The organism is Rhizobium sp. LjRoot258, from assembly GCF_964254185.1.
Lineage (GTDB): Bacteria > Pseudomonadota > Alphaproteobacteria > Rhizobiales > Rhizobiaceae > Rhizobium.
The window spans coordinates 2,127,297-2,183,575 of record NZ_CAXUST020000001.1; the positions used below are offsets into that span (position 1 = coordinate 2,127,297).

General features: G+C 58.6%; 53 protein-coding genes, 3 tRNA genes and 3 pseudogenes (2 of these 59 cut by a window edge). 28 read left to right on the plus strand and 31 right to left on the minus strand.

Annotated features, from left to right (window positions below; all coding sequences use genetic code 11):
- The 5 genes from ACSQ9D_RS10565 to ACSQ9D_RS10585 form a co-directional block, all read left to right on the plus strand.
- A protein-coding gene (locus tag ACSQ9D_RS10565) for a hypothetical protein (protein WP_436282200.1) crosses the window boundary here: on the plus strand, positions 1-243 show its 3' portion. The gene continues 30 nt to the left of window position 1, outside the view; only the last 243 of its 273 coding nucleotides appear in the window; its start codon lies beyond the left edge, outside the window; the stop codon is at positions 241-243.
- Positions 236-3,064 carry a hypothetical protein gene (locus ACSQ9D_RS10570; protein ID WP_436282201.1) on the plus strand — a complete coding sequence of 943 codons (2,829 nt, stop codon included), beginning with the start codon at positions 236-238 and terminating at the stop codon, positions 3,062-3,064. The genes ACSQ9D_RS10565 and ACSQ9D_RS10570 overlap by 8 nt, the downstream gene beginning before the upstream one ends.
- Before the next feature lie 432 nt (positions 3,065-3,496).
- Positions 3,497-3,757: a hypothetical protein gene (locus ACSQ9D_RS10575; RefSeq protein WP_436282202.1), complete on the plus strand. Its 261-nt coding sequence runs from the start codon at positions 3,497-3,499 to the stop codon at positions 3,755-3,757.
- Positions 3,758-3,832: 75 nt separating this feature from the next.
- On the plus strand, positions 3,833-4,363 hold the full coding sequence (locus ACSQ9D_RS10580; RefSeq protein WP_436282203.1) for a hypothetical protein: 531 nt from the start codon (positions 3,833-3,835) through the stop codon (positions 4,361-4,363).
- A gap of 367 nt (positions 4,364-4,730) precedes the next feature.
- Positions 4,731-5,627 (plus strand): hypothetical protein, encoded by an 897-nt coding sequence (locus ACSQ9D_RS10585; protein WP_436282204.1) that lies wholly within the window; start codon positions 4,731-4,733, stop codon positions 5,625-5,627.
- Between the two features lie 72 nt (positions 5,628-5,699).
- Here the strand turns inward: ACSQ9D_RS10585 and ACSQ9D_RS10590 are convergent, their stop codons facing one another.
- A complete protein-coding gene (locus ACSQ9D_RS10590) occupies positions 5,700-7,391 on the minus strand; it encodes a hypothetical protein (RefSeq protein WP_436282205.1) in 1,692 nt (563 codons plus the stop codon).
- The gene (locus tag ACSQ9D_RS10595) at positions 7,388-9,163 is read right to left on the minus strand and encodes a hypothetical protein (RefSeq protein ID WP_436282206.1); all 1,776 of its coding nucleotides are present in this window, start codon (positions 9,161-9,163) and stop codon (positions 7,388-7,390) included. The genes ACSQ9D_RS10590 and ACSQ9D_RS10595 overlap by 4 nt, the downstream gene beginning before the upstream one ends.
- 953 nt (positions 9,164-10,116) lie before the next feature.
- Between ACSQ9D_RS10595 and ACSQ9D_RS10600 the strand changes: the two genes are divergently transcribed.
- The 5 genes from ACSQ9D_RS10600 to ACSQ9D_RS10620 all read left to right on the plus strand — a co-directional run bounded on the left by ACSQ9D_RS10600 (position 10,117) and on the right by ACSQ9D_RS10620 (position 14,718).
- Entirely contained in the window at positions 10,117-10,455 is a 339-nt protein-coding gene (locus tag ACSQ9D_RS10600) for a hypothetical protein (protein ID WP_436282207.1), read from the plus strand.
- A gap of 163 nt (positions 10,456-10,618) precedes the next feature.
- Positions 10,619-10,981 carry a hypothetical protein gene (locus ACSQ9D_RS10605; protein ID WP_436282208.1) on the plus strand — a complete coding sequence of 121 codons (363 nt, stop codon included), beginning with the start codon at positions 10,619-10,621 and terminating at the stop codon, positions 10,979-10,981.
- Positions 10,971-11,174 carry a hypothetical protein gene (locus ACSQ9D_RS10610; RefSeq protein WP_436282209.1) on the plus strand — a complete coding sequence of 68 codons (204 nt, stop codon included), beginning with the start codon at positions 10,971-10,973 and terminating at the stop codon, positions 11,172-11,174. The genes ACSQ9D_RS10605 and ACSQ9D_RS10610 overlap by 11 nt, the downstream gene beginning before the upstream one ends.
- Positions 11,175-11,489: 315 nt before the next feature.
- Positions 11,490-11,696: a hypothetical protein gene (locus ACSQ9D_RS10615; protein ID WP_436282210.1), complete on the plus strand. Its 207-nt coding sequence runs from the start codon at positions 11,490-11,492 to the stop codon at positions 11,694-11,696.
- A 2,236-nt stretch (positions 11,697-13,932) separates the two neighbouring features.
- Positions 13,933-14,718 (plus strand): hypothetical protein, encoded by a 786-nt coding sequence (locus ACSQ9D_RS10620; protein ID WP_436282211.1) that lies wholly within the window; start codon positions 13,933-13,935, stop codon positions 14,716-14,718.
- Here ACSQ9D_RS10620 and tnpC read toward each other — a convergent pair.
- The 3 genes from tnpC to ACSQ9D_RS10635 form a co-directional block, all read right to left on the minus strand.
- The gene (tnpC, locus tag ACSQ9D_RS10625; protein WP_436282212.1) at positions 14,715-16,334 is read right to left on the minus strand and encodes an IS66 family transposase; all 1,620 of its coding nucleotides are present in this window, start codon (positions 16,332-16,334) and stop codon (positions 14,715-14,717) included. The genes ACSQ9D_RS10620 and tnpC overlap by 4 nt on opposite strands.
- A gap of 75 nt (positions 16,335-16,409) precedes the next feature.
- Positions 16,410-16,754, minus strand: a complete 345-nt coding sequence (tnpB, locus tag ACSQ9D_RS10630) for an IS66 family insertion sequence element accessory protein TnpB (protein WP_003495066.1) — start codon at positions 16,752-16,754, stop codon at positions 16,410-16,412.
- Positions 16,751-17,137: a transposase gene (locus tag ACSQ9D_RS10635; protein WP_436282213.1), complete on the minus strand. Its 387-nt coding sequence runs from the start codon at positions 17,135-17,137 to the stop codon at positions 16,751-16,753. The genes tnpB and ACSQ9D_RS10635 overlap by 4 nt, the downstream gene beginning before the upstream one ends.
- A 1,054-nt stretch (positions 17,138-18,191) precedes the next feature.
- Between ACSQ9D_RS10635 and ACSQ9D_RS10640 the strand changes: the two are divergent.
- A pseudogene (locus tag ACSQ9D_RS10640) lies at positions 18,192-18,771 on the plus strand (outer membrane protein).
- Here ACSQ9D_RS10640 and ACSQ9D_RS10645 read toward each other — a convergent pair.
- The 6 genes and pseudogenes from ACSQ9D_RS10645 to ACSQ9D_RS10670 all read right to left on the minus strand — a co-directional run.
- Positions 18,768-18,976 (minus strand): annotated as a pseudogene (locus ACSQ9D_RS10645) (hypothetical protein); the annotation flags it as partial. The pseudogenes ACSQ9D_RS10640 and ACSQ9D_RS10645 overlap by 4 nt on opposite strands.
- A 71-nt stretch (positions 18,977-19,047) precedes the next feature.
- Positions 19,048-19,911 (minus strand): 3-deoxy-manno-octulosonate cytidylyltransferase, encoded by an 864-nt coding sequence (locus ACSQ9D_RS10650; protein ID WP_436282214.1) that lies wholly within the window; start codon positions 19,909-19,911, stop codon positions 19,048-19,050.
- A 54-nt stretch (positions 19,912-19,965) separates the two neighbouring features.
- The gene (locus ACSQ9D_RS10655; RefSeq protein ID WP_436282215.1) at positions 19,966-20,436 is read right to left on the minus strand and encodes an acyltransferase; all 471 of its coding nucleotides are present in this window, start codon (positions 20,434-20,436) and stop codon (positions 19,966-19,968) included.
- Between the two features lie 78 nt (positions 20,437-20,514).
- Complete coding sequence (locus tag ACSQ9D_RS10660; protein WP_436282216.1) at positions 20,515-21,213, minus strand: glycosyltransferase; 699 nt, start codon at positions 21,211-21,213, stop codon at positions 20,515-20,517.
- 532 nt (positions 21,214-21,745) lie between these two features.
- A complete protein-coding gene (locus tag ACSQ9D_RS10665) occupies positions 21,746-22,228 on the minus strand; it encodes a DUF192 domain-containing protein (protein WP_436282217.1) in 483 nt (160 codons plus the stop codon).
- On the minus strand, positions 22,228-22,806 hold the full coding sequence (locus ACSQ9D_RS10670; RefSeq protein WP_007535143.1) for a cold-shock protein: 579 nt from the start codon (positions 22,804-22,806) through the stop codon (positions 22,228-22,230). Before ACSQ9D_RS10670 ends, ACSQ9D_RS10665 begins: the two co-directional genes overlap by 1 nt.
- Before the next feature lie 195 nt (positions 22,807-23,001).
- On the opposite strand from ACSQ9D_RS10670, the gene ACSQ9D_RS10675 reads away from it, so the two are divergent.
- From ACSQ9D_RS10675 to ACSQ9D_RS10705, 7 genes are all read left to right on the plus strand, one after another.
- The gene (locus ACSQ9D_RS10675) at positions 23,002-23,442 is read left to right on the plus strand and encodes a VOC family protein (RefSeq protein WP_436282218.1); all 441 of its coding nucleotides are present in this window, start codon (positions 23,002-23,004) and stop codon (positions 23,440-23,442) included.
- 156 nt (positions 23,443-23,598) lie between these two features.
- Complete coding sequence (locus tag ACSQ9D_RS10680; protein WP_436282219.1) at positions 23,599-24,660, plus strand: YcbK family protein; 1,062 nt, start codon at positions 23,599-23,601, stop codon at positions 24,658-24,660.
- 197 nt (positions 24,661-24,857) lie between these two features.
- Positions 24,858-24,932: transfer RNA gene (locus tag ACSQ9D_RS10685), tRNA-Glu, on the plus strand.
- 244 nt (positions 24,933-25,176) lie between these two features.
- Complete coding sequence (locus ACSQ9D_RS10690) at positions 25,177-25,431, plus strand: hypothetical protein (protein WP_436282220.1); 255 nt, start codon at positions 25,177-25,179, stop codon at positions 25,429-25,431.
- Entirely contained in the window at positions 25,428-26,546 is a 1,119-nt protein-coding gene (locus ACSQ9D_RS10695) for an IS110 family transposase (protein WP_436280915.1), read from the plus strand. Before ACSQ9D_RS10690 ends, ACSQ9D_RS10695 begins: the two co-directional genes overlap by 4 nt.
- A 285-nt stretch (positions 26,547-26,831) precedes the next feature.
- Positions 26,832-27,269, plus strand: a complete 438-nt coding sequence (locus ACSQ9D_RS10700) for an alpha/beta fold hydrolase (protein ID WP_436282221.1) — start codon at positions 26,832-26,834, stop codon at positions 27,267-27,269.
- Between the two features lie 300 nt (positions 27,270-27,569).
- A tRNA-Glu gene (locus ACSQ9D_RS10705) sits at positions 27,570-27,644 on the plus strand.
- 169 nt (positions 27,645-27,813) lie between these two features.
- Here ACSQ9D_RS10705 and ACSQ9D_RS10710 read toward each other — a convergent pair.
- From ACSQ9D_RS10710 to ACSQ9D_RS10720, 3 genes are all read right to left on the minus strand, one after another.
- Entirely contained in the window at positions 27,814-29,145 is a 1,332-nt protein-coding gene (locus tag ACSQ9D_RS10710) for an NAD(P)/FAD-dependent oxidoreductase (protein ID WP_436282222.1), read from the minus strand.
- A 109-nt stretch (positions 29,146-29,254) separates the two neighbouring features.
- Positions 29,255-30,481, minus strand: coding sequence for an adenylate/guanylate cyclase domain-containing protein (locus ACSQ9D_RS10715; protein ID WP_436282223.1), 1,227 nt, complete (start codon positions 30,479-30,481; stop codon positions 29,255-29,257).
- Positions 30,482-30,602: 121 nt separating this feature from the next.
- On the minus strand, positions 30,603-31,367 hold the full coding sequence (locus ACSQ9D_RS10720) for a TIM barrel protein (RefSeq protein WP_436282224.1): 765 nt from the start codon (positions 31,365-31,367) through the stop codon (positions 30,603-30,605).
- Positions 31,368-31,585: 218 nt separating this feature from the next.
- Here ACSQ9D_RS10720 and ACSQ9D_RS10725 point away from each other — a divergent pair, with 218 nt between their 5' ends.
- Positions 31,586-32,527, plus strand: a complete 942-nt coding sequence (locus ACSQ9D_RS10725) for a lytic transglycosylase domain-containing protein (RefSeq protein ID WP_436282225.1) — start codon at positions 31,586-31,588, stop codon at positions 32,525-32,527.
- A gap of 540 nt (positions 32,528-33,067) precedes the next feature.
- Here ACSQ9D_RS10725 and ACSQ9D_RS10730 read toward each other — a convergent pair.
- From ACSQ9D_RS10730 to ACSQ9D_RS10740, 3 genes are all read right to left on the minus strand, one after another.
- A complete protein-coding gene (locus ACSQ9D_RS10730) occupies positions 33,068-33,589 on the minus strand; it encodes a DUF992 domain-containing protein (RefSeq protein WP_436282226.1) in 522 nt (173 codons plus the stop codon).
- 196 nt (positions 33,590-33,785) lie between these two features.
- Complete coding sequence (locus ACSQ9D_RS10735; protein WP_436282227.1) at positions 33,786-34,715, minus strand: sugar ABC transporter substrate-binding protein; 930 nt, start codon at positions 34,713-34,715, stop codon at positions 33,786-33,788.
- A 180-nt stretch (positions 34,716-34,895) separates the two neighbouring features.
- Positions 34,896-35,930, minus strand: coding sequence for a sterol desaturase family protein (locus ACSQ9D_RS10740; RefSeq protein WP_436282228.1), 1,035 nt, complete (start codon positions 35,928-35,930; stop codon positions 34,896-34,898).
- A gap of 141 nt (positions 35,931-36,071) precedes the next feature.
- On the opposite strand from ACSQ9D_RS10740, the gene ACSQ9D_RS10745 reads away from it, so the two are divergent.
- The 6 genes from ACSQ9D_RS10745 to ACSQ9D_RS10770 all read left to right on the plus strand — a co-directional run bounded on the left by ACSQ9D_RS10745 (position 36,072) and on the right by ACSQ9D_RS10770 (position 42,259).
- On the plus strand, positions 36,072-37,079 hold the full coding sequence (locus ACSQ9D_RS10745) for a LacI family DNA-binding transcriptional regulator (RefSeq protein ID WP_436282229.1): 1,008 nt from the start codon (positions 36,072-36,074) through the stop codon (positions 37,077-37,079).
- 96 nt (positions 37,080-37,175) lie between these two features.
- A complete protein-coding gene (locus ACSQ9D_RS10750) occupies positions 37,176-38,006 on the plus strand; it encodes a sugar phosphate isomerase/epimerase family protein (protein ID WP_436282230.1) in 831 nt (276 codons plus the stop codon).
- A gap of 37 nt (positions 38,007-38,043) precedes the next feature.
- Complete coding sequence (locus ACSQ9D_RS10755) at positions 38,044-39,171, plus strand: S-(hydroxymethyl)glutathione dehydrogenase/class III alcohol dehydrogenase (protein ID WP_436282231.1); 1,128 nt, start codon at positions 38,044-38,046, stop codon at positions 39,169-39,171.
- A 492-nt stretch (positions 39,172-39,663) separates the two neighbouring features.
- The gene (locus ACSQ9D_RS10760) at positions 39,664-39,978 is read left to right on the plus strand and encodes a MocE family 2Fe-2S type ferredoxin (protein ID WP_436282232.1); all 315 of its coding nucleotides are present in this window, start codon (positions 39,664-39,666) and stop codon (positions 39,976-39,978) included.
- Between the two features lie 6 nt (positions 39,979-39,984).
- Positions 39,985-41,208, plus strand: coding sequence for an NAD(P)/FAD-dependent oxidoreductase (locus tag ACSQ9D_RS10765; RefSeq protein ID WP_436282233.1), 1,224 nt, complete (start codon positions 39,985-39,987; stop codon positions 41,206-41,208).
- 43 nt (positions 41,209-41,251) lie between these two features.
- On the plus strand, positions 41,252-42,259 hold the full coding sequence (locus ACSQ9D_RS10770) for a Gfo/Idh/MocA family oxidoreductase (RefSeq protein WP_436282234.1): 1,008 nt from the start codon (positions 41,252-41,254) through the stop codon (positions 42,257-42,259).
- A 51-nt stretch (positions 42,260-42,310) separates the two neighbouring features.
- On the opposite strand, the gene ACSQ9D_RS10775 is transcribed toward ACSQ9D_RS10770, so the two are convergent.
- The 11 genes and pseudogenes from ACSQ9D_RS10775 to ACSQ9D_RS10825 all read right to left on the minus strand — a co-directional run bounded on the left by ACSQ9D_RS10775 (position 42,311) and on the right by ACSQ9D_RS10825 (position 51,752).
- Positions 42,311-42,577: a hypothetical protein gene (locus ACSQ9D_RS10775; RefSeq protein WP_436282235.1), complete on the minus strand. Its 267-nt coding sequence runs from the start codon at positions 42,575-42,577 to the stop codon at positions 42,311-42,313.
- A 246-nt stretch (positions 42,578-42,823) separates the two neighbouring features.
- Complete coding sequence (locus tag ACSQ9D_RS10780; protein WP_024319057.1) at positions 42,824-43,057, minus strand: hypothetical protein; 234 nt, start codon at positions 43,055-43,057, stop codon at positions 42,824-42,826.
- Positions 43,058-43,255: 198 nt separating this feature from the next.
- Positions 43,256-43,861: a BA14K family protein gene (locus tag ACSQ9D_RS10785; RefSeq protein ID WP_436283814.1), complete on the minus strand. Its 606-nt coding sequence runs from the start codon at positions 43,859-43,861 to the stop codon at positions 43,256-43,258.
- Between the two features lie 194 nt (positions 43,862-44,055).
- Positions 44,056-44,246 (minus strand): annotated as a pseudogene (locus tag ACSQ9D_RS10790) (DUF1236 domain-containing protein); the annotation flags it as partial.
- A gap of 232 nt (positions 44,247-44,478) precedes the next feature.
- A tRNA-Lys gene (locus ACSQ9D_RS10795) sits at positions 44,479-44,554 on the minus strand.
- A 124-nt stretch (positions 44,555-44,678) separates the two neighbouring features.
- Positions 44,679-45,590, minus strand: a complete 912-nt coding sequence (locus ACSQ9D_RS10800; RefSeq protein WP_436282236.1) for a PhzF family phenazine biosynthesis protein — start codon at positions 45,588-45,590, stop codon at positions 44,679-44,681.
- Between the two features lie 66 nt (positions 45,591-45,656).
- Entirely contained in the window at positions 45,657-46,403 is a 747-nt protein-coding gene (locus tag ACSQ9D_RS10805) for an NUDIX hydrolase (RefSeq protein WP_436282237.1), read from the minus strand.
- Positions 46,400-47,509 carry an endonuclease/exonuclease/phosphatase family protein gene (locus ACSQ9D_RS10810; RefSeq protein WP_037120098.1) on the minus strand — a complete coding sequence of 370 codons (1,110 nt, stop codon included), beginning with the start codon at positions 47,507-47,509 and terminating at the stop codon, positions 46,400-46,402. The genes ACSQ9D_RS10805 and ACSQ9D_RS10810 overlap by 4 nt, the downstream gene beginning before the upstream one ends.
- A gap of 537 nt (positions 47,510-48,046) precedes the next feature.
- The gene (locus ACSQ9D_RS10815; RefSeq protein WP_436282238.1) at positions 48,047-49,075 is read right to left on the minus strand and encodes an ABC transporter ATP-binding protein; all 1,029 of its coding nucleotides are present in this window, start codon (positions 49,073-49,075) and stop codon (positions 48,047-48,049) included.
- On the minus strand, positions 49,063-50,757 hold the full coding sequence (locus ACSQ9D_RS10820; RefSeq protein ID WP_436282239.1) for an ABC transporter permease: 1,695 nt from the start codon (positions 50,755-50,757) through the stop codon (positions 49,063-49,065). The genes ACSQ9D_RS10815 and ACSQ9D_RS10820 overlap by 13 nt, the downstream gene beginning before the upstream one ends.
- Before the next feature lie 17 nt (positions 50,758-50,774).
- Positions 50,775-51,752 (minus strand): ABC transporter substrate-binding protein, encoded by a 978-nt coding sequence (locus ACSQ9D_RS10825; protein WP_436282240.1) that lies wholly within the window; start codon positions 51,750-51,752, stop codon positions 50,775-50,777.
- 162 nt (positions 51,753-51,914) lie between these two features.
- Between ACSQ9D_RS10825 and ACSQ9D_RS10830 the strand changes: the two genes are divergently transcribed.
- Positions 51,915-52,973 (plus strand): aldo/keto reductase, encoded by a 1,059-nt coding sequence (locus ACSQ9D_RS10830; RefSeq protein ID WP_436282241.1) that lies wholly within the window; start codon positions 51,915-51,917, stop codon positions 52,971-52,973.
- An 18-nt stretch (positions 52,974-52,991) separates the two neighbouring features.
- Here ACSQ9D_RS10830 and ACSQ9D_RS10835 read toward each other — a convergent pair whose 3' ends face one another.
- A complete protein-coding gene (locus ACSQ9D_RS10835) occupies positions 52,992-54,212 on the minus strand; it encodes a PLP-dependent aminotransferase family protein (RefSeq protein WP_436282242.1) in 1,221 nt (406 codons plus the stop codon).
- 197 nt (positions 54,213-54,409) lie between these two features.
- On the minus strand, positions 54,410-54,871 hold the full coding sequence (locus ACSQ9D_RS10840; protein ID WP_436282243.1) for a YidB family protein: 462 nt from the start codon (positions 54,869-54,871) through the stop codon (positions 54,410-54,412).
- Positions 54,872-55,023: 152 nt separating this feature from the next.
- Here ACSQ9D_RS10840 and ACSQ9D_RS10845 point away from each other — a divergent pair, with 152 nt between their 5' ends.
- Positions 55,024-55,281 carry a GlsB/YeaQ/YmgE family stress response membrane protein gene (locus ACSQ9D_RS10845; protein WP_436282244.1) on the plus strand — a complete coding sequence of 86 codons (258 nt, stop codon included), beginning with the start codon at positions 55,024-55,026 and terminating at the stop codon, positions 55,279-55,281.
- A gap of 92 nt (positions 55,282-55,373) precedes the next feature.
- On the plus strand, positions 55,374-55,961 hold the full coding sequence (locus ACSQ9D_RS10850; RefSeq protein WP_436282245.1) for a class I SAM-dependent methyltransferase: 588 nt from the start codon (positions 55,374-55,376) through the stop codon (positions 55,959-55,961).
- A 48-nt stretch (positions 55,962-56,009) separates the two neighbouring features.
- On the opposite strand, the gene ilvC is transcribed toward ACSQ9D_RS10850, so the two are convergent.
- Positions 56,010-56,279, minus strand: partial view of a ketol-acid reductoisomerase gene (gene ilvC, locus ACSQ9D_RS10855; protein ID WP_037120078.1) — the final stretch only. It continues 750 nt past the right edge of the window; 270 of the gene's 1,020 nt are visible here — the last part of the coding sequence; its start codon lies off the right edge, out of view — the gene reads right to left on this strand; the stop codon is at positions 56,010-56,012.

A 56,279-nucleotide genomic window follows, 5' to 3' on the forward strand; every position in this document is an offset into this window, starting at 1 on the left:
GGTGCACATGAAGCCAAGCACTACATTCTTCAGGGGTACTTCGGCCACGAAATTGAGCTGATGCAAAGCATGCGCAGTTACTATCTGAACGAATGTGGGATCGAATTGATAGGGTTCCGCCGAGACGAGAAAGATTGGGATCAACTCGCTGACGTTCTTGAATATTTCGCCAACAATTTGGAAGCGCGCGACCCGATGCTGGCCCAGGACTTCTCCGACATGGAGGCCTTACTAAATGAATGAAGCATTGAATGCTCGGCAAGCATCCTTCGTGGCGATGATGAGAAAAAGCCCCGACCACGCCAATCGCGGCTTTGACCTGCTTTCCAAACGAGAGGATGCGCAAGATTACCTTGGTGTTCTGCGAAAGGAAGGCCTTCTTGACGCAGATAAGAACCCCCAACCAGTATCGGTTCCCGACCAGGAGGGATTTGTCCGAATCCCTTATTGGCGTGCGCTGGATTATCTGGAGACCTTAGCCCGTCGCTCAAAGGAGAAGCACGACCTGGAACTTGGTCGGGCACTATTGGAAATCGTAGCCGCGATATCCATTCCTACCAGCTCAGGCGAAACTGTAGTCGACAACTACCACACGTTTCGGAAGTTCGCCGAGATCGTGGGATTAGTTCCGATCGACGTGGTCAATGACTCGGTAGTAGATTTGGTGCCTATCTGGTTGACGTCCAAATACGATCGATCTTTGGCTGCAATTGCAGTGTCAGATGGCCTTCTCTCCAACCTTTTAGCCACCGATTCTGACGAAGCCGCTCGACAGGCCAGTCGCATTTTGAGGTACCTGACACATTTCGAGCATGGCACAGATGAAGATGTTTTCGAGGTGAAAACAGTCGTCGACGACTTCTGGCTCAAGGAGATATTCTCCAAGCATATCAAGTTGTTTGGATCTCGTGCGCGTGGCGAGGCGGCAATCGTCCTCGAAAGCCGCTTGCGGAACGTGTTTGCTGCTAGGCAGAAACCCTATCGTAGTTCACTGTGGCGTCCAGCTATCGAGGACCACGAACAAAATCGTGGGTATCGGAAGGCAGAGAATATCTTCGTTGAAGGACTACGCGATATACTTCTGGCGTGGACCGAAACAGGGGACAAATCGGTCGATATCTACGTTGAAAGGTTATTGAGCGACAAAGCCTTTGATGTGCTTCAACGCATCGCGCTCCATGTAGTCGACGAATTCTACGATCACTATCGAGACTTGCTGCCCCCCCGTAAGGCAATCAACTTCCTCGCCGACCCCTATCGACATGAACTGTACCGATTCCTTAAAGGGCATTTTTCCGACTTCAGCGACGCTGATAAGGCGCTCCTAGTGGACGCGATAAGATCTTTGGACGTAGAGGGCAAAGATGACAACGCCGCGCGTCGACGAGCTTACGTGCAGCGCGACTGGTGCTCTGCGATCCGCGATAAGGGCTACGAGCCTGCGGACGTTTTTTTTCGATCGCTCGACACCCGGAAGGGCTTAGGGGAACTTTCCGACCACCCTGACTTCCTGTCCTTTTTCACGATGCGAGCGGGCCCGGATCGTTCGCCTTTCACCGCAGAGCTTCTTGCTACGAGCGCCCAGGAGGGACGCCTTGTTGAATTGACGTCGTCCTTCAAGGAATCAGGCTCTTGGCGAGATCCGAGTGAGGAAGGTCTCTGGGACACGTTAAAGGAAGTAGTCTCGGCCCAACCCGAATTGTTCGTTGAAAGGCTGGATGACTACGTTGGGGTTTCAATTCCCCTCATCCACACTCTCATTTCAGGGCTGTCGCGTCGCGTTCAGGAAAAGGCCGCAGAGCCGGGACCAACCGCTAACAGTCGAATCTGGAAAGCTCTGGTTAGCTACTTTGAGAACGTTCTTGCCGATCCCGGCTTTTGGACAGCAACAGACGTTGACGGACAAAATCTGCTACCCAGGCGCAGCTGGGTGCTGTCGGCCATGGCCGACACGCTTGCTGCGGGTACTCGTTCCGACAAGACCGCTTACCCAAAGGAACTTCTGCCTGCGGGTTGGAGAGTTATATGCGTTCTTCTCGAGCGATGCCCTCAAATCGAGGAGTTAGAGCTATCCGACTTGTCGATGCAGGCGATCAATACGGCCCGAGGACGTGCTATCGAGGCGGCCGTAAGCCACGCTCTGCGAGCTTGCCGAGTTGAGAAAAAATCTGGGAAGGACCATGCGGCGGTCTGGAACGAACTTGCGCCAGTTTTCGACGCACAACTCGCGCTGACGAATGGGAGTAACTACGAGTTCTCGCTCCTAATGGCTCAATATCTGGCAAACTTGGACTACCTCAGTCCCGAATGGCTCGAGCAGAATTTCCAGAGGATTTTTAACCGCAACAGTTTTGAGAACTTCCGCTGCGCTCTAGCCGGATTGGCTTACACGTCCCTTACCAGTCGAGTTTACCTCTTGCTGGTTCAGCATGACGTAATCGGTGCGGCGCTCGATACTGAGTACCAGAAGCGCCAAGAAGGTGAACGTATTGTCGAATTCATGTGCTTAGCGCTGCTGTGGGGCGATGAGGACCTGGAATCGGCTCGGTTCTCGAAGCTGTTCGAATCGGATCGCGAAGCGGAGCTAATGACAGCCACGGACTGGTTCTGGAGCGTTCACGACACCAAGATGTCAGAAAGGCGAAAACGCCTCGTGCGCCGGTTTTGGGCGAAAGCGTTGGATTGGAGCAGCAGGCGAAAAGCCCCTCCAGTTCGTCTCTTCTCAAAACTATGCAGGCTCGGCGGATACGTTGACAAGCTCGACAGAAACTCAACCGACTTGTTGAAAGCCGTCGCGCCTTATGCCGGCCACGACTTCAACATCAGCGAACTAATCAAGGAGATCGTTCGCCTTACGCCCACAAGCCCGCAAAACGCTGCCCTGCTCACTGAAACGATGCTATCAAGCTCTAGGCCTTACCATGACTATCGAGGCGAGTTGAGAAGCCTTCTCCGCGTGCTGGCTGATCACGGACAGCGAGAAGCTGTTTTCAGAGTTTTGGATGCACTAACGAAGACAGACCCGTCAATGGTCGAGTTTTACAATGATCTCTCCGCGAACTAAGTGTCAGAAAAACCAAATGGTGCCTCCATTGCAGCGCCCGGATGGCGTTGTCGTTGCCTGATCCACTGGAACTCACTGGAACCGCGAGAACTGGTGCCGCTGTCAGTGTGTTCAACTCCCTTCATGGCCATAATCTCGACTGGCAACAGACTGAGAATAGCGGCCCACTCCAGGGGACAGGTGGCCAATTCGGTGGCTATGTCTCATGGCAAGTCTTTTCACCCGCGAGGCCAGATCGTCACCGATCTGGGCACGAATTAGGTTTCTCACAGCGACGAAGCGGATCGCCTTCGCGCAAAGCGACCGGATTCCTGTGCATAAAGCTGCAGGTAGCGGATTTGACTGCCATTTCGTGGAGCGCGAAGTAAATTTGCAAGTTGCGCGAGCAATGAGTCGCAAGGTCAGTGATGACGAAGTTGAGAAAGCGGAAAGATGAAAAACGTCTGGGTCAGACTCCTATACCAGAATGGCAAAGGCATCGAAGACGGACAACACGATGTCTCATTGGAGGACTTCGGCGGGACGGTGCCTGCTGTCGGTGACCGCATCGCCCTCATGGTGCGTCCCACGAAATTCGTTCGCGTGGTCGGGCGCGTTTTTGAGGCGGACGGCGGCAACTCGCCGTATATCAACCTGATCGTGCGGACGGAAGACGGCGAAGACCTCCAGGACCTGCCAAGGTTCTCGGATTGACCGAGCTGGGCCGATAAGTTGCACTTTGCCGAAGGGATATCTTCGTCAGTTTTCGTCAAGCCCAACGGACCTCAAGTGACAGAATCCAATACCTACGAAATCGTGGAAATGCCTGAACCGCTTGGTCTTTTCGCTGGACAGCTCTTCGACAGAGCGCGCGAATATCTGTCCGCATTCCGCTTACTTGCAGAGCGAGAGGGCGAGATGCAGTTCCCGAAATACTTCGCGCTCACTCACGCTGTCGAGCTGTTCCTGAAGTCGTATCTCGCCACTCAAGGCATTCCGAAACTCGACTTGCGCAGCGGCAAGAAGTTTGGCCATCAACTCGATAAGCTCTTTGTTAAATGCGAAGAGTTGGGGATGCCGGTCAACGCCCATCTTGGGGATCTCATAGGGGAGCTTAACGAGAAGAACAGCGATTATGATTTCCGATACCCAAGCAATTACATACTAAGGCTTCCGAGTCCCCGGCTCTGCCTGGAGGTTATATTGCCGCTGGAGGGGGCGCTCCTTCCGATCGTGACACGCGAACGGAATCGCGCGCAAGTGCAGTGGGCGGCCGAGACGAGGCATTTGCGTGGTTGCAAGATCCGTTGGTCAGACTGAGGAGTATTTATACGCGAGAGGCCGCACATCATCAAAGCCCTGAATGCGCTTAGAGCCACTGGCGGCTTCGAACGCGTTGATCGCATACCCTTCCTCAGTGTTGAGATGGCGGAGAGATTGGTGGATCTCGGTTATGCCGACAAGCGAGTTACCAGTCTTGACGCGGTGGAGGTTTGCCTTTCCCAGGAAGGATGGGCCGCGCTACGGGATCAGGAGCGACCAAAGCGGGCAAAACTTTCGACGCTAGCACCACGGCTCAAAACGCTCAAACCACGAAGTTGAATGACGATAGCCGACGGCACTTTCAGTGATGGACAAATACAGCCTGAGAAACTGATCCGTGTCTCAGACAAGCAAGGAGCACTACATGGCGCGGGTCGAGTTTGTCGTCGACGACTTCAAAGCAGCCGAGGGTTTTGTCCGGTCCCTCCCCAAGACCGTAAGAGAGCTTAGGTTCGATCTGGATCGGAAAACCGGCTTACCGCGAAAATGGACTCCCACCCACTTGGTCATTGCCAGGGTGAACGGACGGTCGGTTGCCATGGCCGATGCCTTGTTTTCCGAGATTGGAAGTGCGGCTAACGGCAGTCTAGTCGCTCTCAGTGGCTTCGGCGCTTATGCCGTGCGTTCATTGCTGACGCTAAAGCGACAGTTTTATGCCGAGCATTGGGAAGCAACCTTGCGCTACCCAACCGATGCAACCGTCGCCATTGCCCGCAAATTTTTCGACGTCGCCTATGACCAGGGTGCGTGGGAAATCTCCCAAGAACTCATGACGCGGCACGGCGCGGACGGGAGGTTGGTGCCGTACCCGCTCATGACGTCGAACTCAACGCTGGCCACCTTTGGAATTCCTAGTCTACGATCTATTGATCCAGGTAGCCTGAGGCAGCTGTTGGTGACGTCTCGTAGTCCAATGGAAGCGGTGCTGACAGCGCCGAACGGCGACGTTCTCCCCCATCCGGTCGTGGTGGGCTTGGTGTTCGATCTCCTCGATATACCAATGAAGGTGCGCCAGCATCTGTCACGAATGTTTCTGTTGATGGCATCCGTCGCGTTCGGTCATTCTCCCGATCCTGACGCCGCGATGCAAATCATGGACCCGAAATCTTTCAGCGAATACCTAAGGCGAATTGAGGGTCGGCTTGAGGCGCTGCCTCGGCTACCGGGAATGTTCTCGGAAACGCCTGCGCCGCCGATCGATCTCACGCGCGTCGCAGGGAGCCTGTCAGCGGCAGGCGGGCTTTTGTCCCGGTCTGCGTAGGTGCCTTGGACCAACGCGGAAATACGCACCGCCGGAATGTGGGCGTGCGCGCTTGAGAAGCGCGCACGTTGCTCACACAGATGGGTCGCTCGGAACTTGCATAGTCCAGAAATGGATGGGAATGGGCAAGCGGTACCTCTGACACGCGACCAGGACCAGAGGCCACAAGCCGGCCTTTATGGCGCTCAGGTGTTGGAAGCTCTCCGCGGCGGCCACTTCGCTATTGACTTGTTCGATCAGCTTTTCTGGCGCGGACGTAGTGATATGGACGATGGCAGACCCATGTATCGCGGTATTCCGATAAAGATGTTCCTCGGATATTTCGTCGGGAACCCATAATTGCCAAGTGCAGTGTTGCATATCGTCGGACCGGAATTTTGCCAATTCGTTGAAGGACTTTTCATTGTCGAAGATGGCGAAGAAGAAAGCCAGTGTCGGGTAGAGAACGCTGCCCGCAGTCGCTTCTTCTTTGTAACCCGTCACGTCCTTTGGGTGCACGGCAAGTTCGCTGTAGTCGCGGAAAATGCACGGGTAAGCCCCGTCGATCCGGTGAGTGAACACCGAAATCTGCATAACGCCTTCAAGCCAATCAATGAGGCCGTCGGAGCGGCCGGATAACAAAAGGAAAAGAGTGGCAAGACTGATGTCGGTTGCGTGATCATCCCGTAGCGGCGATTCCAGCACGCGGTTGTTGATGATCATGTTCCATAGAACCGACGCGGCTTTGTGTATTTCGGCATCAATTTCGGCGAGGATGGCTTTGTCTTCGGTGCCTTCCTTCAACACAACCAGCCAAAGACCATGCACCGCAACGCGGCCGAGGAACTCAAACAGCGCGAGATTGGTGTCTATGCTAGCGTTCGACGGGACCGACAGGCCAAGACCGTCCTCGACTTTCACATAGGGTGCTACATGCTCTTCGATGAAGGCGGCACCAATTGTGCGGCTCAATGTGATGGCCTTGTCAACGACGTCGCCGAAGTCCTTGACCTTGGGGCCTTTTCCCAATTGCTCGCGACACAGGTCCCAGATCCATAGACTTGCGAGGGCCCCTGCCCGATAGGCGGCTTCCAGGTTTCCCGCATCGCGGCACCACACGAAAATCGTCCAAGCAGCTAGGTAGATCTGGCGTGCATTGCGCAGGCGAATGATCTCAGATTTCGGCGGAGTGGCCGTTATCTGTCGTAGGAGTTCCGTGAAGTGCGTCAGACAAATGCTCGGCTCGTCAACGAATGCCACGGCTTTGCGAAACGAGTTCTGTATCGCCTTTGGGAACATTTTCTCCCTGAGAAGTCCGGTGACCATAAACTCGGCGATCCGGTCGCCGTTCCACTCGTCGAAATCGATTTGTCCTTCCTTTGTATTTCTATCCATGAACCCATGGACCCTCGCCCGAACATCCTCCTGGATGTCGCCTCCGAAGCACAGTGCGATGACAATCGGGAGACCTTTGAGCCGCTGCGGCACATGGTGTGGAATGTAGACCTCGAGAATCTCTTCGAGCGACGGTCGCAAAGCCTGTTTGCCGCTAGCCCATTCGTTCCGGGTGAGGTCGCCGGATTTGATCGACAACAGAAACAACGATTTGTTGCCTGTTTTGGGATTGAGGCCCGTCGCTACTACGTCGACACCGTACTGCGTCGTTCCACGTTTCGGCCGCGATATGACGTTGAACCCAGCCTCGCTAATGATGTCCGGCAACACCACGTCGAGTTCGTCCCGTTCGTTGAGCGAGGCGAGATATTGTTTCAAGAGTAATTTCATACAGGTCGCCTCTCGCTTTTGAACCGACGAATGAAGTAGTCGAACCGCGCCGGATGTAGGACGTACAATCGAGGCAGCGTTGCAGACGTTTCGTATTCCTGAAGCGCAACGACTTGGCGGACGGGTTCAGCGTCGGGTGTTGGGTAAAAATAGGTGACCGACGAACGGCCATACAGGAGCGTGCTTTTAGACAAAAGAGATGAGACGATCGAGGCTGCCTCCGCTTGCTTATAGACGTCTTTACCCCGCTCCCGAGCGATCTCGGCCTGGATCCGCCGTTCCATCAGCGACGGCCGCAATGCGGGGTTCGGAGCCAACGCGTCGAGGGAACGCTCGTATTCATCGACACTAAACCGTATCCGCTTTACCGACTCGTCCAGTCCTGAGCGCGGATAGGTTTTCGACACGGTCTCCAATAGTTCGATATCGCGGGGGTAGTTGCGAAACCAGAACGACACGATTTTGTCTTCGAGCATAGGGCGTTCCTCCGGCGCGAGCGCAGCGAGGCAGGCATAGAAAAGCGACACCGCGGGACCCGACGTAAAGAGCATGTAGCCGAAGATCTTATGCAGCAGGTAGAGCACCTCCTGCCCGTTCAATTCGAAATCATCGAGATTGAACTGATAGATGCTTCGGTCCAGGGGCTGGAAGAGATCGAGCACCTGAGCGCAAATCTTCGGATCCCCGCCTCGCAGCCAATTGACGGCAAACCAGCCAAGAACGTCGTCGCCTGACGTGCGCATCTTGTCGATCGCCAGATGGAAAGACTTTAGGGACGGTGCGCGTTCCTCGGCCGCAAGGATAGCGGTCAGCAGATCCGCGGCGACATTCCCCTCCGCACGGAAGTCCATCCCGTCGATAATGCCGTCGATAAGGTACAATATCTCGGGAGTAGTCGAATCGGCGGTTTTCATGAACTGGAAGACCTTATCCCGGAGGGGATCGGGACAGGCACCGAGCAACATTCCGGATATCAAGGCGGTTCGTACCTCGATACTGGGCGCGTTGCATGCACCCTCGAGGGCTCTTATCAGTCCAGCAGAACTGTCAGGCGCGGTTACGAGGAAGTGGAAGGCTGAGCCGACCGCCGCGCCGGAGCGGGTGTCCGGGTCGTCGAGCAGATCCTCTAGCTTCGATATAATGGCGTTGCGCTCGTTTGCGCAGTTGTCACCGATAACCGTCAAAGCCGATGCGGCTGCCTGTCTGATCGCGACACGCGGGTCATTGCCGAGAGCCAGCACATAAGGCAACGCCTCAGTTGGTGCGTTCCGACCCCAACTGGACAGGAACGCATGAACGAGTGGTGCTTGCCATTCCTCTTGTCTGAGACGATCCGCGAGGATCACCGCTTGCTCGAGGTTCGCCTCGACCCACTTTGCGATACCGTCACGCAGTTGGTATTGGCTACTACCGGACGCCCGCCCCATCATCGTTTGGAAGAAGCCCCAGATTTCCGTCGCAGGGCCTTTCACGGCGGCCGCGAATCCACGCAAGGCATATCCCAAGCGAACGTGATCGCGAGGACCCGTCAAGACCAACCGGTCGAGAAGCGCCATGACATCAGTTTCACCCCCGTTATGCAACTCGGCCATGCTCACGCCGAGTTCCCCGAGTTTCTTGAAATCGCTGGTCTCGAGCAGGCTTTCCAGCGTGTTGGATTTCATCGCGGCACGAATTTGCTCTTTTAGAGGGAGGTAGCCGGACATGGGGCGAGAACCTTTAGGAGTGTGGTGTGATTCACAAAGCATTATGGTTGTGCTACGGCAGCGCATGGTTGTCACCTCCGGGCACACGATGCTCGATCCCTTCGCTGGCTCGGGCACCGTCGGTGTCTCCTAGGCCGTAACGGCAACAGCCATATGCCTGAAGGCTCCCTTGAACGGACGGGCCGTCAAAACGCAGTCCCGTGTCGCTTCCAACGAGTTCGGCTTCTTTGTCATCGTAATCCTTCGTGTCTGGACGCGGCGATATAGACGATAGGGCCAGCTAAAGAACGGCAGGAATCGAGTACCTGCCCTACGGCACGCGAATACCCACCGATCGTCGCTCTAGCGCTCCGGACTAGGAACCCAACCTCGCGCCAGGCCTTTGCTCATGCATTTCTGAGCGGTGTCGAGCTGATCTCTGAGGTGCTTGCAGTCCTCAATCAGCGTCGCACTGGCTGCCCTCATGTCGCCCGAATGCCGAGCAATCGCTTGTTCAACGGCATCGTACTGAAGGTCTGGTCTTTTCTCGGCGGCTGTCATCGCTTTTTCCCTCGCGGTTTCTGGCTTAGACAGGTTCATTCGCAGTCGTCATGCTTCACGCCCAACATTGACGACCCGTTCCGGAATCAAGGGAACTGGCAAATCGTGGCAGAGCCCACTGATTCCTACTACCCGAACACTTGGGGACTCTGGGAGTCGAAATGGGCCGATGACTGGATCTGTTCGATATGGGCGCGCAGAAGTCGCGCCGCAGACGACAGCAGACCGCCTATGAATCTCTACATGAAGATAAGCCAACGTCGATACACTGTTGAATGGACTCCTTTTCTCCGGATCACACTCTACGCATCAGCGGATGCGAACGGGGGCACCCTGTAGGAATGAGGCACATACGCTCTGGACGTACCGCCATTGCAATAGCTGTTGATTTCGTAATGCGTCTGGGGGGAACCGCTTGCCGGGCTACTTTCGTGCGGCTCACTATCGGGGGCCTAACGCGGTAGGACGGAGGCTCAGGAATGGTCGAAATTTACTCCCAATATATCCATGATGACGTTCTTCACTACGTTGTGTTGCCGAACGGAGATGAAGCCGAAGGCAGGGGCGATTCCGGCGCGGAAAAAATCCTCAAGACGTTGGACTACGCGGAAGTGATGGAAGCGGGCCACGACGAGGCGATAGACCTTTACAGATCCGTCGCCCGGCGACTAACCGACTACCGGATGTGGCTCCGAGTGCGCCCCGAGGGGATTTCGAATATCAAGATCAAAACGAGCAACGGCACAATCGAGCACAAGAACATTTTCATGCTCTATGAGTCTGGCGATCTAGTGTCGCTGGCAGATGCTCAAGAGTAATCACCAAGAGCCAACACATATCCCGCCGGAGGAACTCTGAGCGGTCGTCCTCGTTGAGGTGACCCTCGAATGAGATTTCCTTGTCTCGTCGCATCCGAATGTTGACTTGATCACAAAATAGAACATAATAGGAACATCCAATCTTTTGAAGAGGACGACGGCCATGCCACACATGCCGATCGCACAGCTGCGTGCTGAAGACATTACAGGCACTTACTGGACACCACCCACAGAAGCTACGATGGCGGAAATCCATCCGCTCCTGATGGCAACCATGATCATGATGCCCAACTACCAGGGCTGGAGCCTCTATTCGGCCAACGTCTACGACATGGCTTCCGGGGGGCCGCTTGGCTATTTCGATATAGCGGTCGACCCGACCACGCATCGAGGATGCGGCTACTTCAATGCCGTCGGTTCCAGCATCGTGATGCGCAAACCGGTCTGGTTCCAATGCGCCGGATGCGCGAGCGACGTCGTGCAGGCCTTCTATGACGTCCTTCGAGAAGCGGGCCATGTCGATTAAGCCCGCAACGCAAATGGATGTCGCCTTTGAGGTTAAAGCCACCCTCGCCTTCCACGACGAAGATGTAAAGGCGACCATCGCGACACTGCTCGGTGACATCAAGCATTTGCGCATGCAACTGGGATTGCCCAAGGCAGCGATGAGCCGCGGAATGACGCGAGGATGGACGCCCACGTTTGATCGGGAGGTTTAACGTGCTGGACAGGACTAGCCGGACAGCAAAGCCGAATTTCGAGACCGCCTTTCGTAAATGGTGGCAAGCTCAGGGACCGAACCTCGAGAACAGGGTCAACATCAGCCTCGCAAAGAAGCTCTTCCGCGCAGGATACGCATCCGGTCGCAGAGCGGATACTGACAGATACATTTTCTCCGCCGGGCGGTTCCGCATCACCGTGTGGGCCGACGGGCTAATGGAGGCGAAACGGAAAGCGACAGCCGAAGCAGATATCAGAGCCGCCAAACGCGGGTGGAAGCGACCCAAGACGGGTTGGGCGATCAAGGAGATATTATGAGTGACATCGATCGCCCGCCACTGCAGCGTGCCCCAAAGCTCGTGGCAAGGAAATGCCATTGCGGGGATTGGGCAGGCTTCGGTTTTGTAACGGGAGAACGCGACGACTGGTGGTGTTGGAAGCACTATCCCTACAAAACGTCGGCCCGTTTGGAGGCTGCTGTGGAAGCTGCCAAAATAGCAGAGAGCCTGAGGGTGGCGTAAATAGCATGGCCTCGGGACTCCGGTGGAACATTCCGTGACGTACAGGCTGCGAACTTTGTGTCGCGCCCGATAAGGCACCGCCAAGCGGTGGCCTACTTCCGACGCCTCGAGTTTAGGCGAGCCTTCTTTCCAAAAATGACGAGAAATAGCCCTAGCGGATAACTGCGCCTAGCTACTGATCCGCGCCGCAGTGTTGGGCCGGAAAACGATGGCTTATGGGGCCAAAGAACCGACTAAGTCCGTCGCTCTGGCGAGTTTAACCGAATGCAATCTTCTGAATTCACCCGCCCCCCGAAGATGTTCGGATTCCCACCTATGAGGCTTGACATCAACCAAAAGGCGTAGGGGCGCGCAGGCAGCTTGCTGAGGGGCTGCCACAACCGAGTGCCAGCTAATGACTGACGCCGGAGAGTCACTTTTGAGCGAATTCAAAAACTGAGTTCTTGCCGACCAACAATAGAAGATCTCAACTATCGCGCGACGGTTGCGCGCAGCCTCAGCGCACGAGTTCCTGAAAAAATGACAAAAGTGACAATCCAATAGTCCTCGTTATATCAAAGGATTAGGGTCCTTTTTTTAATGTTTAGCAGATGCTAATAATTAAAGGGCGGAAGGGAGATAGGCTACGAGCCTCACTCCGACGGATACCCGCATAAAGAGATACGCCGGCTACGGACGCGCCCCTTGTCAACGGAGTTATAGGGATGAAGGAACTCAACACAGCGACGACTAAAAGCGACCCTGGATTGCAGTCTGTAGTAACGCGGGAGGCTGACCTCCCTTACGAACCCGGACCCGACGAGTGGCTCCGGTTTCGTGAAGCGATCTGTTTGCCAGAGTTCGGCGGCAGATTGTTCCGGGGGCGACCGTGCGAGCCCGGCCGGGTGAAGGAAAGCACTCTTCGGGCAGCGGTCCGAGACGGGCACCTGGCTGCCTACCGCCCTGGGAAAAACATTTACCTCACGAGAAACACACTGAACGAATGGAGAGAAACATGCCACACCGCAAGCCGCCCCAACTCGTCAAGCGAGAACCACGACGCGACCAAGACGGCAAACACGTCGCCACGGCCACCTGGTTCATCCGCGACGGTCATAAGTACACGAGCACAGGATGCGACGTCGCTGATCTTGAACGAGCTGAGGAAGTCCTCCGGCGGTACATCGACGACAAAGAACCCACAGCGCCGGTAAGGGCCGCGTCGGAAGCTATCAAAATCTCCACCGTTCTTCGGCGGTACCGGAGTCGGGCCTTGAGAACCTCACGGCGGAAGCAAGGCCTGCTTCGCCAATTATCGCAACTAATGGACTTCTGGGGCGAACTGACCGTCGATCAGATAACCGCCGAAACCTCTCAGAGGTACCAGACCGGTCGTACTCCGTATGCTGCCCGAAATGAACTTGCGACACTCAGGGCCGCGGTGGCGCAGTATGTCAGAACGGAGGGTATTCAACTTCAATTCAAGCCCGACTATGGGATCACGCCCCCGCGGCGGACTGTTCCCGACGTGCTTAATTACCGTGAGTTTGTCGCGGTCTTGAGGGCCGCGCACCGGGCACGAAAGCCCCTCAAATCGCCATGCCTCTTTCGTTACGTGCTCTTTGGCTTCATGACCGGGGCCCGTTCCAGTCTGATCGTCACCGCAAGTTTCGAACGGGAGCCGGGTCGCCCTTGGATCGATCTTGAGAATGGATTGCTTCATCTCGATATCGGCTCACCCAGCGGACAACGACGCAAGCCTATCGAACTGGCCGATCGCCTACTTAAACATCTGCGTCGCTGGTACGCTGACGATCGGGAGCGACACGTTCCGGGATGCCAGTACCTGATCCACTCGGGCGGCGGAAACTTCGACTGCAGGCGGCATTTCGGACGCCTGCTACGGGACGTACTTGGGCGAGAACGCGCGGTTCAGGTTATCTCAGGCATCTTCAGAAACGCGTTCGCGTCTTGGTATCTCACAAGGGGTGCCTCCTTAGATGAAGTGGCCAGATATTGTCTACCGCCATCGACGACGAGGAACGACAGTCTTTGGCTTATCCTCAAGTTTCCTCGTCTCCCACACATCTGATTTCGCAACCGGAAAGTCCGCAAGGGTAGCCCGTGCCGCCATTGCTCGCCGTTGCAGGTTCACCGGCGGAGGAGACCGCTTGATCGCCGTTCGGCAGGGACTCCTACACGCCCACGGGAAAGCTGTTTGCGAGAAGTCATTCAAACATTGTTAAAGGAGAGGCACATGCCCAGAATTCCAAAAGGTCCTCACTTGTGGCTCCGCGCGGCTCGCTACAAGGACGGAAAGTGCACGCACCAGGCGACTTGGCTCATCCGTGACGGACAAACGAAGGAATCTACTTTCTGCAAGAAAGACGAGAGAGAGGCGGCCGAGAAGAAGCTGGCAAAGTACCTCGCGATGAAGCATGCCAAGAGGCCATTGGCCACGGGCGTCGAGGAGGAAGACGTATATATTGCAGATGTAATCCGGCATTATCTCACTAGCCGCAGCGAGTGGCTCGACTCTATGAAACCTTTCAGGCGGAAAAGTTGGCTTGCAGTCTACCAAAGGCTTAACAACTTCTGGGGAAAGTTGACTGTGGCAGAAATCAACCAGGAGAATTCGAAGCGCTACAAGAAAGACCGCAAGGACACCACAACCAGAAACGAACTGATCGCATTGAAAGCGGCGGTCAATTTCGCCGCAAAAGCCAACATCGTCAACCTACGACGCCACCACAACTACGATATACCTAAACCCTCACCGCCTCGCATACATTTTCTGACACTTGAAGAAGCGATCAAAATGTACAAGGTCGCTCGGCGGCGGCGGCGTGATTTTCGAAGCGGTAAACGCGGCAATCTTTGCGCGACCCAAGTGGCGCGCTTCCTGGTAGTTGGTCTGATGACCGGTACGCGGGCCGATCGCATCAATCGCGCGAGTTTCGAAAGGGAGCCCGGGCGACCCTGGATCGACCTGCAGAACGGAATCTACTACCGCCGCGGTGACGCAGACTTCGTAAGCGGTTAGCCGATGGCGTCAGGCTTGAAGTTCCATGGCATAAGCGCCTCGAGCTCGGATACTGGCCAGCCTTTAGCGATGCGGGTCAAGGTCTGGGAAAGCCAGTCGAGCGGATCGACGTTGTTCATTTTGGCCGTCTGGAGAAGCGTGGCCAGTGTTGCCCACGTCCGTCCACCGCCTTCACTACCGGCGAATAGACTGTTTTTCCTTGTGATCGTTTGGGGCCTGATCGCGCGCTCAACGGTATTGGAGTCAATTTCGATGCGACCGTCCGTCAGGAAACGCTCCAGTGCTTCGCGCCGGGTGAGCGCGTAGCGGATTGCGTCAGCGGTCTTGGACTTGCCAGAGACCTTACCCAGTTCCTTTTCCCAAAGATCAAAGAGGCCGGAGACGATGGTTGCAGATCTTTCCTGACGCAGCATGGAGCGGCTGTCGGCATCGCGACCGCGGACCTCATCCTCGATGCGCCACAGCTCGGTCATCGCGATGATCGTGTCCGTTGCTGCCTTTGAGACACCGCTGATGTGAAGGTCGTAAAACTTGCGACGAAGATGCGCCCAGCACCCTGCGAGTTGGATCGTTTCATTGCTGCCGGCCTTGGCACGTGTCTTGGCAAGATTGGTATAGGCCGAGTAGCCGTCTACTTGCAGGATACCGCTGAATCCGGCGAGATGACGCGCCACGCAATCAGCGCCCCTGCTGTCCTCAAAACGATAGGCCACCATCGGCGGGCTGGTTCCGCCATAGGGGCGATCATCGCGAGCATAAGCCCATAGCCAGGCCTTCGTCGTTTTCCCCGAACCAGGCGCAAGAGTGGGTAAGGTGGTTTCGTCGGCGAAGATCCTTTCGCCCTCCTTGACGCGTTCAAGGATGTAATCGGCGCATATCTGCAGCTCAAAGCCCAGATGCCCCATCCACTGGGCCATCAACGATCGGCTGATCTCGACACCGTCGCGTAGATAGATTGCCTCCTGCCGGTAAAGCGGAAGGCCGTCGGCGTATTTGGAGACGGCGATATAGGCGAGCAGCCGCTCCGTCGGCAGGCCGCTTTCGATGATGTGTGCCGATGCCAAAGCCTGGAGCACGCCATCGTTGCCCCGGAAGGCATATTTGGGGCGACGCGTCACGATGACCCTGAACTTCGGCGGCACGACATCCAGTCGTTCGGAGCGATCCTCACCGATCAGGACCTTTTCCAGCCCCTCGCAGCCGGCCGGGATCTCTGGCTCGATCACTTCCTCTATGCGTTCGAGATGAGCGGCAAAACCCTTGCGCGGACGTGCTGCTCGTTTCGGCTTGTCTTTGGCCGCGTGATCAAGCTCGCTCTGGATTGCCGAAAGACCGGTCTCAACTTCCTCGAAGGCAAAGGACACCTGTTCGTCGTTGATGCCAAGACGCAGTCGTTCTGAACGGGTGCCATGTTGGGTGCGCTGCAGAACCTTCAGGATCGATGTGAGGTTGGCAATCCGCTCGTTGGCGCTCTTCTCCACCGCCTCCAGCCGGGCGATCTCAGCTTCAGCGGCCTTCAGTCGGGCTTCTTTCGCAGCCTGCTCGCGCGCCATCGCGAGGACCATCGCTTTCAGTGCGTCAACGTCGTCCGGCAGGTCGTGAGGGGGCAAATCCATGGCAATAAGTAGAGCACAAAAACAGCCGTTTTCCCAACCATTACAGCGGCATGATTCATCTTGCCGCAGGCGCTGTCAGCCCGTCAACAAGGGTCGCCTGACCTTGGTCGGGCGGATCTTTTTCCAATCCATTCCGGCCAGCAATGCCATGAGCTGAGAATGGTCCAGACGTATCCGTGCCGCCGATATGCCCGGCCAGCAGAAGCCTTGATCTTCCAGGGTTTTCGAATAGAGGCAGACACCACTGCCATCCCACCACACAATACGAATACGATCGGCCCGTTTCGACCGGAAGACGTAAAGCGCGCCATTGAAGGGATCGAGACCGCCATCCCGCACCAGCGCCATCAACGAGGCGGCCCCCTTGCGGAAGTCGACCGGCTGGCACGACACATAGACCACCACACCCGAAGCGATCATGCCTTGCGAACCGCCCGCAGAACCTTCACCAGGTGATCGGGGTCAAAATCGCCGCCGACGCGCACCACCATATCTGCAATGACAATATCCACCGAGCCGCTGCTTACCGTTTCAACGCGCGCGAACTTGATCTGCTTGCCCGTTCCCTCCGTCAGGGGCGCAACAACTCCCGATGCCAGTGCCTTGCGACGCCACCCATAAAGCTGCGAGGGATCCAAGCCTTCAGACCGGGCAACCGCCGAGACATTGGCCCCAGGCTGCAGCGTCGCGGCGACGATCCGCGCCTTTTCGTCATCCGACCAGTCCCGCGGCTTGCGTCGTCTTCGCACGGGCTCCGCGGTCAAAACCTCAAACGTTCGAGGGTGATTCACACTGTCGCTCATAGAATTCTCCGCATGACTCATGCAGAAAATCGCCCATCAGCAGCCCGAATGATACGTGGGGTGGCCTACGCGCTTACCAGACTTCACACCCCACAACAAGCGAGCTGATCCTATTCAGATTCCGGACCGCTTGTTGCGACTGCTGCGAATTTGGTACCGCAACGACAAGTTAAAAATGGTGGCTGGCTGTCAGTACCTGATCCACTACCAAGGCCGAAGCGTTGACTGCAAAAAGGCTTTTGAAAGCGTCATGAAGGAGGCGTTAGGTCGTCAACGCGCGCGTCAATTGAATCGCCATGCACTCAAACACACATGCGTGACTTGGTTGCTGAGTATGGGTGTGTCGGTTGACGAGGTAGCCACTTACGTTTCTACGACTCCCGAAATCATAAGAAGGGTATATGGCCATCTCATCCCAGGTCAGTACGGAAAGACCAATTCGGTTTTCTCGAACCTACGCGCAGGACGCGTTCTGCGAGGCTGGAGCTAGTCAGAAAGGAACGTCCATACAAGGACTCGGTCGCACCAGCTATGGAGCGGAACTTAGTTGCGGTTGCCTACGAAAGCCAATAAAATCTCTGCAGAGTTCAAGTGTGGCGTTCAAATCCGCGCCACCTGTTCGCCACCGCAACAGCCACCTGGTAGTGAACAAAGGGGGGCCGAAGCGTACCACGCACAAGCAGAAATAGGCTATTCTCCTTCATCCCGCCGGTTCCGGACCAGTCGCCCCAAGGTTTGGGACCAGAGGGTCGGGAGTTCGAATCTCTCCACTCCGACCACTTCCCCTTAGTTAACGGCATGACTAACGATTGTGACTTGGCCTCGCAGCCAAGCGAAAATAGCCGCGCCATCCGACCTCTCCCGCTAAAGCTCATGTCCCTCGGCTAGTCGCGGTGCAAGCAATGACACCAATGCGCGAACTAGCCAAGAAACCGCTGTTAAGGTTGGGTAGGATATTATTCACCATATTCTATCCCTTTTTCTTAACCCTACGGGAGAAGTCGGATGATGTCGTCTTTGCGGGTTTCGCTCGCTCGTCGCGACCACGCTTGCGCTGCCGGTCTGTGCAGCAGATCTTGAACCCGATGTTCCAGCAACGCCCGTTGCCCCGGCCCCACTTTTCAGCTGGACTGGATTCTATGGCGGTCTGCGCGGCGGCATGAGATTCCTGAATAGCGATTTCAGCATACCCGGCGCTAGCTTTCCGATGATTTCAAAGGTGGTCGGCGGGTTCCTCGGCACGAACTATCAGATGGATAGCATTGTCGTCGGCATCGAAGGCGACCTTTCCTACAATTGGAAAGAAGGACCTGACGGTCCTTGGCACGCCGACTGAGGCAGGGACAGACCTCTCCGGCTCGGTCGTCGGTCGCGCGGCTATGCCGTCGACCGCGCCCTGATCTTCGCCACGGCCGGATGGGCCGCCACGCGTGCCACCGTTGTACGCCGGCGGGTGATGGAGACAAGACCGTCAACGGCTGGAGGTCGGTGGGGACCTCGATTACGCGTTTGCCGACAACCTCTTCGGCCGGGCGGAATATCGCTACAGCGATTATGGCGACGAAGAAATTCAGGGAACCGACGTCGATGTTGATCAACATGTCGTCTCGGCAGATATCGGCGTGAAATTCTAAGCAGCGTCACAGCCGATAGTCTCCGACACGCAAGAACAGGTTGAAGCGCGCGCCCACTTTTTCGTCGCGGTCGTCGCACTCATCCACCTTGTCGCCAGACCCGATGCCGAGCTTGGCGGTGATCCCGGCATTGAGTTCGATCACGGACTTCACCTCCGTCATCGGTTCGATGATATCCTGGAAAGTACGGCACGGCGTTCTGCTTGGCGGAACCATTGTATGGCTGCGATTACTGGAAGCGCACCAAGCTCAACTTTCGCCGAGGTGCGACGGATCCTATTTGCCCTCCATCGACTCCCATCGCCGTTCCTTCCGCGTCTTTGGCTTTAGCCACTTGTACGTTCTGTCAACGAAACGAAGGAACCTCGTCACATGCATCAACTTGTCAACGAATGAGCTCAAATTCACAAGACGCTCCGCCAGTACCTCGTTTGCCGTCAAAGCGATCTCGGCTGGAGAGTATTCCGGAAAGTGCGTGGAAAGCTCGGCATAAGGATTGGTCCGCTCGCGACCAATAATGTCGATCTTCCCGTTGCGGTACAGGAGCCGCAAAAGCACCTGCTCGAACGTCCAGTCATGGACATCGAGGACCTGATAGCGCTCGCTTCGCTTTGACGAGAAGCCCGCCAGGGTGATCTTGACGCCCAGTTGGAGGTTGGTGAGCCAAAGGCACAATGCAAACCCCGTGGTCGGCAGACTTGCAGGTGGATAAAACGGAGCGAACACCTCCGTCAGATCCAGATGCCTGACTTTCACATCACCAAATGCGGAAGCGGGGCTGAATTTTTCGCGGTTGCCGATGGTCAGATTGACGATCCCGAGGAAGCTGCTTCTGTCGAAGTACTGCAGAACCTTGGACACTTTGCCGCTTTTGACGAGGTTGGCACCCAACGTTCCGCTTCGCGATACCAGCAGGGCCTTGCGCGTGAACGGTTCGCTCAGAACCTTGTAAACCTTGTTGAAGAAGATGAAGAGCGTTGTCTCGGGAAAGCGGGACGTAAGCTCGTCGATATCGACCTCATCGCTATTTGCGACCAGGACGATATCGCTGTAGCCGAGAAAGAACGACCTCCAGTCCTCCGAGTGGATTTCCTCAGTTGCGTCCATTGTTTCGGGATCGCTAGTGTCAGATCTGCTCATCGTTGGAACCATGTTGATGTTATCTTGCTGATGGAGCGCTTCCACGATGGGCGATCACCGCTCTCCATTCTCAACCGCCTTTGCCGTGCGTGTTTTCACCAGACGCGCTGGTGCCCCAACGTAGACGCCAAACGGTACCGTTGCCCCCTTCACCACGCTGTTCGCCCCGATGACGCAACCTTGAGCGATGTGGGAACCTGCCAGCACCTTTGCTCCGGCACCGATCCAAACGTCGTCTCCGATAACGATGCCATCCTTCTTCACGGGTTGGAGCCGTATTGGTACCGCGGGATCATCGTAGCTGTGTTCGAACGCGACCACGACCACATGAGCGGCGATACGGACATTGTCGCCGATTCGGATGCCTCCATGCCCCAGCAGGATGGAATAGTCGTTTATGGAGACATCATTTCCGATTGTGATGACTCCGCTCTGAGCATCGATGACCACCCCACAGCGGGTAAAAAGCCGGTCGCCGATCTCGATCTTGCCGCGCCGATACCGGAACCGTGGCCAATAGCGCATGTTCGGTTCTTTTCCGATCCTCAAAGACCCGCCCGAGAGAAACGAACGGAGCTTGACCAGGAAGCCGAGGTTCAAGCGTCACACAGGCATGAACTGAGGATCGATCGCCAGGGCCTTGTCACGCCAGATCTGCGCATATTCGACATCCTGCCAATTGTGAAACCAGGGGCCGCCATTCGTGTAATGCACGCCCTTTGGAAAGCCGACTGAAGGCTTGGTATTCCAACCCTCGAGCCAGTTCCATTCTTCAGGTATCTGCCCGATCTCGCTGTCTGCGGCCCACTGCAGCCGATGCAGATAGGCACCGGTTTCCCTGTTCACGAGTTCAGGGGTCAGCGCCCGGGTGGACGGATGCGCGCAGTTGAAGAGCATGAATGAGGACCAGTTCTTTCTCGGATAGGTGGTTTGCACCTTGCCATCCATCTTCACCCCTTCTTTGGGGACGTAATCATGGTGGACGCAGCACACCGCTTTCGTTTCGTCTTTAAACTGAATGAGTTCAGCGACATCGCCAAAGAACAGGAAATCGCAATCGCAAAACAAAGCCCAGCCTTTGTAGTCAGCAAGCCAGGGAGTGAAAAATCGAGAATATGTGAACTCCGTTGATGCCAGCGGATCCACCTCACGGGTGTAGACACCACGGTCGATCAGATCCTGCAGCTTGATTGGGTGTACATCGACGTCGATAGAGGCATTTTCCAGCAAAGTTTCTTTCGCCACTTCGTAGGCGATATTTTCACGAGAATCCCATCCGATATAGACTGATAGCTCCGCCATGCACACTCCTCCTGTTCTGCGCTAACCAGAGGCCAATCGATGACGCTCGGCGCTGTATGCGTTTTATCAGCACCCATCATTGCTACCTCGCGCACCGAAATGCGGATGCCTAGGAGCGCACTGAATGACCTCTACTGCCTGCTAACGTCAGAGCGTCAGCCGCGTTCCTCGAACGCTCAAGGTTGACTTCAACAAATGTAAACAACGAATGTAAACAGTAAATCTCACCTTAGATGACGAAAAATGTGGACACTCCGCGACCAGTAAGAGCGCGCGAGGCTCTATGGTGACAAATGATCGGAAGATTGATTGCCAGTCCAAAGCCTACGGATGAGGGCTTCTATGTCGAGACGAGCGAGCCAAGGTTCCGTGCCCTTCCAATCCCGCCGCCCTGCCTGGGTATAGGCGGCGTTTCACGAAGACTGCCCCTCGCCGGGCTCCTTGTGAGGATTTTGAAACCCTTTTTTCCCGAAAAGCTCTGATCCGTGCAGTCGAACACCTTCTCCCAGCAACTCACACGGCGTGGCGCGGGCTACCTCTTCTTCGTGGTCGTCGCGCTCATCACCTTGTCGCCAGGCTGAATGCCGAGCTTGGCCGTCACGCCGGCATTGAGTTCGATCACGTATTTCACCTCCGTCATCGAATCGATGATGTCCTGGGAGTACGGCACAGCGTTCTGCTTGATGTTGCGGATCGTGCCCGTCGAATCGACGAACAGCATGTCGAGCGGCAGGATGGTGTTTTCCATCCACATCTGCACCCGCCGCGAAACGCCGAAGTCGAAGATCATGCCGGCATCTTCGGGCATTTCCTTGCGATACATGAGGCCGCGCTGACGCTGCTCGTTCGTGTCGGCGATCTCGACGATGAAATTCAGCCGCTTGCCGGACGCCGTCTGAATGATCAGCGGTTCCTTGTCGAACGTCATCGGCTGTTGGGAAAGAGCTGGAAGGGTAATGATGAAAAAAAGCGCCGCAAGGGCGCTTCTGATCCAATGGGCTGCGGACCTACGCATCAGTGTGCGCGGCTCACCGGGCTCGGCACGTCCGGATGGATCTCGGCAGCCATCAAGCCCTTGTCACCATCGCCGTAGCGCACGAGCACGACCTGGCCGGGGCGCAACTCGGTAAGACCGAACCGACGCAGCGTTTCCATGTGGACGAAAATATCTTCCGTGCCTTCGCCGCGCGTCAGGAAGCCGAAGCCCTTGGTGCGGTTAAACCACTTGACCAGTGCGCGCTCAAGCCCACTCGTTGCCGTCACTTGCACATGCGTGCGAACCGGCGGCAGCATCGAAGGATGTACGGCCGTCGACTGATCCATGGAGAGAATCTTGAATGCCTGATAGCCGCGTTCACGGCGCTGAATCAGCGCGACGATCCGCGTGCCTTCGAGAATTGTCTGATAACCGTCGCGACGCAGGCAGGTCACATGAAGAAGGACGTCCTGCATGCCGTTGTCAGGGACGATGAAACCGAAGCCCTTGGCCACGTCGAACCACTTGACGACGCCGGTGATTTCAATGAGGTCGACCGCTTCCCCCGCGAGTTGATCGAGGTCAGTGAATTCCTTTGATGAAATCCTGTCAGCCATGTCGCCAGCCCCTCAATACGCGTCACACTGTTACGGTTAACTGATTCTTGAGATCAAGATTAACATGTTGGTAACGGATTAGCGCAAGTCCTACTTTTCGATTATTCCCAGTTGCCAATCATACCCCCCTGTCTTGCCCGAAACTGGTGTTCCACCACATAAGAATCCATCGCCCTGCATTAGAGAGGAAATAGAATGCGTTATCTCCACACCATGGTCCGCGTGAAAGATCTGGACGCCTCCCTGCATTTTTACACCACGCTCTTCGGCCTCGAGGAAATCAGGCGCACGGAGAACGAGAAGGGCCGTTTCACGCTCGTCTTCCTTGCAGCGCCCGGCGACAAGACCGAGGCCCGCGCCAAGGGCGCGCCCTGCCTCGAATTGACCTACAATTGGGACGCCGAGGACTATACCGGCGGGCGGAATTTCGGTCATCTCGCCTACGAGGTCGACGACATCTATGCCATCTGCCGGAAGCTGATGGATAGCGGCATCACGATCAACCGTCCACCGCGTGACGGCCACATGGCTTTTGTGCGTTCGCCGGACGGAATCTCGATCGAGATTCTGCAGAAGGGTGGCAGCCTCCCGACGGCCGAACCCTGGGCTTCGATGGGCAATACCGGCGCCTGGTAGGCCGAGGCTTTTGCGAGGCTTGCGGCTTTTGCGATTTCGGATCTGCGTGTCCGCATCGCGCTTGCCGCAGCCTTGCGGCGAAGGCACTCTCCGGCCGACTCGAGGCGAACGATGCGAATTTGGCGCAGCTTTCGCCGTCCTCTGGAGAATGCTCGCGTGCTCGCTGTTGAAAAGCGGATTCCTTTCGGACCTGCCCTGCTGATCGCCACATCGGCGCTGCTGCTCACCGGCTGCGTGTCGGACAAGAAGACTGCCGATGCCGCAGCCGTCGTCGCCCCGGTCGAAACATCAGCAGTAGCGCAGCAGGCCGCCGCAGCCACGCCTGCCCAACCCGGCTATCGCGACCCCATGGTGGCGAATGTATCGGGCGCTCAGTCAGCGCAGGCTCCGAACGCGCAGCCGATGGCAGTTGGATCAACCGCTTCGGCTCCCGCCAATATCGGCGGCTTGGCAATGCAATCAACCGGTATTAACGCCCAGGCGATGAGCATCTTCTCGGTGCACGAGACGCCGCAGAACAACCCGACGTCAACCCAAATGCAGCCGGCCGGTGGCAACGCTTACGCGCCGGTCGGTGTCAGCCCGATGCGCTCGAGCGTCTACAGCAGCCAGGTCCCCGTCGATCAACCGCAGCAAACGCAGGGTCAACCCCTGCTGCCGCAGCAGTCCTCACAAAACACGGGCACCCAGATGGCGCCGGTTCAGACTGCCTCGCTCTCGACGGGAGCCCTTACAGGCCAGACGATGAATGCGCTCTACAGCGCGCCCAGGCAAAACCTGCTCGGTAGTCTTTCCGGATTACTGCAAAAGGCCTCCTTGCCCGGCATGACGCGGATCGCGCCCAACGGCCTACATATTCAGAACGACAAGGTGGACGTCGCCTGTTTCAAGCCAAACCTGCTGAACGTGATCAAGGCGGTCGAAACGCATTTCGGCAAGTCGGTCGTGGTCACGTCAGGCTATCGCGACCCGGACCATAACCGCATGGTCGGCGGCGCCGAGGAATCCATGCACAAGACGTGCGACGCGGCCGACATTCAGATCGACGGCGTGTCGAAATGGGATATTGCAAGCTATATCCGCTCACTGCCGGATCGCGGCGGTGTCGGCACCTATTGCCATACGGACTCCGTCCACCTCGATACCGGCAAGAGCCGGGACTGGAACTGGGGTTGCGGCGGCAGGACGGCTCCGGCGACCATCGCGCGTGCCCTGTGACGTTCTAATTCAGGCGTTCATAACGCGGCGTAAGCTTGCCCGATGAATTGCGAACACCGACCAGTAGTGTTTTGATTCGGCTGCAATAAACGGCGTTTCGCGCTCGCAAAAAAATCCTGTCATTATTTTGAAGAAAATCGAATTTGCCGCTTGCGGGTTTCAAAGTGCCTGACTATAAGGGCGCCACCACGAAGGAAGCGCCCTTCGTCTATCGGTTAGGACACCAGATTTTCATTCTGGGAAGAGGGGTTCGACTCCCCTAGGGCGTGCCACTTCATTTTCCCCCTTCATTTCAGTATCTTACGGGCAGCATTTGCTAACGACGCTACCCCGTTGGCAGATTTTCGTTTTCCGTCCGTTCTCATGATGCTCCCTGCCATCTTCATGGCGCGCTTGGCCAGCTTCTTCTAATCGACACTCCCCCGTTTAGGCAGCCCGACGGCAAAGGTTCTGTGCAATCCATGCAGCGGATAGCCCAGCCTTGCGTCGGTCAGCGTTCGTCGAATAAGATGGCGTATGGCTAAGCAGGTCCTCTTCGTTCAAGGAGCCGGCGAAGGCGTCCACGATCGCTGGGACACCGAGCTCGTGGCGAGCCTCGCGCGCGAACTCGGCGAAAGCTATGCTGTCCGCTACCCCCGAATGCCCGGCGAGGACGATCCTAGACCGTATGTTCGCGGGGTGAAGGTGGCCCGCCCCCGCGGTAAGCTGAATTCGGGGGTTGCTCCGGATTGGCCGGAGCCGAGCCCCAAGCTTAGCGAGGGCGAACCATGAAAGACGATAGCGTAATTTTCATCGGCTTGGATACGTCGAAGTTGAAGATTTCGGTGGCGATTGCCGACGGAGCACGCAACGGCGAGGTACGGTTTTTAGGCGACATCTCGTCGGAGCCGTCATCGGTGGCATCGATGGTCAACAAGCTTTCCAAGCGCGCAGCCAAGCTTCACTTTTGCTATGAGGCGGGTCCCACGGGGTATGGTCTCTACCGGCAGATTGTCGAACTGGGGCATGACTGCATGGTCGTGGCGCCATCGCTGGTGCCCAAGCGTGCTGGCGACCGGGTGAAGACCAACCGGCGGGATGCCATGAGCCTGGCGCGCCTGCACCGGGCGGGCGAGCTGACCGCGGTCTGGGTTCCGGACGAAGCTCATGAGGCGATCCGCGACCTGGTGCGGGCTCGCGAAGCGACCAACGACGCGTTGAAGCAGGCACGTCAGCAACTCCAGTCCTTTCTCCTGCGGCACGGCCGGCTCTATACCGGCCGCACGCCATGGACGCGCGCCCATGTCCGATGGCTGACATGCCAGGCCTTCGATCATCCCGCCCACCAAATCCTGTTGGCAGAATATTGCCAGGCCATCGAGGATGCCGGCGTGCGTCTGGACAGGCTGACCCAGCTGGTGGTGGAGACCGCGGCATCCTGGTCGATGGCCCCGGTTGTGGCCGCCTACCAAGCGATGCGTGGCGTCGCGTTCATGACCGCGGTCACCTTTGTGGTCGAGATCGGCGATGTCAGGCGTTTTGATAATCCTCGTCAGTTAATGGCGTATCTGGGTCTTGTGCCGTCGGAAAGCTCAACGGGCGAACGGGTCAAGCGTGGTGGGATCACCAAGGCGGGCAACATACGGGCGCGTCGAGTCCTCATAGAAGGGGCCTGGACATATCGCTTCCCGGCCCGTGTAAGCCCGACGATCCAGGCGCGCCTGGAGGACCTGCCAAGGGCTGTTCGAGAGATTGCCTGGAAAGGGCAAGTGCGACTTTGCGCGCGCTATCGAAGGCTGGTGGCGGCAGGCAAGCCGAAAGTCATCGCAGTCACCGCCATTGCCAGAGAAATGGCCGCATTCCTGTGGGCGATTGGGCAGGAGGTCGCTCCTACAGCAAGAGGCTAATGCCGATGCTCAGCTTGAAGAGAGAAGCATAATCCAAATTAGAAATCATCTGCTGTTGGACAAAGTTGGAGGCAGGGCTCCGGTGGGGAACCCTCGTCGTAGCTATGTGGCGGATAACATCCACGCCCGACCCTAGACAGAGGCAGCCCCAGACGAACACACGGAAATGCGGTACCCAACCCGCGCATAAGAGTATGCCAGCCGTCGTCTAAATGCCCTGCCTCCTGCCGTGTTCAACAGCTTCACGCATGTGCTTTCGTCCTCAAGGCCGGAAAAGAAAGAGTAATGATTAACGAGCTTGCAAGTGAACATAAGAGCTACTCAGCCTGGAAGGCCGCGTTAATGGGAGAATTCGACTCACTGGAGGACGGGGCAATTCTCGTCGGCCACTCAGTCGGTGGCACCATTTTGATCCATGCGCTTGCCGAGCAGCCGCCGAAACGAAAGCTCAGCGGCCTATTCATCATCGCGGCGCCCTTCATCGGTGAAGGCGGATGGCCGAGCGATGACATCCACGATTGCAAGGACTTCTCAGAACGCCTTCCGCCCGGCGTTCCCGTCTATCTCTATCATGGCGCCGACGACGCCATCGTGCCCCCTGCCCATGTTCTTCTCTATGCGAAAGCGATTCCGCACGCCGTGGTCCGCACGTTCGAACGCAGGGATCATCAGCTCAACAATGATATGAGCGACGTCGCGCAAGACATCCGTTCAGTGGGCTAAGCTGAGCGCGCCGATTCGCGCCCGGCCGAGGAAGACCAAGAAGCCGCCGGTCTCGGCGTGCAGCGGGGAGTCTTTCTCAAACAAGAACCTTATTCCGCCGGTTCGGCACGAGCGGACCTCCATAAGGGTTCTGAACATGCCCCTGCCCTTGCACCCGAAATAATGGGCGCAAATGAGCACGCGGCCCATGTGCACCCGGAAAATGCGCCGTCTTTGCACCCTAGGGCGTGCCACTTCTCTTTTCTACAGAACTTGAGCATCTTGCCGAAAGGCTTGTCTGTTCCTATTTCCCTGCCTGATGCGCCCTTCGTCTATCGGTTAGGACAACAGATTCTCATTCTGTAAAGAGGGGTTCGATTCCCCTAGGGCGTACCAGACCTCTCGATTGCAGATTGCGCGCCGGATGGCACATGCGCGACACTCCATACCCCCATGCGTGATCACACGCTCGTCACGTTTGCGATCCAGGCGCAGGGGCCTTGGCAGGCGCATTCGAGGTGGCAGCAACGCTGGTATAAGCAGCGCGAAGAAGCGCTCAGCGCAATCAGAAGCCGGTGATGAGCTCTACCTTCGAGCCGTCAGTAAAGCGCGAGAATCGGAACGCGCTCGGGTCGACGACAGGCGCCCGGCCCGTAACGATATCAGCCATCAATCGTCCCGCTGCCGGCCCAATGCCGAAGCCATGCCCGGAAAATCCGGTTGCGACGTGAAAGCCGGGAATGGCGTCGACAGCCGAGATGACAGGCACGGCATCCGGCGTGACATCGATGTAGCCGCCCCAACGCTGCGCGATTTCCGCCCTCTCGAACACGGGAAACGCCCTCTTCAGGCCGCCGAGCGCATCCTGCATCAATCTCTTCGAGGGCACAGGATCGAGAACCCGGTGATATTCGAAGGGACTTGCATCATCCATCGACCAGAGTCTCGGAATGCGCAACTCGTCGAGGAAGCGACCGGCGAGGCGGAAGGAAAGCGACTTCCACTGCGACCGCAATGCCGGCAGGAAGGCGGCAGCATAGCGAAACGAGGCCGGCACGATGTCGACGATGTTGTCGTGCCCGCAGGCCACGGTATAGCCACCGTCCTGTCGCTTGCGGATCGCGAAATCCTTGGCCCAGATCGTCTGCTCCGGCCCGCCTTCCAGCGGCTTCGTGCGCATCACGCTGTTCAGCACCTTGAGCTGCGGCAGGTCGATGCCGAAGCGTCCGGCAAACAGGCTGGACCATGCCCCGCCCGCCAGAACCACGGCCTTGCAGGCGATTGCGCCCCGCTCCGTCACCACGCCGCTGACGGCTCCCGCCGAGGTTTCGACGCCGCGTACGGCGCATTCCGTCAGAATCGTCGCCCCCTTGTCGCGTGCAGCCTCAGCGATCGCGGGTGCCGCCTTTTGCGGCTCCGCCCGGCCATCGGCTGGTGTGTAGAGCGCTCCCGACATATCTAGCCTGGAGCCGGGAACCACCTCGCCGAATTCACGCGCCGTCAGGATGCGGGATTCGATCTGGTAGCCGTCCAGATTGGTGCGCCAGCGCTCGTGGTCGGCCAGTTCCTTTTCTTTGGCGCAGGTGAAGACGATGCCGGCCCGCTTGAACCCGGTATCGCGCCCCGTCCGCCTGTCGAGCCCCTCCCATATCCTGAGCGCCTCGGCCATCAGCGGCACCTCGCGCGGATCACGCATCGAAATCCGCACCCATCCCCAGTTTCGGCTGGACTGTTCCTTGCCGATCCCGCCCTTCTCGCAGAGTGTCACGCGCAGGCCGCGTTCGGCGAGCTCCAGCGCCGTGGAGCAACCGATGATCCCGCCGCCGATCACGACGACGTCGCACTCTTTCGGAAGTTCCTCGTCGCCATGGACGGGAACGACATACGGACCGGGCATGAAGGATTGTCTCCTGGCAGGGACTCAAGATCGTTTGGCTTCGGTAGCCCTACAACCCCGCTACGCGTTTAGAAACCCTGCCCGCGCTTTGTCGGTATACCTGCAGCTCTCAGGATTGCTTGAAGGCAAAGACATCGACGGGCTCGCCCAATCCCCGAAGGGGGAATGAGCCGAGGCTTTCCATGCCTTCCTTGCAAGACGCCATCTCGACGAACGCCCTGGAGAAGAGCACCGGACGCTTGATTTCCTTCGTCAGGCTTTCCAGGCGCGAGGCCACATTGACCGCAGGCCCGATCACCGTGAAATCGAGCCGCCGTCGCGAGCCGATGTTCCCATACATGACGTCGCCGACATGTACGCCAATACCGTAGCGCAGCACCTCGCGACCATCGCGCCCGTTCTGCTCGTTCAGGGTGGCGACAGCGCCCTCTGCCTCCTTGATCGCCACCAGCAGGTTCCTGCAGGCCATCGGATCGGCCAGCGGGAAGATCGCCAACATGCCGTCGCCCATGAACTTGAGGATCTCGCCGCCATGTTTCTCGATCGGCTCCGACATCGCGTCGAAATAGCCGTTCAGCAGGTCGATCACGTCGTCGCGCGGCCACTGATCCGAGATTGTCGTGAAATCGCGCAGGTCACAGATCAGGATCGCCGCACCGACGGTCGCACCGCTGCCGCGTGTCGTTGCCCCGGCAAGGATCTGTCCGCTGGCATGGGGACCAACGTAGGTTTCCAACAAAGTCCGCGCCAGAATGTTCTTGATGCGAATCTCGGTGACAAGCGTCAAGGCAGGAAGAACGTCTTTGAGGAAGGCGATATGTTCTTCTGCGAAGCCGCCGGACCGATCGCTGGAGAAGGTCGCAATGTGCCGCTTGCCAAGCGTGTGTTCCATTGGCCAGGCAATATACTCCGTGAGCCCGTCACGTATCAGTTCGTCATAGAACTGATGGTGGCCGTCGCCGTCGCGCATCGTCTCGAGGTTTTTGCGGACCTCGGTCGCGCCGCTGAAAATCTCGTTCACCGGGCTGTTGCGGAACTGCGCTGTGTTCTCGACACCATAGCCAAATGTATCAATCTTGGCCTCTCCCAACCCGGTTTTCCAGAGAATGCGAGCACCGAGCCATTGCGGATGGAGCGTTCTGAAATGCAACGATGCCCGCGCGACAGGCACGCCCTCGTCACGCAGTCGCTGGCACATCTGCACGAATATGTTGTCGATGAAGCGCTCGTCACGCGTTTCATTGACCAGCCAATCGATAATCTTTCGCCGACGCGAGGGCCACACACCTTCGCTTTGGTCCATGAAATACAAAGGTACGTCCGAAAGGGATTGCATGGCTACGCTCCACAAACACAGTCGCCTCCCGATTGAGGGAGGACATTCCTCATCCACTAGATGGTGCACGACGCGTCAGATTGAAATGGCTGAGACCATCCAAGTATGAATCACGCTGCTCTTAACCGAGCATACGCCGGGTCTCTGCAATTGTCGCCGCGCTCGCCGCCAACGGCCGATATTCCAGCCCGATCGCACCATGGTATCCATGTTCGACGAGCCAATCGACGCGCCGTTTAAGGTCGATATCGCCGCTGCCCGGCTCGTTCCGTCCCGGATGATCGGCGATATGGACGTGGAAAACCCGGTCGATGTCCCCGCCAATCACCTCGGCCGTGGCCTCGCCCATCACGGCGGAATGATAGACATCGTAGACGATGCCGATCTCCGGACGCCCCGTCGCCTTTACGATCTCGATGCCTTCAACCGTTGAATGAAGGAAATAGCCAACATGGTCGATCAACGTGTTGAGTGGCTCGAGACCAAGGCGGACCCCGCTGCCCTCGAGAATCTCGCCAGCGGCGGTCAGGGTTTCGATCAGCGCCTCCTTCTGCTCTTCACGAGACTTGCCGGGAAGGTCATCGCCCGCCTGCGCAATCAATGTGTGCGCACCGAGGCGTCTGGCCGTTTCCATGGAACTTTTCAGGCCTTTCAGGAACGCGTCCCGATTGGCACGATCGGTGAGGGCAATCATCGGTTCCGCAACAAAACCACTGAGTTCCATGCCGGTTTCCGTCAGCGCCCATTCAATGCTGCCGATATCCTTGTTCGTCCACTTCCAGAATTCGACGGCCTCCGCGCCATGCGTGTGCGCAAGCCGGATCCTGTCCGCAAAATTGTCGGCTTCGGCTGCGAACAGCCATTCGATGCAAGCGGAAAGTCTCATGGCGGCCTCGCTGAATCGGGAGCTCTTTTGCCGACAATAGTCGAGCGGTGGCAACAGGCATATGGCAAAAGCCTTCTATGCCCCGTTTCTGTCTTGACGTCATATTCAGCGTTGCTAACGTGCAGATGCGTATTAACCTCCCAACTCCGCCCGTCATCATTGACGGGCGTATCTTTTCCGGCTCGGCACAGAAGACCAGGAATTGCGACAGAGAGACGATGGCTGCAGTGGGCGTATCGTTTAGCAAAGCAGGCTTCGTTGCTCTTGTTGCCGGCTTTCTGTCGGCGCATCCCGAGATGGCGGTTTCCCAGCCGCCCGCCGCGACATCGCATCGCGCCTGCGTCTATTCGCTCGCGGTACCGAACTCCGGCGAGCGCCTTTGCATCACACGCGAAACATATGGCCGCGATCTCTGCGTCGCGATCGATCACTTCGCGCGGGAAAACGACCTACCGCCGGAGTATTTCGCCCGCCTGATCTGGCGGGAAAGCGGCTTCCGGGCGGGCGCCATCAGTCCCAAGGGCGCGCAGGGTATTGCACAATTCATGCCCGATACGGCCAGGCTGCGCGGGTTGAGGGATAGTTTCGATGTCCTCGAATCCCTCAAGGAATCAGCACGATATCTCGACGAGCTGCGGACACGCTTTGGCAATCTCGGCCTTGCCGCCGCAGCCTACAATGCCGGCGAGCAGGGACTGGCGGTCTATCTCGATACAGGTCTCCTGCCCTTCGAGACGCGCAGCTACGTCCTTGCCATAACCTCGAGTACGATCGAGCAATGGAAGAACGATCCTCCGGGCGATGCCGCGCAGTTTCTGAACCCGGATAAGCCCTTCGTCGATAGCTGCATCGAACTTGCCAGCAAACGCCGGCTGACCGAAACCGCCTCGGTTCAACAGGGCACGTGGGCACCCTGGGGCGCGCAGCTTGCAGCGCATAGCAACGATGCAGCGGCCCTTCGCCTGTTTTCGGCGGTCGCGCGTCAGCTTCCGACGCCACTTGCGAGCGAAGAGCCGGTCGTCGTACGCGTCCGCGATCGCAGCTTCGGCTTCAGGCCGCGCTATGCGGCCCGTATCGGCAGGCAGACCCGCGCGGAAGCCGACAGGGTCTGCGTGACCGTCCGCGCCGCCGGAGCGGCCTGCACCGTTTTCAGAAACTGAGGCACGGGTTGCGAACATGTCGATGGACGGCAACGACAGGCCGCTTTTCTCGTACGACGATGAACCTTGGCGCGAGTTTTGCGTTTCTCTTGCGGGAGGAACGAGCCATGCACAGCACGCCAAACAGACAGATCAGAAATCCGGGACCGCGAGGTCGGAGTGTCGCCAATCAAGGCAGACGAAACGGCGCCGATACTGCAGAAGAGCGCAAGCTGCACAAACTCCAGGGACGCCATGCCCCTGAACACGAGATTCAGCCCAATTCCATCGCTAGGCCGCCGAAACTTCGATAGCGGCGGCCAACCAAGCGCACAACAAAGGATCAGTCCGTCAGGAAGTCCGGAGCGGTCTGCCGATAGGTCAACTTGAGTGTTCCATCAGGCTGGACGACGGCATGGGCTCAAGCGGCGGCGCAGTCGTGTTGCAGCCGGCAAGCACCATTGTAGCGAGTATTGCGGCAGATCTCACGGTTCCCTACCCAAAAAAGCTGGCCGCATAAGAATGCGGCCAGACCCATACACGATTGCCGGCTAGATACCCTTAGCCCTGCGGCGTCAACGTCATGGACGTTCCGGTTGCAGCAACGTTGAGGCCGAGCTGGCCGGTCACGCTCAGCGTCTGCAAGTGGACCGAGCCGCTGGTGCCGCCAACCAGGATGTTGGCACCGACACCGGCGACGAGCGTCGCTTCAGCCGATGCGCCTTGATAGAGGCCACCCAGCGAACCGTGATGGTATCCCGTGGTCGGTGCAAACACCGCCCACACAATCCGGCCGCGCGTGGTAAACCCGACATCTACGCCCAACTTACGGATCGCACCTATGTACCGATCCTGCGCCTCGCTGCCCGAGGTCGGGCTAAACACGCAATCGACCGATTTTGCCGAACCGAGGACGTAACCGACACCGCCACCGATATCGCAAGTCAGGATCCCGATCTTGACACCGTCACGCAGGTCGGCCTCGGGCGCTTGGTAGGTGGTCACCAAATCGGCCGCGATAACACTCGAGGCCAGGGCTTGCACCAGGGATGCGGCAGCAACAACGGTTGCGATCTTCTTCATCATTTTCTCCTTGTATTGGCGGGAGATAGATAGCGTATCGCTGCGGTTTACCAATGCCGTTGATGCATGGCTGCCCTCCGTATCTTGCAGGATGACGCTGTCTGAAAACAATTCGTGCCGCCTGCCGAAGCAACGGATCACGGCGAAGCCCAAGGCGCCGCCGTGATCCGTGAGCCCGATCGTGAGGCGACCCGAGCTAGTTGAGGTTTTCGAACTGAGCCATGTTCTGCTGGGTAACGAGCTGGAACGGGATCCAGACCTCGCGATCCAGTTTCTCGCCCCTCGCCGCCTTGAGCGCTGCGTCAATCGATCCCTTGCCCTGCCCTTTCGCGTCCTGGAACACGGTGATCTTGAGGTCTCCAGCCTTCATTGCCTGCAGGGCCTCGGGCGTGGCGTCGATGCCGGCGACGAGGATCTTGTCGGTCGATGCACCTGAATTCTTGAGTGCGGCAATCGCGCCCAGCGCCATTTCGTCGTTGTTCGCGATGACTGCATCGAATTCCAAACCCGACGTTAGCCAATTCGAGACCAGGTCGGCACCGTTGACTCGGCTCCAGCTTCCGACTTGCTCCTGAACCACGTTGAGGCCGCTGCATTCGGGCGCCTTGACGACGTCGTGCACATCCCGCGTCCGCTGACGGGCGGCCTGACTGGTCAGATCACCGATCATGATAACGACATTTCCCTTGCCACCGAGCATCCGACAGACTTCCTTGGTCTGCAGCGTCCCGGATTCGATTTCGTTGGAGCCGACAAAGGCCTGCTGTTTGCCGAGTGTCGACAGATCGGTTGGCTGCACGTTCACGTAGATGAGCGGAATGCCGGCCTCTTCGGCAACCTTGCTGAGCGCGGGCGTGCCATCGGAATCGACGGGGTCGACGATGATCGCCGACACGCCGCTGGTCGCAAAGTTGCGGACCTGATCGAGCTGCTTGTTGACGTCAGTCGTCGCATCCTCGATCTGCAATTCCACGCCGATCGATTTGGCATAGGCGTCCATGCCGTTGACGATCAGCGTCTGGAAGTTGTTCGACAGCGTTCCCATTGAAACGCCAATGCGTTCAGCGGCATGAGCTTGAGTTGCAAGCACCAGTGCGAGCGCGCTGGCGCTCAAGATTTTAAGCATGTTCTCCTCCCAGAGATGGTGCGGCACCCGATGTCCGCAGCAAGACGGTAGCCGCGCCCAAACCCCTCGTCCGCGAAAATAATGATGAAAAAACCTCATCTTGGGAGCCGCGCCGGTCCTCCGGCCAGCAAAAAGCCCGACCTGTAGCCGGGCTTTTTGCTCAGGAGCAGGATCGACCTTTCAACTTGCCTGCTGCTGTCCGCGCGCCTTCTTTTCCTGGCGCCGTCGTGCCTGTTCCATAAACCGCTTGTCCATCCGCTCCTGCGCCTCGGCCGAGCCGTCGTGGAAAGTACCGAACCACTTGTCGAGCGGGATCACGCCGTCGGCATAGTTGCACTCGAAGTATTTGTGATGGAGGTAGTGGTCGTAAGCGTGGGTGTCGATCGCGCTGTCCTCGCCAAAGACGATCTTGTCGAAGCCGGCATGTCCGGGGGCCGGAGCAAGGCCGGCATGCGAAAGATGAAAGATCGCATGGACGGGGTTCGACGGCACGACCCAGTGGATTAGCACACCGGAGAAATAAAGCAGGTGTTCGACAGGATGCATTGCCAGGCCGGACCAGGGGCCGGGATTGACATTGTTGTGATGCAGCTTGTGGATGGCATGGTAGAGCGGCGGCCAGTGGATCAGACGATGCACCAGGTAGAAATGCAGGTCCCGAAACGTCGGGATCAAAAGCATGACGATGGCACAGTAGACCGGATGGTCCGCGAACGAGACATAGGGAATGATACCGTTGGCGAAAGCCCAGAGCGTCAGCACTTCGAAAGCCGTCCAGATCGGCACGGCGCTGGCGAAAGTCCAGATGACGTTGTCGATGGTTTGATTTCCGAACAGAAACGCGTCGTTGCCGACCGACGGCCATTTCGCGTTGTATTTGAAGCTCGTTCCCTGCTTGCGTTGCATGTAAAGCCGCAGGTGGAACGCCCCGAAGAAGACCAGCACGAGGGCGGCGTTGCGGATCAGAAGGTAGGCGATCCAGCCGACCGAAAAGCTCTTCATCGTCTCGAGCGGCGGCGTCGCATACAGCCAGAGCAATGTCCCGATGACCGCATAGAGCACGTTCCAGGGCATCAGATATCCCGGATAGCCAAAGACCCACTTTAAAAATCGGATCGGCTGCACCGGCCACACAAATACCGGCGGGTAGGAAAGCAGTTTGAACGGCGCCCAGTCGCCACGCTTGTTGCGCTTGCCGTAAAGTGTATCGTCCATTGCCACTCCTCCGTATCGAATATTCCTAAAAATACCGAAGTAGCTCATGTCGGCCCACACATTGCTTGAGGTGTTTTCCTCATTTTGCAGCTGTGCTCATATGCTGCCGCTGACCGATAGTTCGACGGGAGGAGGCCAAGCATGTCCAAAGTCACTTTGAAGGATGTCGCCCGAGAGGCGAAGCTCGGATTAGCAACCGTCGAACGTGTCATCAATGGCCGAGGCGGGGTTACGGAAAAGACCATCGAAAAGGTCATTCGTGCGGCCAAGAAGCTGGAGTACGGGACGCGCCAGTCGCATTTCAACCGCGGCGCAATCCGCATAGAGGTCATCCTGGTCCGCCCCGAAACGAGCTTCTTTGCACGGCTGAACCAAGCCTTCGAACGGATCGCCGCATCGCTGGACAAGAACGTCATACTGCACCGGACCTTCGTCAAGGAAAGCGATCCTGTCGGGATGGCTCGCCACGTTGCCAATCCGGCTTTCCGGCGTTCCGGACTGATCATCTGTGCGCCTGATGACACAAGGGTCAGCGCCAGTCTCCGCAAGGTGAGCGCCGCCGGCGTGGAAGTGGTTCAAATCGTTGCCTGTTGCGATCCTGATATTCCGTTCGTCGGAATTGACGACTACGCCGCCGGTCGCTGTGCGGCCTATTACATGACCGGCATGCTCGGCGCGCGACATGGCAGACTGGTTGCGCTCTGTCACAGCGGAGCCTACGCAAACCATCGCCAGCGCATCAAAGGATTTTCCGACTATATCGCCGAGAAAGGTTCTACGGAGCATTCCTTCACGCTGGTAATGTTTGGTCATGATGACGATCTTCAATCGGCCGAACTGTTGAGCGAGGCGCTTCGCCGCAACCAAGATATTATCGGTGTCTATTCGGCAGGCGGCGGCGACGAAGGCGTGGCCATCGTCTTGCAACAATGGTCAAAGCAGAACGATGTCTTCTGGGTCGGCCACGAGCTGACGGACAAGAAGAAGCGCCATCTGCAATCCGGCCTCATGGATATATGCATCGACCAGACGCCTGAAGTTCAGGCGCGCCGTTCCGTCGACATGATCCTGCATAAGCTCGACATTGTCAGCACCGAGATCATCACCGATCCCGTGCGCTTCATGACGATCAACGCCCAGAACGTCTAACCGCCATCGCGTTTGATCAGAACACCTCAAGGAACACACTCGCCAAGACCGCAATTTCGTGCTGTCTAGCCCCCAACTGAACCTGTCGAGGCGCCGATGCAGTCCCTGTCCGTCTTCCAGTCTCTCTGGGCAATGGAGCGCCGCAGCGCCATCCAGCCGGAACTCTCGCTCGAGGAGAGCATCGAGCGGATCGCAGAGGCCGGCTTCGATGGGGTGAGCGCCCACTGGTACGACCGGGACTACACTTGTCGCTTGCACTCGCTGCTGAAGCCGCATGGACTGAAGGCCGAGGGCCAATGCTTCCCGAAGAGCGTGGACGATCTCAAGCCGGTGCTGGAGAACGCTGCCGAATACGATGTTGCCCACATATGTCTGCAACCCGACGTCCGGCTTCGCCGCATCGAGGACTGTCTTCCTTTGCTCGAGGGCTGGCAGCGACTGAGTGAAGAGGCAAAGATTCCGGTCTATATCGAGACGCATCGGGACCGCATGACGACTGACCTCTTCTTCACGCTCGATCTCTTGGATCAACGTCCCGGTCTCCGGCTCCTCGGCGATCTGTCACACTTTCTTGTCGGGCGCGAATTCGCATGGCCCGTATCGGCCGAGGACCATGGCATGATCCAGCGCATCCTCGACAGCTCATGGTCCTTCCACGGACGCGTCGCCTCGCGCGAACAGGTGCAGATAGAAATCTCGTTCCCTCACCATCAGCCCTGGGTCGATCTTTTCACGGACTGGTGGGAGTATGGCTTTCGGAGCTGGCGCCGCCGGGCCGGCCCCGATGATACACTCGCCTTTACCTGTGAACTCGGCCCAAAGCCCTACGCCATCACCGGCCGTGACGGCGAAGACACCACCGACCGGTGGGAGGAGGCACTGCTGCTGAAGGAGCGGGTGACAGAACTCTGGGCACGCACCGCGTGACAATTGACCGTAAGTAACGATTCTCGGAGGAATACAGATGGACGTTCGCGCCGCCGTTGCCGTACAGGCTGGCAAACCGCTCGAAGTGATGACCGTGCAGCTGGAGGGACCGCGGGCCGGCGAAGTGCTGGTCGAGGTCAAGGCGACGGGCATCTGCCACACCGACGACTTCACGCTGTCTGGCGCCGATCCGGAAGGTCTGTTTCCGGCGATCCTCGGCCATGAGGGCGCCGGCATCGTCGTCGATGTCGGTCCCGGCGTCACCTCGGTGAAGAAGGGCGACCATGTCATTCCGCTCTATACGCCGGAATGCCGTGAATGCCCCTCCTGCCTGTCGCGCAAGACCAATCTGTGCACCGCGATCCGCGCCACCCAGGGCCAGGGCCTGATGCCGGATGGCACCTCGCGCTTCTCGATCGGCAAGGACAAGATCCACCACTATATGGGCTGCTCGACCTTCGCCAACTACACGGTGCTGCCGGAGATTGCCGTTGCCAAGATCAATCCCGACGCTCCCTTCGACAAGATCTGCTACATCGGCTGCGGCGTCACCACCGGCATCGGCGCGGTGATCAACACTGCCAAGGTCGAGATCGGCGCGACCGCCATCGTCTTCGGTCTCGGCGGCATCGGCCTCAACGTCATCCAGGGACTTCGCCTTGCCGGCGCCGACATGATCATCGGCGTCGATCTGAACAACGACAAGAAGGCCTGGGGCGAGCGCTTCGGCATGACGCATTTCGTCAATCCGAAGGAGGTCGGCGACGACATCGTTCCCTATCTCGTCAACATGACGAAGCGCGGTGCTGACCAGATCGGCGGTGCCGACTACACCTTCGACTGCACCGGCAACACCCGCGTGATGCGCCAGGCACTGGAAGCTTCGCATCGCGGCTGGGGCAAGTCGGTCGTCATCGGCGTTGCCGGTGCCGGCCAGGAGATCTCCACCCGGCCGTTCCAGCTGGTCACAGGCCGCAGCTGGATGGGCACGGCCTTCGGCGGCGCCCGCGGCCGCACCGACGTGCCCAAGATCGTCGACTGGTACATGCAGGGCAAGATCGAGATCGATCCGATGATCACCCACACGATGCCGCTCGAAGACATCAACAAAGGCTTCGAGCTGATGCATTCCGGCGAAAGCATCCGAAGCGTGGTACTTTATTGAGGATGGACCTGGGTTCGGCATCGTTTGTACAAGGCTGACCTCACCCAACAAGACCCATGCATACCCGGCAAGAACGCGCCGGCAGCAAGGGCGCGCCTGCGATAACAGGCACGGTCCTCATTCGTGGGGCGTGCCGTTTGTCTGGTGACAATATCCGGCCGCTGTCGCTCCCGCGGCGACGGCTGCGCGCGACGTCCCCTGGATTATCGGCTGCAGGCTGGCCCGCCATGACAGAGGACGTTTTTTCATCACGAGCCGATCCCTTTCCGCGCTCGTCCTGAAGCCGCCCTCCGAGGCCCCGCGGCGGTCCAATCTCTCGGGCGTTCTATCGAGCCCGCTCAGATGCTCACCACTGACAGCTTTGCGGATTGCCTTCAGGATATGTACCGAGGCACGCCGCCAGCGTCTGAGGTTTTTTGATCATTTTTTCTGCCGCGCCGACCTGCGTTTTGGCCTAGCCTCAATCAAGCAATAAAAGCTTGAGAGGATCGGATGAGCGCGTGGATTAAGGCCTGTGGGGTCGATGACATCGACAATGAGGACGTGATCCGTTTCGATCACGAAGGCAAGACCTTCGCCATATACCGGAGCCCCGATGACAGCTTCTACGCGACCGATGGGATGTGCTCCCACGAAAAGGTTCATCTCGCCGACGGGTTGGTGATGGAGAACATCATCGAGTGTCCAAAGCACAACGGCAGGTTTGACTACCGCACCGGCGAGGCACGCGGAGCACCCGTGTGCGTCAATCTCAGGACCTACCGAACGAAGGTGGAAGACGGCAGCGTCTATCTTGGCTTGGAGTGACGCGCGATGGAGGAGTTTGTCATCGTCGGAGGGGGCCAGTGTGGCGCCAGAGCAGCGCTCGCACTGCGCGACCAGGGATTTGATGGTCGCGTCACCTTGATCGGAGAGGAACGGCACCTTCCCTACGAGCGTCCGCCCTTGTCGAAAGAGCATCTGATGTCTTCGGCGGGTATCGAGCCTCCCTTCATCGTCAGCAGGACCGTCCTCGCAGAGCGATCGATCGCGATGCTGACCGGCGATGCGGCTGTCGGACTGGACCGTGAAAGCCACTCCGTGCAATTGGCGAGCGAACGTCGCGTTTCCTATGACAAATTGCTGCTCGCGACAGGTTCGTCCCCTCGACGGCTCTCCTCCGTGGAAGGCATGGACCATGTTTTCTATTTGCGCACGCATGACGACGCGCAGCGCCTGTCGCAACGTCTTGTCGCCGGAGGGCACCTGGCGATCATCGGCGCCGGCTTCATTGGTTTGGAGCTGGCGGCAGCGGCCGGGAAAAGGGGCCTCGAGGTCACGGTCATCGAAGCGCTGCCGCGCATCCTGATGCGGGCGGTACCGGAGGAAATCGCAGCCAGCGTTCATGCGCTCCACGAGACCCATGGCGTACGCATCCTTTGCGGTACAAGCGTCGGACAAGTCGCAGCGCATGCGGCGGGCGTCACCCTCTCCCTGAACGGCGGCGAAATTCTCGACGCGACGACCCTGGTCGTCGGGATCGGCGCCGAACCCCGCTGCGAACTCGCACGTCAGGCGGGGCTCTCGATCGAGAACGGCATTGCCGTCAACGCCGCACTGCAAACCAACGATCCGGCAATCTTCGCCGCCGGGGATTGCTGCTCATTTCCCTACGAAGGCAAGAGGATCCGTCTGGAAGCATGGCGCAACGCGCAGGATCAGGCTGCGCACGCGTCCGCCAATATGCTGGGCGCGAGAAAGCCCTACGAGATCGTTCCCTGGTTCTGGTCGGACCAATACCATTTCTCGCTGCAAATCGCCGGCTTAGCCAATGAAACGACGAGCACGATCATTCGGCAGATCGACGAGGAGACGGTGATCCTGTTCCATCTCGCCGACGATCATCGGCTGCTGGCGGCGAGCGGTTGGGGACGCGGCAATCGGATTGCCCGGGACATCAAGATTGCCGAGATGTTGATCACACAGCGTGCCAAACCCGCGCCAGACGCGCTATCATCGCCTGCAGTGAGCTTGAAATCTCTCCTGTCGCGGTCATAGACTTGCCGGGAGGCAGGGTGGCGATTTTCGCATGGGAGGGTCAATGAAAGAAATCAAGATCGGTATCATCGGAACCGGCGTTATGGGTGCCGATCACGCGGCTATTCTTGCCGAGGGCGTTGCGAATGCCAGGCTGGCTGCGGTTCAGGATTTCGATCGCAGTCGAGCCGAAACGATTGCCGCATCCCTTGGTGTACGGGCCGTCGCGGACGCGGACACGCTGATCGGCGATCCCGACATCGATGCCGTGATGGTCTGCTCACCGGACGGCACTCATGCGTCGCTAGCGTTGAAGGTAATTGCCGCCCGAAAGCCCGTCCTCGTCGAAAAACCGCTGGCAGGAAGCCTGGAGGATGCAGAGGCAATCGTTCGAGCCGAAGTCGCAGCTGGCCGCCGTCTCGTGCAGGTTGGCTTCATGCGGCGTTTCGATGCAGGCTACAGGGAGATGAAACAGGCGCTCGCCTCCGGCGAACTCGGGCGACCGCTGTTCTTGCACTGTGTTCACCGAAACGCCGTCGGGCCGGACTACCTCACATCCGAATTGGTGATCGCCAATTCCGCTGGCCACGAGTTCGACATCGCGCGGTACCTTCTTGACGAGGAGATCACCTCGGCGATCGTCGCCAGCCCTCCGGCAACTCGAAACGCCCCGAACAGGCAGCCGCAGTTCATTCTGCTGCAGACCGGATCCGGGGTGGTGGTCGACATCGAGGTCTTCACCGACGCGCAGTACGGATACGACGTGCGGGCTGAACTTGTCTGCGAGGATGGAACCGTCGCTCTCGACCCAAGCCCGGCGACGACGCTGCGCGCCAAAGGCCACGACGGATTTCGAACGCCTTCCGATTGGCGGCCGCGGTTCCGGCAGGCCTATCGTGCGCAGTTGGAAGCCTGGACGGCAGGCATTCTCACACAGACACCATCAGGCTCAAGTGCATGGGACGGCTATATGGCGATGTTGGTGACAAAGGCCTGCCTTCAGGCCTGGAAGACGGGCACCCGCGCAGCCGTTGAAATCCCCGAAAAGCCGTCCCTGTATCGGTATGGCTAGCACGCCTTTCCGTCCTGAGCGCCGGTAGCCAACTGATTTCTCCGCGGTTCTCTATCGGCAAACCGTTCTGTACCTGGTGATGTAGTGATTATGGCTTCGATGCTGGTAAGGCACCCTCCAGCACACGTCGCGGTAGGCGTAGCGCGGGCGGTCATAGTCACGGTACCTTGGGCCGTATCGGTAATAGCGCGGTGGTGGCGGATCGTCATAGTACCTCGAGCCGCCGGAACCGAACTCGAAATAAACACCTTGCGCGTCAGCAGGAGCACTCATCAGTAGTGCTGCGAGGCCGGCCACTGCGATAATCAACCGTTTCATGGTCAGTCTCCTTTCTCTGGAGATTCAACGCACCAGGCCCGTGTATAGTTCACGCGTTTGGGGTCCTATAGGACCTAAGTCCTACCAGTGAGGCCCCTCCCGATGGAAAAACCGCAGAAGAAAAAGCCCCGTCGTTGTGTTGTCGGGGCTCGATATCGTGACATCTCAAAACAACGTGCCTAAGGCGACACGACCTGGATAAAAACGCCGCTGAGTTCGCTTCTGTTCCCGACGGTTGTTCGTTGTCTACGCAGGTCGATGTGTGAGCCCGCGCGCCACGTCGATCAACGCGCGCAACTGCTTCTCGTCCTGGACACCCTGGCGATAAAACTCGATGATGATTGAGGCAATCCGCTCGGACTCGTCCGAGGAGGCTTCGATCCCCTGTTCGTTGCGGATGTGATCAAGCACGCGGTGGCAGACCGACAGATCCTTGGAATGCAACGGTTCGTCGCGACGGCTGTAGCGCTTTTGCGACATGGTGGATCCTCCCTCCTTCGGATGCAGAAAGGAGCCCCGCAGGACGCGGGGCAAATGACAGGGACATTTGGAAAGGCCAAGGCGCAGTGTGCAAATCGCCTTGGAACTGTGTCTAGAACGCGGTTACAGGCTGTTGGTTCCCATAGTGCAGCGTCTCCCTGCAGGAAATATCCCTCGCTCAGGCTCCACGGAACAGTCTCATCGGCTAGCACTCTCGGCACTCGTGTCCCCGGGAAATGGCGAGATACATTCGCGCCGCGGACCGCTATGTGGCTGGAATGTATTATCGTCCACCCGATAGGACGCATAACGCGCAGAACACCACGCGACGTGGCCCGCGCTCCCACTCACCGACCCCGTGACCATGGATGGAGCGGCGAATGGAGACACGCAGGTGCGGACTTGGCCGCTGTAGGAGCGATAGGTGTCACTGGCCGGATCGTAGGACCGGTACCTAGACACGCACCAGTCTCCGTGCTCATGCCGTAGCGACGCCTCGGCGGCATCTGACGATACGCCATCGGACGCGGAATTGGCCGCAAGGTTCGCCCTGGGCTCGGGCGCTGTCGGTGTAATGGGATAGGCTGCCGAGACAAGGGGCGCGACCCGCTCGAATTTCTGGCCCCTGGGATCCACGGGCTTGGGAACCGAGGTCCAAAGGTCCGGTGCATCCAGGTTTGCAAAGTGCTGCCCTTCAGGCATGGCGAGAACGTAGGTAGCGGCCGCGGCTCCGATGAAACAGGCCCCAACCACCGTGACAGCACCGAACAGCATCGTCGCAATCGTTTTCAATGCAGCCTCCATGCGCTGATCGCTACTCTCAACGCCCCGACTCACAAGGCCTCTCAACAGAACTCGTCGCGATGCATTGTGGCGAGGAGCGCCCCGATCTGCCCACACGACCGCGATCAGCCAGAAACCCGCTTCGACGAACTTTGTTCCTCATCCGCATCGTTCCGATTATAGCCCGGCAGCGAAACGCTGCCGGGCTGCGCCATCTAGGCGGTGACGATGTAGACGCTCGTGAATGCATTCGGATCGACAATGACGATCCGTCCATCCGGATGAAAAAGCGGTAGGCGTTGTATTGCGGCACGATCTCGATGATGCGCGGCGGCAACGGCTCCGGATGGACATGGTGCGGGATGCTGGTGCCCACAGCGACCCCGAACCTCACCTCCTTGACGGGCTACGGACCTCAGTCCGAGAGGGAAGCCGACTTTGGTCCGATCGCCGCCTTAGCGGCTCAGACGAACCTCGTATCCCAAAACTGGCCGTGGAAAGGCGGAGCCGGTATGCGATGCTTGCCGCTCGCTGCTGGTAGCAGGAAGATGTTGAAACCTTTTGTCATCAAAGCGCGTATAAGCATTTCATCCGCCTAGTTAGCGGATCAGCGTATACCGTTGTTTTCTTGTGAAGAATGGTGGGTGATGTAGGGCTCGAACCTACGACCCGCTGATTAAGAGTCAGCTGCTCTACCAACTGAGCTAATCACCCGTAACCGCCGTGTTGCGCGGTGTGAGGGGGCGTATAAACAGGATCGTTCGGCTTGTCTAGCGCCTGCCTGAAAATTCTTTGGTTAAATGCGAAGATTTTTGCGCATGGCTGAAATGCAATGAAATCAAAGGTCCAGTGTTCCGCTTGCGATACGCACCGCCTGCCCGCCAATCCGGGCATTCGCGATCGCTCCGCCTTCGACATCCATATGCAGGTGGATGAAGGACGGTCTGCCCATTTCCACGCCCTGCTCGATCATCACCCCGTGGTGCCCGTCCGTCAGGCGGTCGAAATGGTGAATGGCACCGGATAGCGCGGCCACTGCCGCCCCGGTGGCCGGGTCTTCAACGATCCCCATGCCGCTCGCAAACATCCGCGCGTGGAACTTTGCGACATGGTTCACTCCGCCCCGACAATAGATGTAGGCCGAGGCAAGTGCGCCGTCGACGAAGGGAACGGTCGTTTCCCAAAGTTGCGGGTCGAAATCCATGCGCTGCGAGGCGCCAACGTCGTGAACAGGAATCATGAGGAACGGCACCCCCGCACTCCAAAGCGACGGCACGTGATTTTCGAAGCCGATCTCCGTTGTCTTCAGCGACAACGCATTGGCAATTCCAAGCTTGTCGAGCGGCATGGTGATTTGCTGCGACTTCCGCGGCAGGTCGAACTCGGCAAAGCTAGCCTCACCCTCCCGCAGCCGAACGGCACAACGCACCGGCCCGACATTTTCCTCCAGCACCGAAACGAGATCGATGGTTGAGTTGCCATGCGCCCGCTCGGCCAGAGCGATCGCCGTTCCGACTGTCGGGTGTCCTGCAAAGGGCAACTCGCGACCGGGGGTGAAGATGCGGATTTTCGCGGTGTAGGCGGGGTTGCCCGAGGGCTGAACGAAGACCGTTTCCGACAGGTTCGTTTCCTTGGCGATCGCCTGCATCGCGTCATCGCGCAAGTCGTCACCATCGAAGACGACGGCAAGCGGGTTTCCGGCGAGCTTGCGGTCGGTGAACACGTCGTAGACGCTGTAGCTGCGCGCCACATCGGCCTCCCCTGTCTCGGTCCTCGTTTCGCCAACCTGCCCGACCGGAAGACCGAGCGCAAGGCGTTAAGCGCGCTGCTTCTCTCCGAAGTACCAGTCGATGACAGGGAGCATCGCAATATTGTACGGGTAAGCCTTGGGATCGGCCGACCGAATCGCAATTGCGCCGGCAATCTCCTTGTCATCGGCAACCAGCATGTGTGCGTGGATCCTCTCAATCATCTCTTCGGCGGTCAGGCCGAAGCGGAAGAGACGCAGCACCGTTACGGTGCGCCTGACGTGGCTCGCATAGTACCGATCGCCCGCCTGGGCATCGTTGAGGTCAAGCCCCGTCTCCTCCATCACCTCGCGACACATGTTGCCTTCGACGTCGCAGCGGTCGCCGGAAACGTCCTCGGGCTCCAGCGAGCCGGCGGCGAAATACACCTGGCCGGGATTGGCTGTATGGCTCCCCATGCGGATCGCCACCAACGCGCCGTCGGATGTCTCCAGAACGGGATAGGCAAACAGATGGATGCCACCCTGCCGGCTCGCCTGACGGCGCCACCACATAAATGTCGAAAACGGTATGACGTGGCCTTCGCCGGCGATACCGCTGTCGGTCAGCGCCAGCCGCCTCTGAAAGATCATCCGGCCATCGAACAGCGCCGGGTTCGCGGCAGTTTCCCTTTCCCAATTTTCCCGGATCGCCTCGCCCTGCGCAAGATAGAAGGGATGGTCTCCCGACAGGACGCGGAGGTCCAGGCCAGCAATCGGGAATACGGTCTGCTCGGGCGGCCAGCCGGCGAAATCTTCTGAAAAATGAACGTTCATATCAGATCCAACGTCATGACAACGGGGCAATGGTCGGAGGCTTTCGGTCGATCCCAGCCCGTGCGGGGATAACGCTCGACCTCCTGACCAGGTGGGAAGACCGTCCGGTAAGGCTGTCCATGCCGAACGATCTCGGGTATGCGGCTGGCGTTCGTCCTAGCAAGTGCGGCGGAGAGCCAGATGTAATCGAGCTGACACAGCCATTGTTCTTCGGGTCCGCGGGCATGGTAGAGCGTCCAGCGATCGAGTGGATCGCGGCGGCGGACGACGTTCTCCATAAAGCCGTCATGGCTGAAGACATCGAGTGCGCTGACACTCTCGTCCCGATGCTCGAAACGGAATCCGGTGCGGCGGCGACCGATGACATCGACACGCTCCTGATAGTCGTTCATATCGCCGCAGATGACGAACCGCTTGTCTTCGATGCGACCGCCGAATCGATCCTCGATGATGCGGCGCACCGCCAACGCTTCTGCCCGCCGCACCGGCATCGTGCCGAGCCTGCTGTCGACGCCTTCCGTGCGCGCTCCGTCCATCGATTTGAAATGGACGACATAGAGCGATAGCGCGACACCACCAATCAGTAGATCGAACTCCAGGCAGTCGCGCTTGAAGATCTTGTCGTCGATGCGGTTGGTAAGCGCCAATTGATCGTTGAAAAGCCCGAGATCGCGATAGGTGAGCATGGCATGGCTCTTGATCTGCTTGAGCTCGATCCTCTGGCCGTCACGCGTCTCTTCCCGCATCAGAACAGCGACGTCGATGCCGCGACTGTCATTACCTTCGACGAGATATTTCTGCCGGTAGCCGTTGCCGACCATCCGGAACAGATAGCCATACTCGAAGGCCTGCAGCGCCTCCATATTATCGACCTCCTGCAGGCACAGAATGTCTGCATCGGCGTCCGCGATCGCCAGGGCCGTCATCTGCCGCGTATCGTCCGTCGAGGAAATCACCCGCGCCTGTTCGAGCTGCTGGTAGACGCCTTCGCTACGCACCTCGAAAAGCTTGATCACGCGGTCCTGCCGCAGCTGGTTGCGGAAGCCCGTGAAGTCGAAGCGCGTCATGAGATTTTCGACGTTGAAAGTAGCAAGGCGAAGCGACATCGAGCATTTCCAATTGACGTTGCGCCATTAGCAGTGGCGTCTGTAACGGGCCTTGAGTCAATCCCTTATGAGCTTAATCCCTCGCCGAGTGCTTGCTTGTGTCCGCAGTCGGCGCTGGGCAGCTGCTCTATGGGGTCTGCCGAGGCCGGTTGGCCAATCTAGGGACGCGCAGTCACCTGAGTGCTGCTTCCACCACTGCGGCCTAACTATCCATCGTCCCGGCGAAGGGACTTTGCTCGGAGGGCTGATGGCAGTGCCCCCGAAGCCGATCGCGCCAAGATTCGTGTGAATGGCGATCGCAGCTCGTTCGGTCTTGAACATCGGGGCCTCACAATAAGTGCGTTAAGTTACGGCCACTCATTCTGCAAAAAGGTCGGCCGTCGTGCACCCATGGGATCTCCGTGATGCTATGGAGCAGGCTCCTCCTGACTCCGCGACACCATCATTGTGAGGGATGACCACCAGACCTTCAAACCTGGCTGGCAGGGCTCCGCCCGTTACACCATCTAAGGCCCGCTTCGCAAATACGGCTCGAAATCAGAGGCGCCAGGCGGCCCGGGCCATCACCCGCACGCTCTCGCCAACATCAAGCCGCTCCCGGCTGAACGCCCGAAGCACCTGTCCGTCGCCGAGCAACAGCCTCACGGCATAGCGCTCGCCCTCATAGAGGATGGATTCGACGCGTGCTGCAATGCCCTCACCCGTGATGAGGACATCCTCCTGGCGCACCAGCACGTCCACCTTCGGCCGATCACCGACCTCGTGTGAGAACAAAGGTTCGAGGGCGCGCCAGTCAAGCAGTCTGATGTCACCACCCGGAGACGGAAGCGAGAGAATTGCGCCGCGACCGATCAAACCGCCAACCACCCGGCCCTCCGGCCGGGCGTAGATCTCGGCTGGCAGTGCAGCCTGCAGAAGGCGGCCTTCGGACATGACCGCAACGTCGGTTGCGAGTGCCATCGCTTCGCTCTGATCGTGCGTGACATAGATCATCGTCGCACCCGAGCGCTGGTGGAACTCGCGAAATGTTTCCTCCATCTCCTGCTTCAGGTGGCGGTCGAGATTTGCGAGCGGCTCGTCGAGAAGCACGACATCAGGTGACGACACGAGGCAGCGCGCCAGTGCCACCCGCTGTCGCTGGCCACCGGACAGATCGGCGGGACGGCGCTCGGCGTGATCGGCCAGCCTTACGGTCGCCAACGCCTCGCGGACCTTCTGCTTGTAAGCCTTGCCGGAGATACCGCGCACCTTCAAGGGATAGCCGACATTGTCCGCGACACTCATATGCGGCCAAAGTGCATAGGACTGAAACACCATCGCCATGTTGCGCCGTTCCGGCGGCAGCGACCGGGAGGCGTCTGCAAGCAGCCGCTCCCCGAGATGGATGGAGCCGTTCGTCGGCGCTTCAAAACCGGCGATCATGCGCAGCACCGTTGTCTTGCCGCAGCCCGAAGGCCCGAGCAGTGCCAGAAAGCCGCCATGCCTCACCTTCAGGGAAAAGTCGGTAACGGCCGCACGGCCGGTGCCGAAATCCTTGGCGAGGTGATTGAGGATCAGTTCCGCCACGGCACGACCCCTCTCGGCAAGCGTTTTGCCATCAGCTCCAGAAGCAGCATCATGCAGACGACCATAAGGACGACGAGCACGGAAAGCGCCGATGCCAGATCGGAGCTGCCGCTGTCGTCGAGATTGTAGATTGCCACGCCAAGCGTCTGTGTCCCGGCAGACCATAGGAGCGCAGAGATGGTGAGCTCATTGCAGGCGATTAGGAAGACCAGAATGACCGATGCTCCCGCTGCGGGGGCGATCAACGGCACGATGATATCGACGAGCCGCCGGAAGAAGCCCGCCCCCGATAGTCTTGCCGCTTCCTCCAGTGCCGGATCCAGCTGATGGAACGCACTGACGACAGGCTTTAGGCTTACGGCAAAGAAGCTCGAAAAATACGCGATCAAGATGATCCAGATCGTCCCGTAAAGTGTCACGTGCAGGATGGGAATCGGCGCGGCAAACACGAGAATGAAGGACACGGCCATGACGATGCCGGGCAGCGAATAAGGGATCTCGATGAGGCTGGAAACAATCCGGCTCAGCAGGTCTTTGCGTCGCGCCAACGCGTAAGCCGAAAGCACGCTCACCACAAGGAGACACAATGCCGTCCCAGCCGCGAGAGACAGGGAGTTCATGAACGCCGTGCACGTTACCGCTTGCCGGAAAAGGATTTCATGGAAGGCGCTCGCCGACATCGTCTTGAAGGTGAGCGGCACGCCATAGGCCGGCACGAGTGCACCGGCCAGGAGAGCGAAGAATGGTGCAGCCACCATGAAGAAAAGGCAAAGCCATAGCAGCGGCTGCAAAAGGAACTTCCAGCCTCCCAATTCGAAGGCCACGGTCGCGCCGGAAAGCCCAAGCACACGATAGTCGCGTCCACGCAAGGCGCGGTCCTGAATGGCAAGCCCGACCACTGAAATGATGGCGATGATCGCGGAAAGCAGCGCCACGTCGCCGAAAGTCCGGCTGGTGAAGGCGGAGAACTTGGTGAAGATCAGCGTCGGAAGCGTGTAGATCGAGGCCGGTATGCCGAGGATTGCCGGAATGCCGAAATTGCCAGTGCAGGAAACGAACGAGATTGCTGCTCCGGCAATGATCCCCGGCAGCGAAAGCGGCAGGATGATGTCGCGGAAGACCCGAAGACTGCTGGCTCCGGCAAGCCGCGCCGCCTCGACGCCATCGCGGGGGAGCGCCATCAGGCCGGCACGGATTGCGAGATAGACGAGCGGCGCATGCTGCACGCCGTAGAGCAGCGAAATCCCGCCGACCGAATAGAGCGGCTGCGGAGACCCGAGCGGAGGCGCAATGTGCAACGCCTTCAGGAGCGGGCTGGAGGGCCCGGACATCTGCACCCAGGCGAGCGCTGTCACCTGCGGCGGGATCATCATCGGCAGGACGAACAGGAAGCTCAGCGCGCCCTTGCCGCAAATATCCGTCAGCGTCAGCACGAATGCGAAGGCGCAGCCGACCGCGAGCGAGATCAGCGTGCCGAGCACCGCCGTCACGAGGGTGTAGTAGGTTGCCGACCAGAGCGCCGGATCGCCCAGCACCGCGCCGACGCCAGTGTTCGCAAGCGCGCCAATGCCTGTTGTCGCCAGCCGCGCCAGCGGCAGCACGCTGAGGATCAGGACGATGATAACAATCAAAGGAAACAGCCAGGCGGGCTGGCTGTTTCCAGGACGAACATATGCGTGCATCTGCTTTCCAGCGGCGATCAGTTCGAGCCGTAGATGCCGGAGAAGGTCTTGAGGTCCTGATCGGTGGTCTTCAACGCCTCGGCCGCATTGATCGGCAGTACCTTGATGCTGTCGCGGGCCGGAAAGCCTTCCGGCAGCTTCATGCCCTTGCGGGCCGGGATATAGCCGAGTTTGAGGAAGCCTTCCTGTCCCTTCTCCGAGAGCACGTAGTCGACGAATTTCTTCGCTGCATCGGCATTCTTCGAGCTGGCGAGAATGCCGACCGGTTCCGTCACTGCGGAGACGCCTTCCGTCGGGAAGACGAACTCGACCGGCGCTCCTTTGGCTTTTTCGCGGATCGGCATGTAATCGACAATCATGCCTAAGGCCTTCTCGCCTGAAGCAACCGACTTGAGGACCCCGCCATTGCCGCCGGCAGCAACCGCGCCATTGGCGGCAAGATCCTTGTAGAAATCCCAGCCGAGGCTATCGACGCCGGCCAGCGTCTGCGCATGAATGAGGGCAGCGCCCGACGTCAGCGGGCTCGGCATCGTCACGAGACCCTTGGCTTCGGGCTTCGTCAGATCCTTCCAGCTTGTCGGCTTGAACGCGGCAGAGGTGTTGTAGACGATACCGGTGGTGATCAGTTTCGTCGAATAGTAATAGCCGTCGGCGTCGTAGAGAGCCGCGTCATAGCTTGCAGCTTCCGGCGACTTGTACGCGAGCAGCTTGCCGGCTTCCTTGAGGCGCTCGAGCGTTACCGTGTCGGCGATCAGCAGAACGTCGGCGACGGCATTGCCGGCCTCGATTTCCGCCTGCAGCTTCGCCATGATCTTCGGAGTGCCATCGCGCACCCAGTCCACTTTGACGTCGGGATTGGCGGCCACGAAGCCGTCCACGGTCGCCTGTGCATCTTCGTTCGGCTGGCTCGTGTAAAGCACAAGATTGGCGGCAGGGGCCGGCGTTACAAGCAAGCTCGCGGCAAGCAACGCGGCGGCGGAAACGATCGTCTTCATGATGGATCCTCGATGATGGGAGAACCGTTCCTTAGCCATCGCGGATAACATGATTGTGACAGTCGGCTTCGGCACGAGCACGCCGACGCCTGCCCTTGACCCGCCTGCTCCGCCCCTATCTTCTACCGCACGTTCTGACTCGTTCATTCTGGAGGAAGGCATATGGAATACCGGCTTCTCGGCCGTTCTGGTCTCAAGATTTCAACCGTGACGATGGGCACGATGACGTTCGGTGGCCAGGGTTGGGCGAAAATGGTTGGCGATCTCGGAGTTGCCGAAGCGCGCAGGCTTGTCGACCTGTGTATCGACGCTGGTGTCAACCTGATCGATACGGCTGACGTCTACTCGCAGGGCGTCTGCGAAGAAATTCTCGGCGAGATCATCGGCGGGCCGCGCAAGAACGGCGTTCTGGTCGCCACCAAGGCGCGCTTTCGCATGGGAGACGGCCCGAACGATACCGGCTCTTCGCGCTATCATCTCATCAGCGCCTGTGAAGCCAGCCTGCGGCGCCTGAAGACTGATGTCATTGATCTCTATCAGCTTCACGAATGGGATGGGCAGACGCCGCTGGAAGAAACCTTGGAGGCGCTCGACACGCTCGTGCGCCAGGGCAAGGTCCGCTATGTCGGCTGCTCGAATTTCTCAGGCTGGCACATCATGAAGGCGCTCGGCGTCAGTGAGAGAGAAAAGCGGGAGCGGTTCGTCAGCCAGCAGATCCACTACACGCTCGAGGCGCGCGATGCGGAATATGAACTGCTGCCGATCAGCGTCGACCAGGGGCTTGGCGTGCTTGTCTGGAGCCCGCTTGCCGCCGGCCTTCTTTCCGGCAAGCACCGCCGCAACCAGGCGGCGCCGGAAGGCTCGCGTCAGTTTGCCGGCTGGACCGAGCCGCCGATCCGCGATGAAAACCGCCTCTGGAATATCGTGGAAACGCTGGTAGCGATCGCCGACGAGCGCGGCGTGTCGGCAGCCCAGGTGGCGCTTGCGTGGCTGATCGGTCGCAAGGCGGTAACCTCGGTGATCATCGGCGGCCGCACCGAAGCCCAATTCAAGGATAACCTGGCCGCGGCCGAACTGAAGCTGAACGAGGACGAGCGCAAGCGCCTCGACGCCGTCAGCCTGCCGCCGGTGCTTTATCCGTATTGGCATCAGCTCAACACGGCAAGCGACCGGCTGAGTGAGGCCGATCTGGAATTGTTCGGCCCGCACTTGAATCGTTAGTTGTTCCTCGGCGGCCGATCAGCCGCCGATTTCACCAGCGATCAACGCGCCGAGGCGGCTGATCCCCTCTTCGATCATCTGATCGTTCGCGCAGGAGAAGCTGACGCGAAACGTATTTTCGCCCGAACCGTCGGCGAAAAATGCCTTGCCGGGGACGAAAGCGACCTTGGCCGTTTCCAGCGACTTGGCGAGCAGCTTCGCGCCGTCCATGCCCTTCGGCAGCGTTACCCAGATGAACATGCCGCCTTCCGGCCTCGTCCAGCTCGTACCGGCAGGCATATACTTCTCCAGCGCCGCCAGCATGATGTTGCGGCGACGGCCGTAGACCGACTTGATCTTGGCGACCTGCGCGTCAAAGCCCCGCTCCGCGACGTGCGCGATCGCCATCTGATTGATCGTCGAGGAATGCAAGTCAGCCGCCTGCTTCATCAGCACGAGCTTGCGGATGACCGGAGCATTGGCAACGATGAAGCCGACACGCAGGCCCGGCGCCAGCGTCTTGGAGAAGCTGCCGCAGTAAATGGTGCGCGTGTCGTTGATATTCCCCTTCTTGGCAATTTCCGTCGCCAGGATCGGTGCGATCGGCGTCCCATCGTAACGCAGCGACTGGTAGGCTGCGTCTTCGATGACCGCGATATCGAGCTCCTCTGCCAGGGCAAGAACCTTCTCTCGTCCCGCCTGATCGACAGTTTCGCCCGTCGGATTGGCAAAATCGGCAGAGAGATAAGCGAATTTCACCTTCCCACCCGCAGCTGTCGCCTGCGCCCTATAGGAGTCTGGCGTGCGATTGCCGTTCGGCGTCAGCTGATCATAGGCCGGCTCGTAAGCATTGAAAGCCTGCAAGGCACCGAGATAGGTCGGCCAGGTGACCAGCGCGGTATCGTTCGGGGAGAGGAAGAGCTTGCCGAGATAATCAAGACCCTGCTGCGAGCCGGATACGATGAAGACGTTATCGAGGTCGCAAGGGATGCCGATGGCGGCCATCTGCTTGATCAGCCATTCGCGGAGCGGCTTGTAGCCTTCGCTGACGGAATACTGCAGCGCCGAGTTCACGGCCGAACTGTTGAAGATATCGGCGTAAGCGGCCTTGAATTCCTGATCGGGGAAAAGTGCCGGATCCGGAATGCCGCCGGCAAAGGAAATGATGTCAGGGCGGTCAAGGAGTTTCAGAAGCTCGCGAATCTCCGATGCGCGCATCCGTGAGGAACGCGTCGCGAATATGCTTTCCCAATTCAACATGGGGATTTCCTCGCAATTTTTTGTCTTTAGGCGACAGAACCACGCAACAAATGATAAGTCAACATTGCTGACCTATTTGTTTGTCACGGTGACAAGTCTGCGCGCCTTTTAGTCCAAAAAATCTGAGACAGCGACTGGAAAAAATCACAGAAAGGCCCCGTTCCCGGAAGGAAACAGGGCCTTCTTGTCTAGCAAGATCACGAACGGAAAAGCGTTGCGATCTGCTCTTGTGTCGGTAGATGGCCTCGCGGCGTCAGTTTGTCGACCACGCCAGGCAAGACGGTCGACAGTTGATTCAGCAGCTCTTGCTCACTGATGCCCGCCTGCCGTGCGAGATCACTGATCGTCTTGGAACCGAGCGCATCATTCAGGCTGCCCGGTGCGATCGGCTTGTTCTGCCCGGGCTGGACCCAGGAGTCGACAGTATCGCCCTGCCCGGCTTCCGTCAGCTTGCCGAGAAGACCACCGAGACCGCCGAGCCCACCGAGAAGCCCGCCGTCGCCGGTCTGCGGATTGGCCTGCGGATTGGCCTGCTGAGCGGCTGGATCCGTCTGGCTGCCGCCGGCCCCGAGAAGCTTTCCCACCAGCAACGCGCCAAGAGCAATCATGATCGGCTTCGATATATTTCCGCCTGGAACGGCGTCATCAAAGATACCCATGCCATCCTCCTTTTCGGTTTCTTCATTTCATTGAACAACAACTGTAGAATGAAAGCATAAGGTTCTCGCGAACCTTGAATTCCCCGACCAGCTATTTAGCTTAAACGGGAAGATGGCCTGAATATTCAACCAATCAAGGAGGGGAATGGCAGATGTCAGTAATCGGTTGGATTGTCCTTGGACTGATCGCAGGATTCATCGGAAGCAAGATCGTCAACAAGTCAGGCGCGGGCATGCTGATGGATATCGTCCTCGGCGTCGTCGGAGCAATCGTCGGCGGCGTCATCTTCAGTTTCTTCGGTGCTTCCGGCGTGACGGGCTTGAACATCTACAGCCTCGTCGTCGCCGTCATCGGTGCTGTTGTCGTTCTCTGGCTCTACCACGCCGTCAGCGGGCGACGCTCCATCTAGTTCGCTAATTCTTCATCGAGCGAATGCGCGCTGCCTCAAAGGCGGCGGCTTTACGCTTGTAACTCCGGTCTTGGCTCATCGGGCAAACGATCATGGCGGACGAGAGTACATCTTCATTCTACAACGACAACGCGGCCACCTACGCTTCGCGGCAGCGTATTTTGCCCATTCGACGGCTGGACGCCTTTCTGTCGCTGCTGCCTCCGGGCGCAGCCATCCTTGATTTGGGGTGCGGCGGCGGCCAAGACAGCGCCTACATGCTGTCGAAAGGCTTCGATGTGACGCCGACAGACGGGTCGCCGGCAGTCGCGAAACAGGCGGAGATCCTTCTCAAACATCCCGTCGAGGTCCTGCGCTTCGAGGATTTGGACGAGGAAGAAGCCTTCGACGGCGTCTGGGCCGAGGCCAGCCTGTTGCATGTCCCGCGAGCAGCACTTCCTGAGGTGCTGGAACGGATCCGCACGGCGCTGCGGCCTGGCGGCACCTTCCACGCCACGTTCAAGGCAGGCGAAGCGGAAGGACACGACGGCTTCGGTCGCTACTACAACTATCCGTCAGCGGAATTGCTTTCGGAAATGCTGAGCAATGGCGGCTGGCACAACATCGTCATCAGCGAAGGCGACGGCAGCGGTTACGACGGCAAGCCAACCCGCTGGCTCGCCATGCGGACGCAAAAATAAAGGCCGGAGCTTTCGCCCCGGCCCGCTGAAGCAGCAGTTCGAAACCGCTTAGTTGACGCTTTTGTCGACCAGCTTGTTCTTGCCGATCCACGGCATCATGCCGCGAAGCTTGGCGCCGACTTCTTCGATCTGGTGGCTGTCGTTCATGCGACGAATACCCTTGAAGCGCGAACCGCCAGCCCGGTACTCCTGCATCCAATCGGATGTGAACTTGCCGGTCTGGATGTCGTGCAGAACGCGCTTCATTTCAGCCTTGGTTTCGGCGGTGATGATGCGCGGGCCGGTGACGTACTCGCCCCACTCAGCGGTGTTGGAGAT

Coding starts and splice junctions, on each gene's coding strand:
- ACSQ9D_RS10650 (WP_436282214.1), bottom strand. CDS start 19,911: ATGAGCAGATCTGACACTAGCGATCCCGAAACAATGGACGCAACTGAG.
- ACSQ9D_RS10605 (WP_436282208.1), top strand. CDS start 10,619: ATGCCACACATGCCGATCGCACAGCTGCGTGCTGAAGACATTACAGGC.
- tnpB (WP_003495066.1), bottom strand. CDS start 16,754: ATGATCGCTTCGGGTGTGGTGGTCTATGTGTCGTGCCAGCCGGTCGAC.
- ACSQ9D_RS10820 (WP_436282239.1), bottom strand. CDS start 50,757: ATGCACGCATATGTTCGTCCTGGAAACAGCCAGCCCGCCTGGCTGTTT.
- ACSQ9D_RS10740 (WP_436282228.1), bottom strand. CDS start 35,930: ATGGACGATACACTTTACGGCAAGCGCAACAAGCGTGGCGACTGGGCG.
- ACSQ9D_RS10730 (WP_436282226.1), bottom strand. CDS start 33,589: ATGAAGAAGATCGCAACCGTTGTTGCTGCCGCATCCCTGGTGCAAGCC.
- tnpC (WP_436282212.1), bottom strand. CDS start 16,334: ATGGATTTGCCCCCTCACGACCTGCCGGACGACGTTGACGCACTGAAA.
- ACSQ9D_RS10655 (WP_436282215.1), bottom strand. CDS start 20,436: ATGCGCTATTGGCCACGGTTCCGGTATCGGCGCGGCAAGATCGAGATC.
- ACSQ9D_RS10670 (WP_007535143.1), bottom strand. CDS start 22,806: ATGGCTGACAGGATTTCATCAAAGGAATTCACTGACCTCGATCAACTC.
- ACSQ9D_RS10600 (WP_436282207.1), top strand. CDS start 10,117: ATGGTCGAAATTTACTCCCAATATATCCATGATGACGTTCTTCACTAC.
- ACSQ9D_RS10785 (WP_436283814.1), bottom strand. CDS start 43,861: ATGGAGGCTGCATTGAAAACGATTGCGACGATGCTGTTCGGTGCTGTC.
- ACSQ9D_RS10715 (WP_436282223.1), bottom strand. CDS start 30,481: ATGCAATCCCTTTCGGACGTACCTTTGTATTTCATGGACCAAAGCGAA.
- ACSQ9D_RS10770 (WP_436282234.1), top strand. CDS start 41,252: ATGAAAGAAATCAAGATCGGTATCATCGGAACCGGCGTTATGGGTGCC.
- ACSQ9D_RS10695 (WP_436280915.1), top strand. CDS start 25,428: ATGAAAGACGATAGCGTAATTTTCATCGGCTTGGATACGTCGAAGTTG.
- ACSQ9D_RS10590 (WP_436282205.1), bottom strand. CDS start 7,391: ATGAAATTACTCTTGAAACAATATCTCGCCTCGCTCAACGAACGGGAC.
- ACSQ9D_RS10575 (WP_436282202.1), top strand. CDS start 3,497: ATGAAAAACGTCTGGGTCAGACTCCTATACCAGAATGGCAAAGGCATC.
- ACSQ9D_RS10665 (WP_436282217.1), bottom strand. CDS start 22,228: ATGCGTAGGTCCGCAGCCCATTGGATCAGAAGCGCCCTTGCGGCGCTT.
- ACSQ9D_RS10700 (WP_436282221.1), top strand. CDS start 26,832: ATGATTAACGAGCTTGCAAGTGAACATAAGAGCTACTCAGCCTGGAAG.
- ACSQ9D_RS10635 (WP_436282213.1), bottom strand. CDS start 17,137: ATGAGCGACAGTGTGAATCACCCTCGAACGTTTGAGGTTTTGACCGCG.
- ACSQ9D_RS10675 (WP_436282218.1), top strand. CDS start 23,002: ATGCGTTATCTCCACACCATGGTCCGCGTGAAAGATCTGGACGCCTCC.
- ACSQ9D_RS10745 (WP_436282229.1), top strand. CDS start 36,072: ATGTCCAAAGTCACTTTGAAGGATGTCGCCCGAGAGGCGAAGCTCGGA.
- ACSQ9D_RS10775 (WP_436282235.1), bottom strand. CDS start 42,577: ATGAAACGGTTGATTATCGCAGTGGCCGGCCTCGCAGCACTACTGATG.
- ACSQ9D_RS10835 (WP_436282242.1), bottom strand. CDS start 54,212: ATGTTGAATTGGGAAAGCATATTCGCGACGCGTTCCTCACGGATGCGC.
- ACSQ9D_RS10750 (WP_436282230.1), top strand. CDS start 37,176: ATGCAGTCCCTGTCCGTCTTCCAGTCTCTCTGGGCAATGGAGCGCCGC.
- ACSQ9D_RS10825 (WP_436282240.1), bottom strand. CDS start 51,752: ATGAAGACGATCGTTTCCGCCGCCGCGTTGCTTGCCGCGAGCTTGCTT.
- ACSQ9D_RS10725 (WP_436282225.1), top strand. CDS start 31,586: ATGGCTGCAGTGGGCGTATCGTTTAGCAAAGCAGGCTTCGTTGCTCTT.
- ACSQ9D_RS10840 (WP_436282243.1), bottom strand. CDS start 54,871: ATGGGTATCTTTGATGACGCCGTTCCAGGCGGAAATATATCGAAGCCG.
- ACSQ9D_RS10755 (WP_436282231.1), top strand. CDS start 38,044: ATGGACGTTCGCGCCGCCGTTGCCGTACAGGCTGGCAAACCGCTCGAA.
- ACSQ9D_RS10690 (WP_436282220.1), top strand. CDS start 25,177: ATGGCTAAGCAGGTCCTCTTCGTTCAAGGAGCCGGCGAAGGCGTCCAC.
- ACSQ9D_RS10760 (WP_436282232.1), top strand. CDS start 39,664: ATGAGCGCGTGGATTAAGGCCTGTGGGGTCGATGACATCGACAATGAG.
- ACSQ9D_RS10585 (WP_436282204.1), top strand. CDS start 4,731: ATGGCGCGGGTCGAGTTTGTCGTCGACGACTTCAAAGCAGCCGAGGGT.
- ACSQ9D_RS10850 (WP_436282245.1), top strand. CDS start 55,374: ATGGCGGACGAGAGTACATCTTCATTCTACAACGACAACGCGGCCACC.
- ACSQ9D_RS10570 (WP_436282201.1), top strand. CDS start 236: ATGAATGAAGCATTGAATGCTCGGCAAGCATCCTTCGTGGCGATGATG.
- ACSQ9D_RS10710 (WP_436282222.1), bottom strand. CDS start 29,145: ATGCCCGGTCCGTATGTCGTTCCCGTCCATGGCGACGAGGAACTTCCG.
- ACSQ9D_RS10720 (WP_436282224.1), bottom strand. CDS start 31,367: ATGAGACTTTCCGCTTGCATCGAATGGCTGTTCGCAGCCGAAGCCGAC.
- ACSQ9D_RS10610 (WP_436282209.1), top strand. CDS start 10,971: ATGTCGATTAAGCCCGCAACGCAAATGGATGTCGCCTTTGAGGTTAAA.
- ACSQ9D_RS10620 (WP_436282211.1), top strand. CDS start 13,933: ATGCCCAGAATTCCAAAAGGTCCTCACTTGTGGCTCCGCGCGGCTCGC.
- ACSQ9D_RS10845 (WP_436282244.1), top strand. CDS start 55,024: ATGTCAGTAATCGGTTGGATTGTCCTTGGACTGATCGCAGGATTCATC.
- ACSQ9D_RS10805 (WP_436282237.1), bottom strand. CDS start 46,403: ATGAACGTTCATTTTTCAGAAGATTTCGCCGGCTGGCCGCCCGAGCAG.
- ACSQ9D_RS10780 (WP_024319057.1), bottom strand. CDS start 43,057: ATGTCGCAAAAGCGCTACAGCCGTCGCGACGAACCGTTGCATTCCAAG.
- ACSQ9D_RS10735 (WP_436282227.1), bottom strand. CDS start 34,715: ATGCTTAAAATCTTGAGCGCCAGCGCGCTCGCACTGGTGCTTGCAACT.
- ACSQ9D_RS10765 (WP_436282233.1), top strand. CDS start 39,985: ATGGAGGAGTTTGTCATCGTCGGAGGGGGCCAGTGTGGCGCCAGAGCA.
- ACSQ9D_RS10810 (WP_037120098.1), bottom strand. CDS start 47,509: ATGTCGCTTCGCCTTGCTACTTTCAACGTCGAAAATCTCATGACGCGC.
- ACSQ9D_RS10830 (WP_436282241.1), top strand. CDS start 51,915: ATGGAATACCGGCTTCTCGGCCGTTCTGGTCTCAAGATTTCAACCGTG.
- ACSQ9D_RS10595 (WP_436282206.1), bottom strand. CDS start 9,163: ATGCGCTGCCGTAGCACAACCATAATGCTTTGTGAATCACACCACACT.
- ACSQ9D_RS10615 (WP_436282210.1), top strand. CDS start 11,490: ATGAGTGACATCGATCGCCCGCCACTGCAGCGTGCCCCAAAGCTCGTG.
- ACSQ9D_RS10660 (WP_436282216.1), bottom strand. CDS start 21,213: ATGGCGGAGCTATCAGTCTATATCGGATGGGATTCTCGTGAAAATATC.